Genomic DNA, 56,621 nt, shown 5'->3' on the forward strand with positions numbered 1-56,621 from the left:
GAAAAACAAGCGTCTAGATCCGTGCTGACTCACGGGTTAAACGCATTTTAAACACAAAAATGGAAGATCTTAAACATTTCTCCTGATCTAGATACCCAGCTCTTCTGTCTCAGCACTTGCAAGCAGCAACAATGCGCTACTGTCATAACCTGTTGCGATCTTCCGGCGAGACATTCCATACTTACCCGCCACGTACACTTCCCCCTTAACATTCAGTTAAAATCATCTGAAGAAAAAATATCTATTCAATGCAAATGACGAGCAATCCACCTTAGCGACAACGCACAATCAGTCCGAAAACTGGATATCGATAGCGTGTATTGCTGTTTTTAGTGCAGCTCTTTATCGCCAGCACAATCTTTTATTAAAAATCAACAGGCCGGGTACAAAAATCATGAATTCATATAGAAAATACTTGAAGTATTCAGGCGAGATTTGTCGAGCGCAGTTTTTTTATTAGGTCGCGCCTGCCCAATGCTCCAATGATCTCAACAACATGGCGCGGCATCAATCCGCAGCAACACAGGCTTAGCTCGGGCCGGCTGAGGCTTGGCATCCGGGCAACGAGCAAGCGCTTGCCGCCGACTCGTTGCTATCGTTTTTTCGACAGCGTAGTGATTGATGAAGATAATGGGCGTCGCTGGCGCATTCGTATTGCACGTCCATGTGTGCAGCCACCCAGACGCGGTTTTCCGTCCCTGTGGATGCTGGACGGTAACCGGGCGCTTACCCACTTCGATACCGTCTTGCTGTGCCGGTTGTCGCAGCTGCCGGCGCCGCCCGTGCTGGTGTTTATCGATGCCGACCACGACCTGCTGATCGATTTGCCTACCCGCGCTCGCGATTATACGTTCCAGCCTGCCGACCATCCGTTTCTTAAAGCTCCCGATGCACCAGACGGGCTGGTAGGTGGCGGTGCGCAAGCATTGCTCAATGCTCTGCTGCTGAAAGCAATGCCTGCGATCACACACCACGTGCGGTTGGATCGCAGTAGGCAGGCGCTGTGGGGACATTCATTGGCCGGACTGTTTGTGTTGCACGCGTTGTATGCTGGCGACGGCCTGTTCACCGATTTCGCCACTGCCAGCCCGTCACTATGGTGGGGGCAAGGCGCACTGTTAGGCACGCCCGAGGAGCACTTCATTGCATGCGGGTCGCACTATCCCGCGCGTATATGGATATTTCTCGGTGGAGCAGAGCGAGCCGGCCAGATCGATCCGCGTAGCCGTGAACGTCCTGATCACACAGACTTATTGAATGCAATTCAAGGCGCGCCAGCTGACGCGGCATTGCACCTGGCAAAGCGCCTGGCGACGCTGCCAGGTCTTGCAGTGCGCTACCGCGAGTTCCCCGCCCTGCATCATGCGGCAGTGTTCCATGCTTCATTGCGCGCGGTGTTGCAACACATCGTCGGACTCCCGAGCCGGGGGGCTCGTAACCGCAGGTTATGAGTCGGCCGGGCTGTCGATGGCTACTACTGGCAGGCAGTCAAAGCCGGCATGTCCACACAGCCGTACTAAACGGCAATCGTGCGCTTCGCGCATGCAGCGGGAACTTTGCCGAGTAGGCGCGCCATCCCAAACCCTTTCTGATAGTGCGTACCGCCCCGTCGACCAGGAGCTCTGGCTATGGTTGGATTAACTTTACGGGGAGTCGACATTCCCGATGGAAAAGCTGTTCGAGACATATGTCGCCAAGCACTTCAAAAAGCAGCTTACCGCGCATCTCGTGCTGGGCACTCAGGTAAGGCGGCACCATCTGGTGCGCCACGGCGACGCACAGTGGTTCCAGCTGCGCCGGGATATGGTGATAAGCCGGCAGGGCATTGGCGAGGCGGCTCGGTACGAGCAAGCAGATCTGATACGCACTTCCTGACAGAAACGGCTGACACAGCCTTATCTCAGCTTGTCTGCCCCTGTGTCCGTAGACTGTCTAGATAGTCGGCCCACCCCTGCATCATCTTCTTGCGCTCTGGCAGGTGCGCCGTGCGGTTGTAGGCTCGCCCCAATGGATCACGCACGGCATGCGCGAGCTGGTGCTCGATATAGTCTGGGCGAAACCCCAGAACTTCATCCAGCACGGTCCGCGCCATCGCACGAAAGCCGTGACCTACAATGGTTTCGCCATCGAAGCCCAAATTGCGGAGCGCGGCATTGACCGTGTTCTCGCTCATGGGGCGATCGGCGCTGCGCACGCCGGGAAACACGTAGTCGCTGCGCTTGGTGAGTGGCCATAGTTCTTCAAGCACTGCCACTGCTTGTGCGGACAAAGGAACGACGTGCGCGGTCTTTGTCTTGCTAGTGACGTAGCGCCACTCACCGGCTTTCAAGTCGATATCCGTCCACTTGGCCTGCCGCAGTTCGCCAGGGCGCACAAAAAGCATGGGGGCCAGCTTGAGGGCCGCGCAGGTCACAAGCGAGCCCTGGTAGGCCCACAGCGCGCGCAGAAGCTCGCCAATTCGCCCAGGCTCGGTCAGGCTTGCGAAATGCTTGGTTTGCGGCTGCTCCAATGCACCTACAAGGTCTTCAGCAGGATTTCGCTGAGCCCTGCCCGTCGCAATCGCATACCGGAAAACTCGTCCTGCATGAGACCGTGCCCGGTGGGCAGTCTCCACCACGCCCCTCTGTTCCAACTTCCTTAGAGCAGCCAGAAGAATGGGAGCACTGACATCAGTGATCGGCATGTCAGCAATAAAAGCCAAATCCTTTTCGATCAGACGGCGTTCTCGCTTTACCGAACCTGGACCTAGCCCTTCCTTCGCTCGCTTAGCCAACAGCTCAAGCGCAATGGTTCCGAATGTGGTGTTCACGCGCTCGGCTTGGACGGCTCGCTCAATCCGAGCGACATGCGCTGGGTTGGCTCCACCCTTTAGCAGCATGCGTAACTTGTCGCGCTCTGCACGAGCCTGCATCAGTGAAAGCGCCGGGTACTCGTCGATGGTCACCATGCTTGGCTTGCCTGCGTACCGGTAGCGATATCGCCAAACCTTTGCACCAGTGGTACGCACCTCAATGCACAAGCCATTTGAGTCAGCTACCCGAAAGGCAGCATCCCTAGGTTTAAGCGCGCGAAGCTTTGTATCTGTAAGCATGTGAGTCAGGTAGCTGTGAGTCGGGCAGGCAAAATGCACTGGGACGACTCACAGCCTGACTCACTTCACACACGGATGCAACTGGATACAGCTGGACCTTGCTAGACCAAATACCAACGGTTTTCAGGGAATTTCTTGAACTTTCCGGACTACATCGGATGTTCTTGAACTTGAATTTGGTGGGCCCACCAGGATTCGAACCTGGAACCAAAGGATTATGAGTCCTCTGCTCTAACCGTTGAGCTATAGGCCCGGCAGGGTCGGTGGCGAGATGCGGGGCATGTCGGACCTTCCAGCTGACGCGAAAGTTTACCTGTCCGCGCGCGTCGCTGTCTGCTGCATCAGGTGTCAATGGGGACGAGTGGCCGCACCTACCTGTGTTTGCGCATGCAGACACAGAAAAGCCCGGCGTGAGCCAGGCTTTAAAGGTGTACGCGATCAATCTGTCCTGCCGCACTATTCGAGGGTGAACCATCTAGCGCTACACATACCTCAGCAATTCCGAATCACTAATCCCCAATCCTCAGCCCGGCCACTACGCCATCTCAAACTGCGCATCGATCAACTTCCGCCCCGCTTGAAACCCTTGCGCAATAGCGTCCTGATACGTCTCCCAACCAGGCCCCTGATCGTCGATGCGTGGCTGGCGTTGGCCGCCAAGCGCATACACATCGACCTGCAACGTCCAGTTGGCCTCCGGCGCAGCGCGCTCGACGCGTACGCGGATCTCGTGGTCGCGGTACGTGGTGGTTTCAAAGCGGCTTTGCCTGCTCATAAGGCGGTCTCGTGTGCGTGCGTCCGTCAACTTAGAAGGCACGGCTAGAACACCACGTGAGCTTTGGAGAAGCGCCGATTTCATGTTGCGGCGCCGTGCGGCTTCGTCGCTGATGCGTGAATGCCGTAGCGCCGCAATACGCTGCCGTGGCACGCATCCCCCACGCTTATTGCAAGTATCGTCCTTCGGCTGACCCATAACGCAACAGCCCCGCGATTGCGGGGCTGTTGTGATCACTGCGTTGAAATCGCGCTGATATCAGTCGATATCGAGGAACGAGCGCAGCTGCTCCGAACGGCTCGGGTGACGCAGCTTGCGCAACGCCTTGGCCTCTATCTGACGAATCCGCTCGCGGGTGACGTCGAACTGCTTGCCGACTTCTTCCAGCGTGTGATCGGTGTTCATGTCGATACCGAAGCGCATCCGCAGCACCTTGGCTTCGCGCGGGGTGAGGCCGGCCAACACATCACGCACCGTCTCGGAGAGATTGATGTTGGTGGTGTTGTCGATCGGGGACTCCACATTGGTGTCCTCGATGAAGTCGCCCAGATGCGAATCCTCGTCGTCGCCGATCGGGGTTTCCATCGAGATCGGCTCCTTGGCGATTTTCATCACCTTGCGGATCTTGTCCTCGGGCATGTCCATTTCCTTGGCCAGTTCCTCCGGCGTGGCCTCGCGGCCGAACTGCTGGAGCATCTGACGGGAAATGCGGTTCAACTTGTTGATCGTTTCGATCATGTGCACCGGAATACGGATGGTGCGCGCCTGATCGGCGATCGAACGGGTAATGGCCTGACGGATCCACCACGTTGCATACGTGGAGAACTTGTACCCGCGACGGTATTCGAACTTGTCCACCGCCTTCATCAGGCCGATGTTGCCTTCCTGGATCAGGTCGAGGAACTGCAGGCCACGATTGGTGTACTTCTTGGCGATGGAAATGACCAGACGCAGGTTGGCCTCGACCATTTCCTTCTTGGCCTTGCGTGCCTTGGCTTCGCCATAGGCCATCGCGCGGCTGATCTCCTTGATCTCGCCCAGGGTCAGGTAGTTGGCCTTCTCCATCTCGATCGAGCCTTGCTGCTCGGAGACGATCTGATCCTTGACATCGCGCAGCGCCGACGACCACTTCTGCTTGCGCTTGAGGGCGTCTTCCACCCATTCCAGGTTGGTCTGGTTGCCTTCCCAGGAACGGATGAAGTCCTTGCGCGGCATGCGTGCCACGGTGGTGGCCAGGTGCAGCACCTTGCGCTCGTGGTCCTTGATGCCGTTGACCACGCCACGCAGCTGGGTGACCAACGCGTCGGTCAGCGGCAGCGGCAGCTTGAGCGTGGTGAAGATGGCGGCCATGTCCTCGCGCGCCTTGACCACCAGCTTGTGCTCGGCGCCGTTCTTGGCATAGATCTTCTTGAACTTGGCGTATTCGTTGGCCAGGTTCTCCATGCGCGTTGCCACTTCCACCGGGTCCGGACCGGTCGGGCCGGCCTCTTCTTCGGCAGCGTCGTCGTCGCCATCCTCGGCATCGTCGTCGTCGGCAGCATCGTCTTCGGAGACGGCAACCGGGCCGGCGGCGGCAAGCGCCGCAGCAGCAGCGTCGGCTTCTTCAATCAGGTCGTTGAAGCCGACCACGATCTCGGCCAGACGCTTCTTGCCTTCTTTGTGCGCTTCGTAATCGGCCAGCAGCATCTCGGTCGACAGCGGGAACACGCCCAATGCTGCCTGGACCTGGCTCAGGCCCTCTTCAATGCGCTTGGCGATGGCGATTTCGCCTTCGCGGGTCAGCAGCTCGACCGTGCCCATTTCGCGCATGTACATGCGCACCGGGTCGGTGGTACGGCCACCTTCGGTGTCGAGCGCGGTCAGCGCGGCGGCGGCTTCTTCGGCGGCGGTATCGTCAACCTCGCGGTTGCCGGTGTTGCCATCGTTGAGCAACAGGGTTTCAGCATCGGGCGCAACTTCATGGACATCGATGCCCATGCCGTTGATCATGCTGATGATGTCTTCGATCTGCTCCGGGTCGACCAGGTCGTCGGGCAGATGGTCATTGACTTCGGCGTAGGTCAGATAGCCCTGTTCCAGGCCCTTGCTGATCAGTAGCTTGATGTCGGATTGCTGGGCAGGACGTTCGTTGGCCATGGATGCTCGCGCCACCGGCTTTGAGATTGGAAAGAGGACCTAGCATTATACCAGCGTGAAGCCCCGTCTGCCGGATTCAAGACGAGACCGCTGGTGTAGCGCTGGCTAGGGCCTGAGAAGGAAGGTCACCGGGCCATCGTTGACCAGGTCGACAACCATATGGGCACCGAAACGCCCGGTTTCCACCCCGCCGCGATGTTTTTCGCGGCAGATCGCCACCAATTGATTGAACGCCCGTTCAGCCTCCAGCGGTGGTGCGGCTGTACTGAAGCCGGGCCGGGTGCCGGAGCTGGTGTCTGCAACCAGGGTGAACTGGCTGACCAGCAGCAGCCCGCCCGCGGTCTCGGTGAGTGAGCGGTTCATCTTGCCGGCGTCGTCGGCGAAGACGCGATAGCCGAGCAGGCGTTCGGCCAGGCGCCGGATCTGCGCATCGCTGTCGCCGGGTTCGACCCCGACCAGGGCCAACAGCCCGGGACCGATCTGACCGACGCGCTCTGCATCGACAGTGACGCAGGCCCGGGTGACGCGTTGGATCAGTGCAAGCATGGGCATTGTGGTTGAGCAAACTGTGTCGCGCAGCATGCCCAGCACTGCCCGTACTGTCACGCGCGGGCCTTCGGCGACCGCGCTGTTTAGAATTACGTCGATGAAACCTGATGCTCGCGCTCGCCTGCTCTACGCCACCGCCGCCACCGTGGGTCGCCTGCCGTGGCCGCTGCTCAAACGTGTGGCCGATACGCTGGCCTGGAGCTGGCGCAAACTCGATGCGCGCGAGAGCCGCGTGGCACGTCGCAACCTGGAGTTGGCGTACCCGGAACTGGATGCCGGCCAGCGCGCGCAGCTGCATGCGCAGGTGCTGCGTTCGACCGCGCGGCAGACACTGGAAGTGCTGCGCACCTGGACCCGCCCGCCGGCCGAGAACCTGGCACGCCTGCAACGCAATGGCCAGGAGCTCTACGACGCAGCGCTGGCCTCCGGACGCGGGGTGATCGTGGCAGCACCGCACTTCGGTAACTGGGAACTGCTCAACCAGTGGCTGTCCGAACGCGGGCCGATCGCGATCGTGTACCGCCCGCCGGAGTCGGACACGGTGGACGGCTTCCTGCAACTGGCCCGCGGCGGCGACAACGTGCGTCAGGTGCGTGCCGAAGGCCCGGCGGTGCGGCAGTTGTTCAAGGTGCTCAAGGACGGCGGCGCGGTCGGCATCCTGCCCGACCAGCAACCGAAGATGGGCGATGGCGTCTTTGCGCCGTTCTTCGGCATTCCGGCCTTGACCATGACCCTGGTCAACCGGCTTGCCGAACGTACCGGCGCGATCGTGCTGTACGGCTGGTGCGAACGCGCCGGTGGCGATCTGCAGTTCGCGCTGCATGTGCAGCCGTCCGACCCGGCGGTGGCCGATGCAGACCCGGTGCGCGCGGCCAGCGCGCTCAATGCAGGCATCGAACAGATCGCCCGGCGCGACCCGGTGCAATACCAGTGGACCTACAAGCGCTACACGCTGCGCCCGCCAGGCAGCGGCGAGGCCAATCCGTATGCGACCGAGCGGCATCCGCACTAGATTGGCCAGCACACCGACGGCACGGCTACGTTTTGCTAGCCGCTCCTGGCTGCAGATCCTGTGCAACAGATCCCGTGCAACGCTGCGTTGACACGCAGCGCATTCCGATCGCCTCCATCGCAGACAGGCACTGGGTGAGGCCGCGTCGCAGTAACTCGCTACATCGCCCGACCGCTCAGCCCGGCTCAAACAAGGGTGCGAACAGAGCGCGGCACGCCGTGTCGGCGCCAGGCAGCACTATTCAATCGTCGTGTGGATCGGCCGGTGTGGCCAGAATGCGCTGATAGAACGCCAGATCCAGCCAACGCCCGAACTTGAAACCGGCCTCGCGCACCGTGCCGGCGTGGGTGAAGCCGAATTGTTCGTGCAAGGCGATGCTGGCCTGATTGCTGGCATCGATGCCGCCGACCAGTACATGCACACCGCGCTCCTGCGCCGCGGCGATCAAGGCCTGCAGCAGCGTGCGCCCCAGCCCTTTGCCGCGATGGTCGCGATGCACGTAGATCGAATGCTCCACGCTGTACTTGAACGCCGGCCAGGCGCGGAACGTGCCGTAGCTGGCAAAGCCCATCAAGGTGCCGTCGGTGTCTTCCACACCAATCACCGGAAAGCCGCCCGCCAGCTTGGTCGCAAACCAGCCGACCATGCTCTCCGGTGGCCGTGGCTTGTAGTCGTACAGCGCGGTCGAGTTGGCGATGGCATCGTTGAAGATGTCCAGGATGGCGCTGGCGTGGCGGGCTTCGCTGCAGTCGATAAGAGACATGGGGTCCTAGGCGGGCAGAGGGTCTTGGGATTAAAAAGCATTGCCGGGCGATGAACAACGCGACCGGCATGCAACCAATCGGCGCCTGCTGCGCCACCCAATCTGCATCCGCTGGATGCAGCGTTCCACAGCGCCGTGGCGACCGGGCGTTGCGAACCACGCGACAATGGCGTCACGCGACCACCCAGTGGCTGCGGCGGCGTCCGCCTTGAAGCGGCCGTGGCAATCCCCATCTGGAGTCGTGCATGAGCAGCCCCGTCCTCTCCCCCAGCGCACACGCCTTCGGTGATCCGGCGGCGATCCGCTGTGAGCGCGCCGCCTCCGAACTGCGATCCGGCCGCCCGGTGCTGCTGACGGCTGCCAACGGGCAGGCGCGCGCGGTGCTGGCGTTGGACAGCAGCACCGCGCAGTCGTATGCGGCCTTCGCGCGTGCGGCGCAGGGGCGTCACTATCTGTTCGTCACCCCGACCCGCGCCCAGGTACTGGGCTTGAGCGCGCCGCAGGGCGCGCGCGTGGCGCTGATCGAACACAGCTACGACCAGCTTGCCGCGCTGGCTTATCTGCGCGACACGCCGGTACCGACGCAGTGGACACCCGGCGATGCGCTTGACGCAGGCGCAGTGGAGATCGCGCGTCTGGGGCTATTGCTGCCGGCGATGCTGGCGGTAGACCTGCGCGACGCGGACGACCTGGCTGCCTTCGCCGGCTGCCAGTCACTGGCGTTGGACGACCTGGGCGCCGGCTGCGCCAAATCCGCCGCCGCCGGCTACGAGCTGGTCACGCGTACGCCGGTGCCGTTGCGCGGCCTGGGCATGAGCGAATTCGTGGTGTTTCGAGGCGGGGTGGCGCAGCGCGACCAGGTGGCGATCGTGGTCGGCCAGCCCGACCTCTCGGCTGCGGTGCCAGTACGCGTGCATTCCTCGTGCCTGACCGGCGATCTGTTCGGCTCGCTCAAATGCGATTGCGGCGACCAGCTGCGGCACGGCCTGGCCAAGCTGAAAGACCTCGGCGGCGGCGTGCTGCTGTATCTGGACCAGGAAGGCCGCGGCACCGGCATCGCTGCCAAGATGCGCGCTTACGGCTATCAACATGCCGGCCTGGATACCATCGATGCCGACGCGCAACTGGGCTTCGGCCCGGACGAGCGTCGCTACGGCAGCGCGGTGGCAATGCTGCGCGGCCTGGGCATCGGCCGGATCCGGCTGTTGACCAACAACCCCGCCAAGGCCGAACGCCTGCGCGCGGCCGGCATCAGCGTCGAAGACCGCATCCCGGTCACCGGCGACATCACCCCCGAAAACGAGCAATACCTGCGCACCAAGGCCGCCCGTGCCGGCCACGCGCTGGATGTGGATGCGCTGATTCTGGCCGCTCAGTAAGCACGGCCTGCGCCGGATGCGCCCGCCCTCGGCGCCCGGCTATGCTTGCGCACCGCTTCTGCAGGCCAGCCTAGTGCACGACGTTCCACCGCCGCACCCCGATGTCATCGTCCAGCCTGCTCCAGCAGAGACTCAGGCCGTGGACCACGCACAGTGGCAGGCGCTACCGCAGCGTGGCGCCTATGTGGCCGGGGTGAATGGCGCACTGGGCGGCGGATTCGCCGGGCTGATTGCCGCTGGCGTGATGGCCACCGCGCTGCACGCCTGGGGTTACTGGCCGGTGGTGCTGGGCGTGACGTTGATAGCCGCTGCACTGAGTGCCTGGTTTGCAGTCAAACGGCATCGGCTCACCCATTGGAAGCTCGACCAGCACGGCCTGGCGCTGCAACGCGGCCACCTGTGGCAGAGCGACACACGGATTCCGATCTCGCGCGTGCAGCATGTGGATCTGCGCCGCGGCCCGATCGAGCGCGCCACGCGCCTGACCACACTGGTGGTGCACACCGCCGGCAGCCGGCTCAATGCAGTGGCGTTGTCCGGCCTGGATCAGGACGATGCCGAGCGGTTGCGCGACCGCCTCGCGCGCCAGCTCGATCACGACGACGACGCGCTGTGAGCGCGATCGAACATCCCGGCGACGCCGAACAGCGCCTGCATCCGCTGTCGTGGATGTTCGTGCTGCTGCAGCAGATCCGCCAGTTCCTGATTCCGCTGGCCGCGCTCGTGTTGTTCGGCAGCCGCGACGGCAGCCGCGATTTTGCCGACCACATCGCCACCGGCGTGGTGATCGCGGTGCTGGTGGCGATTTCGGTGCTGCGCTACTTCACCTACCGCTACCGCATCGGCACCGACGGCGTGGCCATTCGCAGCGGCCTGCTGGAACGCAGCCGGCGCGACATCCCGTTCGCGCGTATCCACAACGTGGTGGTGCATCAATCGCTGCTGCACCGGCTGGCCGGCGTGGCCGAAGTGCGGCTGGAATCGGCCGGTGGCCACAAACCCGAAGCGGAAATGCGCGTGCTGCGGCTGGATCAGGCACTGGCGCTGGAAGACCTGATCCGTCGCCGCGCGCACCACACCGATGCCGCCGCGCCGCAGCTCGACAACAACAGCAACACGCTACTGCGCCTGCCGATGGGCGAAGTGATCCGGCTGGGGCTGATTTCCAATCGCGGCATGGTGGTGGTGGCAGCCAGTTTCGGTGTGATCTACCAGATGATTCCGCGCCGCACGGTGTCCAACTTCGTCGAACACAATGGCGAGCTGGCGTATCGCTATGTCAGCCAGATCCATCCGGGCACGGCAGTCACCGCTGCGCTGGTGCTGATCGGCTTTTTAGCGGTCTTACTCGCAATGCGCGCGCTCTCTGTGGCCTTGGCGGTGGCGCAATACCATGGCTTTCATCTCAGTGAATCCGAGCGCCGTCTCACCGTGGAGCGCGGCCTGCTGACGCGCGTCCGCAGCAGCGTGGCGTTGCGGCGGATCCAGTCGTGGACGCTGTACGAAAGCCGCCTGCATCGCCTGTTCGGCCGGCGCCAGTTGCGCGTGGACACTGCCGTGGCAGGCACTGGCGATAACGAAGGCAGCGCGTTGAAGGAACTCGCGCCGATCGCCGACCCGCAGCGCTGCGATGCCTTATTGCAGCGCCTGCTGCCCGGTGCTGCCTGGCCGCCTGCGCAGTGGCAGTCGATCGCCACGCATTGCTGGTGGCGGCTGAGCCTGCCCACGTTGCTGTTGCTGCTGCCGCTGATGGCCGGCCTGGCCTGGCAATTCGGCAATCAGGCGGCGTGGGTGTTGCTGTGGTTGCCCTGGAGTGCGTTCAAGGCGTATCGCCAGGTGCAACGCATGGGCTATGCGCTGGATGCGCGGTATGTGGCCGTGCGCGGTGGCTGGTGGAAGCGTTGGTGGCGGCTGGCCGAACTAGACAAGCTGCAGGCGCTGCAACTGCAACGCTCGCCGCTGGATCGGTTGTCCGGCACCGCCACGCTCTGGCTGGACACCGCCGGCGCCAGCGCAACCGGCCCGGCGTTACGCCTGCGCTTTGTGCCGTTGGCGCAGGCGCAGCAGCTGCAGGCACAACTCGGTGCGGCGTTGACGCGGCGCAAGTTGCGCTGGTGATTGGGGATTGGGGATTGGCAGGTCGGATCAACACCGCTGATTGGCGGCAACATCGCGTCACCGGGCAACCACACCAGCAATCAACGTTGCGCCGGCCCCCAATACCCGAGTTCGCGCCGAATCTGCAGCCCGCGCCATAGCGCACCCAACGGCTTGCGTCGCAACGGGCCGAGCTTGCCGGCGATAAAGTCCTCGGTCGCGGCAATCACACGCGCCGACGACTGCCCATCGCGATATGGATGGATCGCGTCGGCATAACTGGCCAGCGCGCTACGCAGCGCCGCATCCGGCGCCAGTGCGCGCGCCAGTTGCTCCGGCAACTGCTCTGCTTGCTGAAAGTCGAGCATATGCGGCTGCGGTACGCGGTTGCGAAAGGTCACCACCGGTTTGTGTTGCACCACGAATTCGGAGACGATCGATGAGGTGTCCGACACCAGCACATCGGCCGCACGCTGCGCGGCCATGACCTCTTCGGGTTCGACGAAGCGGGCATTCGGCCCGGCCAGCGCGCGATAGCGATCGAACAGTTCTGGCGCGCACTTCGGGTGCAAGGTCAGCAGCCAATAATGCGCGCCGCGCGCGATATCGGCGGCGATCTCAGCATAGAGCGCAGGCGCAGCGCTCAAGCGCTCGGTAAACGTGGAGCCGAACAGGATCACCGGCCGCCCGTTGGCTGGCGCGCGCAACGCGGCGCTGCGTCCGCCATCGTCGCGGAACACCGGGTCGAGCTTCGGCCAGCCGGTTTCGACCACTGCAAAATGCCCTTCGCGCGTGGCCAATGCACGAAACGGTGCCGTGGTGGCCGGACCTTGCGTGCAGTACAGATCGAACAGACCGCGCACGCGGAAATGCCCGCGATTGTCTTCGCGTTTTTGCACGTTGAAGCCATGGAAGAGCTGCACCTTGGCACCGGAAATAAACGGCGGCACCCAGTTGGCCGCGCTGAACACCGCACGCGGACGCAACGCCAGCGCCTCGCGCAGGCCGACCTCGCGCACACCCGGCAAGGCCAGCCCGCACGCACCGCCCTCGAACCAGGCCGACACGGAGTGACCGCGGGTCTGTAATGCCTGCGCCAATGGCGCCAGAATAGGCAACGCGTAACGCTCCGTTGCGAACAGCAGGTACTCGGCCATCACATGTCCTCTTTGACCGCACCCGACGAACGGCCGCGCATCAGCGCCTGCATTATCGCGTTCAACGAGGCCGATCGCCTACGCGACTGTCTGAGCTCGCTGGCGTTCTGCGACGAGATCGTGGTGGTGGACTCCGGCTCCACCGACGCCACCGTGGCGCTGGCCACCGCGCTTGGCGCACACGTGTTGCAACGCGACTTCGACGGCTATCGCAGCCAGAAAGCGTATTGCGTCGAACAGGCCAGCCACGACTGGGTGCTGTGCCTGGATGCCGACGAACGCATCAGCGATGCCTTGCGCAGCTCGATCATCGCCGCGCGCGATGCGGGCTTCACCGCGGCGGCCGGCTATCGCTTCGCACGGCTGTCAGATTACTTCGGCCGCTTTCTGCGCCATGGCAATGCCTATCCGGATCGCGTGCTGCGCCTGTTCGATCGCCGGCGTGGCGGCTGGCGCGGCAAGCGCGAGATCCACGAAGCGGCGAGTGTGGATGGAACCGTCGTCACCCTGCCCGGCGATCTGATTCATTACCCGTATCGCTCACTGGCGCAGCAGCTGGCCAAGACCCAGCGCTATGCGCAGATGATGGCCGAGCACGAGTACGCACGCGGCAAACGCGCGACCTGGAGCAAGCTGGTGCTGGCGCCGGCCTGGCGTTTCTGGCGCGGCTATCTGCTGCGCGGCGGTTTTCGCGATGGCTGGCACGGGCTGATCTACGCCTATGTGCGCGCCAACTACGTGCGCCAGAAGACCATCATGTTGTGGCTGCTACAGCACAACCAACCGGTGCAGGACCCGCCACGCGCGGACGATCAACGCAGCGACTGAGCTGCAGCCTGCTGTGCCTGGCGCGCTGCCAGGCCAACCAGCACACCGACCATCGCCGTGTAGAAACTTGCCGAGACCTGATGCGCGAACATCGATTGCGTCAGCCCGCACAGCGCGTAGCTGATCACGATCATCACGCCGGCCGCTGCCGGCCCACGGAACTGGCGCTGCCCGCTGCGCCGATGCAACCGCACGAAGATCCACAACGGCACGCCATATACCGCGATCAACAGCAGCAGGCCCGGAACGCCCTGCGTAGCGCCCCATTCGGCCAGATCGTTGTGCGCGTGACCCAGGTGACAACGCAGCAACCAGGTATCGCCGGCACACACCGGTAGCTCGCGCATCGCATCGTCGAAACGCCCGACACCTACGCCGGTGAGCGGATGCGCGCGCAAGGTGTCCCAGGCCACATGCAGGCGCTCGATACGGGCGCCTGCAGACGAATCGCTGTCGCCGACTTCGTAGCGTTGCAGATCTCGCTGCAATTCGCCCAGACGCATCTGATCGGTCAAGGCCGGCACGCTGACGATCACGCCCACCGCCAGCACTCCGCTGCCGATGAAAGCCAGCAAACGCATGCGCGGGCTATGCCAGGCCGCGCCCCAGATCAGCACACCCAGGGTCACCAGCAACGACAGGTACACACCACGGCTGCCACTGAGCACGATCACCACCACCGCCGCGACGGCCGCGCCGACCAGCCAGCGCACGTTGCCGACCGGGCGACAGAACACCGCCACCACCAGCAGCATCAGCGTGATATCGGCAAACACAATCGCGTTGGTAAAGCCTTCTGCGCGGTCGGCACCGTTCATCACCTGCAACAAGGCGATCAACATGGCTGCGAACACGCCGGCCAGTGCACCGCGCCACAACCAGACCTGGCGCGGTTGCAGCGCGTACGCCCACAACGCAGCCCACGGCAACACCAGAAAGCGCGAGCGGTTATCGACGTCGCGCAGCCCATGTTCGAACAGGGCGATCGACAGCAGCGACATCGCGATGACCGCCGCCGTCAGCCAGCCCAGCGCACGTAGCGACCCATCGCGCGTGACGATGCCCGCACGCAGGTTGCGCCAACCCACCAGCGAACCGAGCAGCAGGCACACGCCGAACGGCAGCAGGCCGCTCGGCATGCTGACCACCAGCGCGGTCATCAGGAACACGCCCAGTTCGGCGATGCGCACGCCTGCCCGCGATGCGATGGGGGCAGTCTGCGACAGCGAAGCGGGTTGAGTGGGCAAGGAATTCATCGAGCATCGGTGGCAAAAGGGAGGCTAAAGCGGGCAACACGCAGCGGCAACGCCGGCCAAGCTAACGATGCCCCGCATGAATCGTCGCTAGACAGCGGCCAGCGGCGGCATTGACGCGGCGCAAATCGCGCCAGGAAGGTGTGCTCGGCGCCCTCATTCGGTCTCCAGGTTGCCCTGCTCCTGCGCTTCCACCGCCCGCTCGTTGGAGCTCGCCACGCAGCTGCCGCGCACCGCATCGGCCGGCACCAGCCACCAGCGACGACGGTTGGCAACCCCCACCAATTGGCTGCGACTGCGATCCACGCAGGCCAGCAACGCCGTCTCCTGTACCAACAGCCAGCGTTGCGCAGGCTGCTCTGCCTGCCAGGTCACCCCGCGTTGCAGCTGTTGTTCCCACGGCACCTTGAAGCCGAAGGTCTGCGCGGGGCGGTCGGCCATCAGCAGGTTCTGCTCTTTCCAGGCCACCAGCCCGAGCTGCGCATCTACCCCGATCCGGCGCCCGGCTTCCCGCATCACCGCGCCCGACGAGCTGGAGTCGTTGAAGATCGGGTAGCAGACCAGCCCGAATGCCACCCACCACGCACCCAGCAGCGAGGCGACCGCAAGCGCGGAGCGGCGCATCCGCAGCAACAGCAGGCTGGCCACACCCCATACCCCAACCGCCAGCAACAGCCAGCCGAGCGGGTCGGTCGCCTCGCTGCCGACTCCGCGGCTGTCCATGATCTTCTGCTCGAAGCCCGGATGCCCGATCAGCATCGCCACCCCGCCAACGCTGAAGACCAACGTCAGCAGCAGCGCGAATCCGAACAACATGCGTTGCACCCCGGCGCGGCGCAACAGCCCCGCCGCCAACGGCGCCAGCGCCAGGCAGAACATCGGCAGCGCCGGCAGGATGTAGACATCGCGCTTGCCGCTGGGAATGGTGAAGAACACCAGCACCAACAGCCACCACGCCAGCGGCAGCAGATAGCGCGGATCGCGGCGCTTGAGCCGGCGCCGCCAGGCCGGGATCGCCCATGGCAGCAGCAGGATGGTCGGCAGCCACATCGTGGCCATGCCCTTCAAGTGGTACCAGACCGGTTGCGCGTGGTCCCAGGAGCTGGCGTAGCGCTTGGCGGTCTGGCGCAGCAGGATGTCGTTGAGATACACGCGGTATTCGGGCTGACCTGCGGTCAGCGCGGTCACCATCATCGGCACGAACCACAGCAGGATCGCGACAAAGAAAAACAGCGGCCCCAGCCAGAAGCGCCGATCGCGCACATGCACGCGTACGCCCGGCCAACCGCGCGCCGACGCAATGCCGGCCGGGATCAGCATCAGCAACGCGATCACCCCGACGCCTTTGGTGATCACGCCCAGCCCGGCGGCGAACCAGCCCAGCGTCCACCAGCGCCAGGCCGGGCCCATCAACAGATGGCGCAACAGCCCGTAATTGGCCAGGGTGATCCAGAACACCACCAGCGGGTCGATCTGCGCCTTCTTGGCCTGGAAGGTGAAGTGCAACGTGAACAGCAGCATCCAGGCCGCATACAGGCCGACGCGCCGGGTCCACAGCCGCCGCCCCAGGTCGTACACGCAGGCCAGCGTGCCCAGGGCTGCCAGCAGCGACGGCAGCAGGAACGCCACCCGCCAATTGCCCAACAACGTGTAGAACAGCGCCTGCAGCCACATCAGCATCGGCGGCTTGTCCGAGTACAGCTCGTTGCCGCGATGCGGGAACAGCCAGTCGCCGCTCAGCACCATCTGCTTGGCGACCAGCGCAAAACGCGGCTCGTCCGCCGGCCAAGGGTCACGCAATCCCAGCCCGGCACCGATGACCAATACAGCGGTGATGGCCAGCAGCCAGAAATCGGTGGAAGCACGGGTCTTGAGCATGGCCGGCGGCAGTGGGAAACAGGAGGGAACGCCGACTCGGCGCGCGATCAGGAGGTTTTTAGCAAAAGCGTGTAGAAAAATCCGTCGCAGTGCTGCTCGCCTGGAAACCGCTGGCGCCCCGGCCCTGCCGCATGACCAAACTGCGCACCCAACGGCTGTGCCTGGGCATCAGGGGTGCGTTGCAAAAACGCCTCCACCTGGGCCTGGTTCTCACGCGCGAGCAAGGAGCAGGTGGTGTAAAGCAACTGCCCGCCCGGACGCAGCGTGCGCCAGGTCGCATCGAGCAAGCGTGCCTGCAAGGCGCACACCGCATCGATATCGTCGGCGCGGCGATGCAGCAGCACATCCGGTTGACGGCGCACCACGCCGGTGGCCGAACACGGCGCATCCAGCAGCACCGCATCGAACGGCTGCCCGTCCCACCACGCGGCGGGATCGGCGGCGTCGGCCGCATGCAGCACCACCTGCGCGCCTGGCACGGTGCGCTGCAGGGTCTGCTGCACGCGTTCCAGCCGGCGCGCATCCACATCCAGCGCGGTGAGCTGCAGGCCGGGATGACGTTCCAGCAGGTGCGCCGCCTTGCCACCGGGCGCGGCGCAGGCATCGAGCACGCGCGCGGACGCGGCCAACTGCAATGCATCGGCCACCTGCTGCGCAGAGCCGTCCTGCACCGAGACCTCGCCTTCGGCAAAACCCGGCAATTGACTCACCGGCAGCGCACTGTGCAAGCGCACCGCATCCGGCAACACCGGATCAATTTCGGCAGCGATGCCCAGTTCGGCCAGGCGCGCGACATATGCGGCCGGATCGGTGCGCCCGCGATGCACACGCAGCCACATCGGCGCCATCAGCGCGCTTGCCACAAAGATGGTTTCGGCGTGGTCGCCCCAATCGGCGCGCAGCTGCTTGCGCAACCAGGACGGCCAACCGGCATCGGCAGACACTGCCGGGAAACCCTCGCGCTGCGCACGCCGCAGGATCGCGTTGACCATGCCGGCCTGACGCGGCCGGCCCAGCGCACGGCACGCATCCACGGTGGCCGACAACGCCGCATGCGCGGGCAGTTGCAACACGTCGAGCTGCGCGAAGCCGGCCATCAGCAGCGCTTTCAGTTCGGCATCGCGCGGCGGCAACGGGCGCTCCAGCCACTGCCGCAGCGCTACGTCGTAGGCCGGGCGGCGGCGCAGCACCGCAAAACAGATCGCCTCCACCAGCGCGCGGTCGCGTGGATCGCTTAGGCCGGGCAAGCTTGCGGCCAGCTCGGCCTTGAGCGAGCGGCCCTGGTCGAACACCGCCGTCAGCACCCGCGCTGCGGCCAGACGCGAGGCAACGCCGGCAGTGGCAGCTTCCGTCGACATCAGGTCAGCGCCGGCAGATCGCGGCGCGCGTTGAGGTAGTCGGCGGCGGTGATCGCCTTGCCGCCCTCGCGCTGCAGGACGCGTACCCGCAACGCACCCGCACCGCAGGCGATATCGATGCCCTGCTTGCTGGCAGCGAGCAGGGTGCCCGGCGCCTGCCGATGTGCCAGCTCCAGCGCCACTGCGCCATGCAGGCGCACACGCTCACCGGCCAGCATCGCCTCGGCCACCGGCCACGGATTGAACGCGCGCACGCGCCGCGCCAGTTCCTGCGCCGGCTGCGCCCAGTCCAGCCGCGCCTGCGCCTTGTCCAGCTTGTGCGCGTAGGTCACACCCTCGGCCGGCTGCGGTTGCGCCACCGGGCGAACGCCGGCACGCAGCAACCCCAGTCCATCGGACAGCACCTGCGCACCCAGCGCAGCCAGGCGGTCGTGCAGCTGCCCGCCGGTTTCCTGCTCGCCGATCTCCAGACGTTGCGACAGCAACACCGGGCCAGTATCCAGACCGGCTTCCATCTGCATCAGGCACACGCCGGTTTCGGTATCGCCGGCCTCGATCGCACGCTGGATCGGCGCGGCGCCACGCCAGCGCGGCAGCAACGAGGCATGCACATTCCAGCAGCCGTAGGTCGGCGCGGCCAGCACTGCCTTGGGCAGGACCAAGCCGTAAGCCACCACCACCATTAGGTCGGCATCGAGCGCGCGCAGCGTCGCCAGGGCCTCGGGCGAGCGCAGCGTCTGCGGCTGAAACACCGGGATGCCGCGCGCAATCGCTTCCAGCTTGACCGGCGAGGCGGTCAGCCCACGGCCGCGGCCGGCAGGCCGATCCGGCTGGGTATAGACCGCCACCACTTCATGTCGCTGCGCGGCAGCGCGCAACGAGGCGACGGCAAAATCCGGCGTACCGGCGAAGATGATTTTCATTGGGCGGGGGATTCGGGAGTGGAAATTGGGGAGTCGCAGGGGCGGATTCGGCAATCGGTGAGAGAACCGGCTTTCCGAATCCCGACTCCCAAATCCCGGCCGTCAGGCAACGTGTTTGCGCTGCTTGGCCAGTTTCTTGCGTACCATTTCGCGCTTGAGCGGCGACAGATAATCGACAAACAACTTGCCGTCCAGGTGATCCATCTCATGCTGGATGCACACCGCCAGCAGGCCTTCGGTGCTCAGTTCCTGCGCCTGCCCGTGGCGGTCGACATAGCGCACCGTGATCGCATCGGCACGGCTGACATCGGCATAGATGCCCGGCACCGACAGGCAGCCTTCCTGATACAGCTGCTCGCCCTGTTTGCTGACGATTTGCGGGTTGATGAATACCTGCGGCAGGTTCTTCTCGTCGCTGACGTCGATCACCATGAAACGCTTGTGCACATCCACCTGACTGGCGGCCAGGCCGATGCCGGGCGCCTCGTACATGGTCTGGAACATGTCGTCGAGCAAGCGTTGAAATGCCGGGCTGGTGACCTCGGCAGCATCGACCGGCACGGCCTTGGTGCGCAGCCGCGGGTCGGGAAATTCGAGAATGGGGAGCAAAGCCATGGGGTTACCCGTGCTGGGAACACCGGCGCGGCGCCGGCAAGACGCTCCTATTCTAGCGCACTGCTTGCGTAGCGCCGGGGTTTCTGGACTATAGTGCGCGGACCTGTTGGGGAATCAGGCAAGAAGGCACTCATGTTGAACCGACTTCGTACGGTCGTCGCTGCGGCGATGCTGACCGTCGCGACCTACGCTGCCGCGCAAGCGGTGGGCGAACATCCAGAGACTTACGTGGTGCGCAAGGGGGATACCCTTTGGGACATCGCTGGGCGTTTTCTGCAAAAGCCGTGGCTGTGGCCGGAAATCTGGCAGGCCAATCCGCAAATTCAGAATCCGCACCTGATCTACCCGGGCGATGTGATCAGCCTGGCCTACCTGGATCGCGTCGCCAAGGGCACTGTGCAGCCCGGCCCGCGTCAGGAAGCGCCGATCAATGCGATTCCGCTATCGGACGTCGAGCCGTTTCTCAAAAACCTGCGCGTCACCGACGACTTCGACGGCCTGCCGTATGTCGTGGGTCTGGAGGGTGGTCGTTCGCGTGCCACCACTGGCCAGTTGGCGTATGTGGTCGGCCTGGACGACGCACAGCCGGGTCAGCGCTTTGCGGTGGTTCGCCCAACGGTGAAATTCAGTTTGCCCAAGCCCAACGATGATCTGGATATGGCCGGCAATAGCGTCGCCGGCTCCGGCAACATCTGGAAGAACTACATCGCGCCGAGCAGTCGCCGCGAGTTTCTGGGGTATGAACTGGCGCAGGTCAACGTCGGCACCATTACCCGCAGCGCGGCAAGCGGCAATTCCAAGGCGGCAACCTTGCTGTTGCAGGACAGCGGCCGTGAAGTGCGGGCGGGCGATCGCATCATCGCGGTCGAGGCGCAGCCGTACGATCTGCAGTTCATTCCGCATCCACCGTCGGAACAGGCCACGCAGACCGAGTTGCGCGTACTCGCCATCTCCGATGCCTTTATCGTCGGCGGTACCCGCGACGTGATCGCCATCTCCGGTGGCGCGCGCGAGGGCATCAACAACGGCACCGTGTTCTCGATCTGGCGCAAGGGCCGCACGGTCAGCGACCGCGTCAAGCACTCGCGTTTTTCGCGGACCGATGACGATTTCAGCGGCCCGGCCGGTTCCACCGTCGGCCTGCCCGACGAATACGTCTCGCACGCGATGGTGTTCCGCACCTTCGACAAGGTCAGCTATGCGCTGGTGATGGAAAGCGTCAAGCCGACCGGCCTGGGCTACATCGTCAAGCATCCAGACGCGCAGTAAGCGCGACAAAATCCGATGCTGTAACGCGACGGCGCCTGAGGGCGCCGTCGTCGTTTGCGGCCTACGCTGACTGCATGACCCTGATTGCTCCAGACCTGCGTGCGTTGTTGATCCTGCTGCTGGCCGGCGGCCGCAGCCCGCCGCGCCGTACGCTGCTGACGACGTTCGCCTCGCCGGCCGAGATCCTTGCCGCCGGCTCCGATGCATGGCGCGCTGCCGGCTGCGACGCGCTGCAATCGGCCCTGCTGCGTGTCCCCGACGCGCAGGCGCTGGACGCAGCGCTGCACTGGTGCGCGCAGCCCCGGCATCACCTCATCGGCTGGCAGGATCCGGACTATCCCGCGCTGCTGCGGCATCTGGTCAATCCGCCGCTGGCCTTGTTCGTGGACGGCGACCCCAATGCGTTGTGGCATCCAGCGGTGGCGGTGGTCGGCAGCCGCGCGGCCACCGCCGGAGGGCGGGAGCACACCCGCGCGTTCGCTTCCAGCCTGGCGGGCGCCGGGCTGGGCATCGTCAGCGGCATGGCGGCAGGCGTGGATGCGATCGCCCACGAGGCCGCGCTGGCCCGCGCCGACGGCATCACCGTGGCGGTGGTCGGCACCGGCACCGATGTGGCCTATCCCGCCCATCATCAGTTGCTGCGCGATCGCATCGCCGCGCGTGGTGCGATCGTCAGCGAGTATCTGCCTGGCACAGCGGCGGCCGCGGGGCACTTCCCGGCCCGCAACCGGATCATCGCCGGGCTGGCATTGGGCACGCTGGTGGTCGAAGCGGCCATGCGCTCGGGCGCGCTGATCACCGCGCGGCTGGCAGCCGAGGCCGGGCGTGAGGTATTCGCCCTGCCCGGCTCGCTGCACAATCCGCTCGCGCGCGGCTGCCATCACCTGATCCGTCAGGGTGCCACCCTGGCCCAGGAGCCGGCCCAGATCATCGACGGGCTGCGCCTGCTCTCGGGCGAGTTAGCCGATGCCTTGCGCCAGCGCCTGGCCGCCCCCACTGATCAGGCCAGGACGGCGCCCAAGGCCTCTACCGCGCGCCCGGATCCGGACTACCAGCGCTTGTGGCAGGCACTTGGCCACGACCCAACCCCTATGGATGCATTGGTCGAACGCACCGGATTGACGGCCGCCACGCTGTCCTCCATGCTGCTCATCATGGAACTGGAGGGAGACGTGGTCACCGAGCACGGTCGCTATACCCGCAATCCCTAGTTTCTTCACCTCCACAGCGTCGCGCGACGCAGGCCGAGGGGCAATGAAAGAGAGCATTCTTGATGTACTGCTGTACCTGTTCGAACATTATTTCAGCGAAGACGCGGACCTGGTCCGTGACCGTGACTCGCTTCAGAATGGCCTGATCCAGGCTGGCTTCAGCCCTGCAGAAATCAGTAAAGCCTTCGATTGGCTGGACGCGCTCTCCGAGCAGCGACCTAGCGTTGCGCGCCCGCACGTCGACGGACCGGTGCGTATCTACCACGGCCCGGAGCTGGACAAGCTCGATGTGGATTGCCGTGGGTTTCTGATGTTCCTGGAGCAACACCGCATTCTCGATGCCGATCAGCGCGAGTTGGTGCTGGACCGCGCCATGGCGCTGGACCAGGACGAGCTTGATCTGGACGACCTCAAGTGGGTGGTGCTGATGGTGCTGTTCAACCAGCCGGGCGCCGAAGCGGCCTATGCATGGATGGAAACGCAGATGTTCCTCGACGAGCCTGAACCCGTACACTGAGGGTCGAAGCCGCGATGGAAGCGCGTGCGTGGGGACGGGAATGAGCAGTTGGTATTACGCCGAGGGCAACCGCCATCGGCGTGGCCCGGTGGCCGGCGAGGCCTTGCTGGGCCTGTATAGTGATCGCGCGATTGCCTTGGATACCCTGGTCTGGCGCGAAGGCCTGGCCCAATGGGTGCCGCTGTCCGCCTGCGCCGATGAACTCGGACCGCCGATCTCCACCGAGTTGAGCGCTGCAGCGCAGCCTCCGCCACTGCCATCGGCGGCGGCACACATGTCGCCTGCCCACGTGTCTGTACTGCCAGCGCATCGCCTGCCGAACCACGGGCCGGGATGGGCGTTGGTGCTGGGCGCGGTGGTGGGGATGTTTGTCCTGGTGGCAGTGATCGGCATTCTGGCTGCAATCACGCTGCCGGCTTATCAGGACTATGTGGGACGCACCAAGGTCGCCAAGGCGGTGGCCGCATTGGCGCCATTAAAGCCGCAGATCGCCGAATTTCTCGCGCAGGAAGGCCGTTGCCCAGTCAATGGCGACAGCGGGTTCCAGGCGCCCGAGCATTATGCAAACGACGTGCTGACCAGCGTACGGGTCGGCCGTTTCGACACCACCCAGTGCGGCATCGAAGCGGTGATGCATGCACCGAAATCGGCCAAGCTCGATGGCAAGGCGTTGTGGCTGGATTTCGACGCTGATGCCAGCAGTTGGCAGTGCAGCTCCGAGATCGACGACAACCAACTTCCGCCGGACTGCCGCGGTTAGAGCGCGTTAGCTCAAATGCATCTCACGCTCTAGCCAATCGTTTCACCCAAGGGGACATCAATGACGCAGTGGTATTACGCCGACGCCCAGCGCGAACGCCAGGGCCCGATCGACACCGACACGCTGGTTGCGCGCCTGTCGCAAGGCATCATCGACCGCTCCAGCCTGGTCTGGCGCGAAGGTCTGCCGCAGTGGGTGGCGCTGCGCGAGGTCGCGGCCGAACTGGGCGTCGATACAGCAGTGTCGGCGCCCCCCGAGCCGACCGGATATATGTCAGTGGACGTTCCGGGCAGTGAACCGCAGGCGACGGTTTACCCGACCAGCGCCCCAGTGGATAACGCGCCCACCGCAGTGGCGCCGTTTGCCGGCTCCGCTCAAGACGCCTCGCTCGCGCGGACCGAATCTGGCCTTGCCGATCACCCTGCAGCAGTCGATCAGCAGCAGATTCCGCCAAGCGAGCACACTGCATCGGCAGATCCAGTAGCGTGGTCCACCACGCCGGCAGAGGCAGCGACACCCCCGGCGGCCTCAAGCCCGCTCCTGACCGAGGCCTCGGACGCGCCTGCCACGCCCGCCGATGCCTCGTCGCAGACACCCGCTGGCGTGCCAATTCCCAGCGCCTGGGACTCCGTAGCCGCCGCCGCACCCACCGCAAGCGTTGCTTTGCAGGATGCCCCGGTTGTCTACGCCGGCCTGTGGCGGCGCGTGGCGGCCAGCATTCTGGACAGCTTCGTGACCACCTTCGCGGTGTATCTGATCGTGATCCCGTTGGTGTTCGTCGTGGCGCTGGCAACCACCCGCGGCGATTCCGGTTCGGCGCTGGACGACGGCAGCGCGCTCGGCATCGCGATCATGGTGGTGTCGTATGGCATTGGTCTGGCGATCCCGACGCTGTATTTCGCCTGGATGCAGTCCAGCCGGCACCAGGCAAGCCTGGGCAAGCTCGCCTGCGGCATCAAGCTGGTGCGCGCCGACACCAACGGCGGCCGGGTCGGCTTTTGGCGCAATGTGTTGCGCTATCTGGCCTACATGCTGATCAGCGTGCTCACACTGGGCATCGGCGCGATCGTGGCGGCGTTCATGGCCGGCATGACCCAGCGCAAGCAGGCCCCGCACGACAAAGTGTGCGAGACCCTGGTGGTGGATCGCTGGGCCTTCACCGATCACCCGGAGCGGCAATCCACGGGGCTGGACACAGTCACGATTGTGGTGCTGGCCATTTATGCGGTGATAGTAGTGATTGGCGTGATCTTCGCCGCAATCATGATTGCAGCCATCGGAATGAGCCAGAACTGAGGGTTCGTGGCCGAAGCCGCTTGACACGGCGGCGTCTGCCGTGATCTTTCTAATAAGAGAACTGAACGCCCGGGCTACCATCCCGGGCGTTGACGTGTGGGAAACAGGCGATCTGCTTCCCTCCACCGGCCAATTAGGCCACGCTACCTGCCCCCCGGGCTCTGCCCAAAGAATTAACCACCATGCCCAAGCACCTGCTCATCGTCGAATCGCCCGCCAAGGCCAAGACGATCAATAAATACCTCGGCAAGGACTTCACCGTCCTGGCCTCGTATGGGCACGTGCGCGACCTGGTCCCCAAGGAAGGCGCGGTCGATCCGGACAACGGGTTCGCGATGCGTTACGACCTGATCGAAAAGAACGAAAAGCATGTCGAAGCCATTGCGCGTGCGGCCAAGACCGCCGACGACATCTTTCTGGCGACCGACCCGGACCGCGAGGGCGAGGCGATCAGCTGGCACATCGCCGAGATCCTGAAAGAGCGCGGTCTGCTCAAGGACAAGCCGATGCAGCGGGTGGTGTTCACCGAGATCACCCCGCGTGCGATCAAGGAAGCGATGCTCAAGCCGCGCGCGATCGCCGCCGACCTGGTCGATGCGCAGCAGGCACGTCGCGCGCTCGACTATCTGGTCGGCTTCAACCTGTCGCCGGTGTTGTGGCGCAAGGTGCAGCGCGGCCTGTCGGCCGGCCGCGTGCAGTCGCCGGCGCTGCGCATGATCGTCGAGCGCGAAGAAGAGATCGAAGCCTTCATCGCGCGCGAATACTGGTCCATCGATGCGCAATGCCGGCATCCGTCGCAGCCGTTCAATGCGCGCCTGATCAAGCTGGACGGGCAGAAATTCGAGCAGTTCACCGTCACCGACGGCGATACCGCCGAAGCCGCGCGTCTGCGCATCCAGAAGGCCGCGCAAGGCGTGCTGCATGTCACCGACGTGGCCAGCAAGGAGCGCAAGCGCCGCCCCGCCCCGCCGTTCACCACCTCCACGCTGCAGCAGGAAGCCTCGCGCAAGCTCGGTTTCACCACCCGCAAGACCATGCAGGTGGCGCAGAAGTTGTACGAAGGTGTGGCACTGGGCGACGAGGGCTCGGTCGGCCTGATCAGCTATATGCGTACCGACTCGGTGAACCTGTCGCAGGACGCGTTGGCGGAAATCCGCGACGTGATCGCGCGCGACTTCGGCACCGCCTCGTTGCCGGATCAGCCCAACACCTACACCACCAAATCCAAGAATGCGCAGGAAGCGCATGAGGCGATCCGCCCGACCTCGGCATTGCACACACCCGCACAGGTGGCGCGCTTTCTGTCCGACGACGAGCGCCGTCTGTACGAATTGATCTGGAAGCGCGCCGTCGCCTGCCAGATGATTCCGGCCACGCTCAACACCGTCAGCGTCGATCTGTCGGCCGGCAGCGAACATGTGTTTCGTGCCAGCGGCACCACCGTCGTGGTTGCGGGCTTTTTGGCCGTGTACGAAGAAGGCAAGGACACCAAGAGCAGCGAAGACGAGGACGAGGGCCGCAAGCTTCCTCCGATGAAGGCCGGCGACAACATCCCGCTGGACCGCATCGTCACCGATCAGCATTTCACCCAGCCGCCGCCGCGCTTCACCGAAGCGGCGCTGGTCAAGACGCTGGAGGAATACGGTATCGGCCGTCCGTCCACCTACGCCTCGATCATCCAGACCCTGCAGTTCCGCAAGTACGTGGAAATGGAAGGCCGCAGCTTCCGTCCCACCGACGTGGGCCGTGCGGTGTCCAAGTTCCTGTCCGGGCATTTCACCCGTTACGTGGATTACGACTTCACCGCCAAGCTCGAAGACGATCTGGATGCGGTCTCGCGTGGCGAAGCGGAATGGATTCCGCTGATGGAGAAGTTCTGGGGCCCGTTCAAGGAACTGGTCGAGGACAAGAAGGATTCGCTGGACAAGACCGACGCCGGCAGCGTGCGCGTGCTTGGCGCCGACCCGGTCAGCGGCAAGGAAGTGAGCGCGCGCATCGGCCGCTTCGGCCCGATGGTGCAGATCGGCACGGTCGAAGACGAAGAAAAGCCCACATTCGCCTCGTTGCGCCCGGGCCAGAGCATCTTTTCGATCTCCATCGAAGACGCCCTGGAACTATTCAAGATGCCGCGCGCGCTGGGCCAGGACAAGGAACAGGACGTCAGCGTCGGTATCGGCCGGTTCGGGCCGTTTGCGCGCCGTGGCAGCGTGTATGCCTCGCTGAAGAAAGAAGACGACCCGTACACCATCGATCTGGAACGCGCGGTGTTCCTGATCGAAGAGAAGGAAGAGATCGCACGCAATCGGGTGATCAAGGAATTCGACGGCAGCGACATCCAGGTGCTCAACGGCCGCTTCGGCCCGTATATCAGCGACGGCAAGCTCAACGGCAAGATTCCCAAGGATCGCGAACCGGCGTCGCTGAGCTTCGAAGAAGTGCAGCAGTTGCTGACCGACACCGGCAAGCCGGTGCGCAAGGGCTTCGGTGCGAAGAAGGCCACGCTGAAGAAGAATACGGTCAAGGATTCATCGCCGAAGAAAACCGCAGTCAAGAAGACCGCCACCAAAACTGCCGCGACCAAGACTGCTGCCAAAAAGGCCCCGGCCAAGAAAACCGCCGCCAAGAAGGCCGCCAAGCGTGTGGTCAAGAAAGTGGCGAGCAAGGCGGCAGGCTGAGTCGCACGATGCAATCGGCACCCAGCCCCGCGCTCAGTGTGGATAACGCCGTCGCTGCCCTGACCCGGGGCGGCGTGATCGCCTATCCCACCGAAGCGGTGTGGGGACTGGGTTGCGACCCGCGCCAGGAAGCGGCCGTGCTGCGGCTGCTGGCGATCAAGCGGCGCCCGGTCGACAAGGGCGTGATCGTGGTCGCTGCCAGCGTGGATGTCCTGCACGAATGGGTGGATCTCGACGCGCTGGAGCCTGCGCGCAAGCAGGAGGTGCTGGCCAGCTGGCCGGGCCCGCACACCTGGATCCTGCCAGTCACCGCACAGGCGCCGCGCTGGGTCACTGGCGCGCATGACGGGCTGGCAGTGCGCATCAGCGCGCATCCGGTCGTCGCCGCGCTCTGCGCAGCCTGGGGGGCCCCGTTGGTGTCTACCAGCGCCAACCTGGCCGGCGAGCCACCCGCACGCAGCCGGCAGGCGCTGGATCCGGCGCTGCTGGCCAGCATCGATGGCGTGGTGGATGGCGAGGTGGGCGCACTGGCGCAGCCGACCCAGATCCGCGATGCGCGCAGCGGGCAGATCCTGCGCGACTGAGTGAACTAGTGGGCGCGTTGTAGACCCAGGCCAGATGGCGCGTGCGGCGGGGCGCGAAGCCCTATGCGGTTGCCGCGTCGCTGATCCGCCCGCCTGCATGACCCAAACCAGTTCAGCCGCTCCCCCTTTGACACAGCCGGACAGACGCGCACACTGCGGTCATGCGTACCGTCCTGACCCTTCTGTTGCTGGCCACCGCGCTGCCTGCGTCGGCGGCCAGTACCGCGACCAAACCCGATCCGAATGTACGGATCTACCGCTGCGTCAGCAGCACCGGCACCGTGGCGCTGCAGGATGCGCCGTGCAGCAGCGGGCGCCAGCAGGTGCTGGACCTGCAACGCCCGCAGGATCCGCCGCCGCGACCGGAACGCGCTGTCGTCGCCCCTGCCGCCGTCGCGACGCAGCCACCGCGCGAGGTGCGCATCATCACCGTGCAGCCGCCGCAGCCGATGTACGAGTGCACCACCGAAGACGGCAACCGCTACACAAGCGACAGCCCGGAAGGCAATCCGCGCTGGGTGCCGACCTGGGGGCCCGCCTATGTGGGCAATGGCATTGCCCCGCCGGTCAACGGCGGCGGCATCCAGCGTCCGCCGATCTCGGTGAGCCCGCGCCCCGCGGCATCAGTGCGGGGCGGCTCCGGACGGGGTGGAAGCCTGCGCGGAAGCGCAAGCTTCGGAGGCGGCGGCTATCAGGGCGGCTACAACGGCGGCGGCTACGGCGGCGGCACGGTGATCGTGCCCTACGGCAATGTGCAGATCCGCGACGAATGCCATGCCCTGCCGGAGCAGGAAGTCTGCGGGCGGCTGGCCGATCGCCGCTGGGAGCTGATCCGGCGCTACAACAGCGCCTTGCAGAGCGAGCGCGAGGACCTCAGCCGCGAACAACGCGGCATCGACGCACGCCTGCAGCGCGATTGCGGCGGCGCATGAGGCGCTGGCTACTGTTGTTGTTGATGGGATGGATGTCGGTTGCCAGCGCCCAGGACGTGACCATCTACCGCTGCACCGATCCGACCGGCGCGCTCACGGTGCAGAACATGCCGTGCCCGAAAGGCGTACAGCAGCAAAAGAAAGTGATGACTGCGCCGGCCGCCGTGCCGTTTGCGCCCGGCGGATCGAGCGCAGCATCGCCTGCGCGCACAGCGCCCTCTGCACAACCGCGCGCCACTCCGAAAACCGAGGCGCCCGCTGCCGCGCCCGTTGCGGCGCCAGCACCGGTTGCGCCGACGTCACCTGCCTCGACCTCTACACTGCCACCGCCGCCGTTGTTCGAATGCACCGCGCACGACAACGGACGCTATTTCACCGAAGACCGCGAACCGGCTACGCGCTGCCTGCCGATGCAGACCACCAACCTGGCGGGCGGGCCGGCCACCGGCGGCGGCAGCGCCTGCGAGGTGGTCACCGATCGCTGCGCGCCGGTACCGGATCAGACCCTGTGCGAGGCCTGGCGCAAACGCGCCGAGCAGGCCGAGGCGACCTGGCGCTTCTCCGACGAGGCGCAATCGGCCGAACGCAAGCAGCGCTACGATCAAATGCGCCGGGTGCTGGACGAAAGCCGCTGCGCGAATCCGTCCACCACGCCTTGATGCTGCAACCAGCGGTCCAGCGCAGGTCAGTCAGTTCGACGGCGCTGCGTTTGCTGGACCGATGTTTTAAAGCCACTGGCAACCTACGGCGATCACCAGATGGCATGTGCGGTGCACCGACCAGCAGCGCAAGCGAGCAACCTCGCGGCCCCCTGACTCGCGCGCAGGCGGGTTAAAACCCGTAACGCAGGAATCCGCCATCCACCGCGATGCATTCGCCAGTGATGTAACTGGCTGCCGGCAGACATAGAAACCCGACCGCCGCGGCAACTTCTTCCGGTTCGCCGATGCGGCGCATCGGGGTGCGTTCGATCACCTGCTCGTAGTAATCCGGATCCGACAGCGGCCCGGATGTGCGACGGGTGCGGATGTACCACGGCGCCACCGCATTGACGCGGATGCCGTCCTCGGCCCATTCCACCGCCAGATTGCGCGTCATCTGCTGCAGCGCAGCCTTGGTCATGCCATACGGCGCGCCGCTGCGCACATGGGTGATGCCGGAGACGCTGCCGACGTTGACGATCGCCGAGGCCGCGTGGCGGGCAAGCAACGGGTGCGCATAACGCGACAATTCGAAGGCCGCGAACACGTTGGTTTCGAAGATGCCGCGCCACTGGTCTTCGGTGTAGTCGATCGCCGCGCGAGTGATGTTGCCGCCGGCATTGTTGATCAGCAGGTGCAGGCCATCGGCGTGGTCTTCCACCCAATCGAGAATCGCGCGACGTTCTTCATCGTCGGCCACATCGGCGGCCAGGCCATGCAATTCGCGCTCGGGGAATTCTTCGGCGAGCTCGTCGCGTGCCTGCGCCAGTGCATCGGCATCGCGCGCCACCATCAGCAGATCCGCGCCGAAGCCGAGCAGTTCGCGCGCGATGGCAAAGCCAATGCCGGCACTGGCGCCGGTGATGAGCGCGGTCTGTCCATCCAGCCGCCAACGGTGGGTTGTCACGTGGGTGATCCTCTTTCAAGACGCAGGAAACGGCCGCTGCAGCGTGATTGACGCCTGCGTGCGGCCTGAGCGTTAGGATACCGCCACCCCAAGCGAGGTCACGACGATGAAACTGCATTGGATTCCTGCAGCCAGCCTGGCGTTGCTGCTTGGTGCCTGTCAGCGACCGCAACCTGCGCCCACCGATCAGAAGCCCGAGCCGCAGGCCACCGCCTTGCGCGACCACATCCAGGAACCGTTGAACAAGGCGCATGCGGTGCAGGCGGCCACCGATCAGGCCGCAGACGACCAACGCAAGGTGATCGACGCGGCTACGCAGTAACCGAAATCTGCTGTCTGAAGCACGCGCGTTTTGTGTCGAAGCCGCGACTGCGCCCGCCCGCATCACTGCATCGCCTGAGCGCAGAAACGACAACGCCGGCGCAAAGCCGGCGTTGTAGATACATCACGTTGCAAACGTGCTGGGTTAGAACCCGCAGAAGCAATACGCCAGCGACTTGACCGGCGTGCCCCCGGCCTTGCTGTCATGCACGGCGTCTTCGACGAAGCGCAGCTGGGTGTCCACTTCCGGCAATGAACGCGCTAGCACAGCGCGTGCCATGGCCGAATCGCCCAGCATCCAGGCGCCCATGCGGCTGCCGGCAAAGCCGCTCATGAACTGCGAGAACGGCGTGGCCGGCTTCTCGACATAGCGCACGCGAAACTTGCCCTTGCTCAACTTGGCCCGATCGGCCGCATCGGCCACCGCTTCCTGCATGCCGCCGAACGCATCCACCAGGCCATGCTGCTTGGCCTGCGCCCCGCTCCACACGCGGCCGCGTGCGACCTTGTCGATGGCGTCCACCGACTGGTGACGCGCCTGCGCCACCTTGCCGGTGAAATCGGCATAGCCCTTGTTGATCACCGCCTGGATGACCTGGCCGGCGGCCGGGTCCAGCGGACGGGTGATGTCGAACGCGCCGGCAAAGCGCGTGGTGCCCACACCATCGGTATGCACGCCGATCTTGTCCAGCGCACGGGTCAGATTCGGCACCATGCCGAAGATGCCGATCGAGCCGCTGATGGTCGACGGGTCGGCATAGATGCGATCGGCATTCATGCTGATCCAGTAACCGCCGGAGGCGGCGAGATCGCCCATCGACACCACCACCGGCTTGCCGGCCTGCTTGAGCGCGACCACTTCGCGACGGATCTGCTCGGAGGCGAACACTTCGCCGCCGGGCGAATCCACGCGCAGCACCACCGCCTTGACCTCTTCATCGTCACGCGCCTGACGCAACAACGCGGCGGTCGATTCGCCACCGATGCGGCCGGCCGGCTGCTCGCCACCGCTGATCTCGCCAGCGGCCACCACCACGGCCACCTGCGGGCGGCTGTCCATCGAACGCCGGGCCTGCAACTGGGTGAGATAGCTGGCGAAATCGATGTTGCGGAAGCCGGCATCGGCATCGCTGTCGGCCACGCCGCGCTTGGTCAGCAAGGCATCGACTTCTTCGCGGGTTTTGAGCCCGTCGACCAGCTTCTGCTGCAGCGCAAACTTGGCCAGGTCGCCACCGGCGGCGGTCACGCCTTCGGGCAGCGTATCGATGCCGGCGGTCAGCTGCGCCGGGCTCAGCTTGCGCGCGGTACCGACGTCAGCCAGGTAGCGCTGCCACACGTCGTTCATCCAGAACAGATCGGCTTCCTTGGCGTCGGCCGAGGCCGCGTCGAGGATGTACGGCTCGGCAGCGGACTTGTACTCGCCCACGCGGAACAGATGCACGTCCACGCCCAGCTTGTCCTGCAGGCCTTCGCGGAAATACTGGCGATAGCGGCCAAGACCTTCCAGCAGCACGCTGCCCATCGGGTCGAGATAGACCTCGTTGGCCTGCGCGGCCAGCAGGTACTGGCCCTGGCTCATGCTCTCGCTGAAGGCCACGATCTGCTTGCCGGAGGCACGCAGCTTCTGCAGGGCGGCGGCGACTTCGCGCTGCGAAGCGAAACCGGAGGGCTGAAACTTGTCCAGGTTCAACAGCACCCGTTCGATCTTGCGATCCTTGCCGGCGGCCTCGATCACCCGCACCAGGTCGCGCAGCTGCACCTCTTCGGCGCTCTTGTCGCCGACTGCCTTGGCCAGCGAACGGCTCACCGGGTCGGCGCTGAACTGCTCGACCAGGGTGCCTTCCGGGTTGATCACCAGCGTGGTGCGCTCGGCCAGCGGCTTGGTGCCGTCGCCACGCGCGATCGCCACCACAAACAGCAGCAGCATCAGGAACAGAAAGCCGAAAAACGCCAGGTTGAAGATCAGGCGCCGGGTGAAATTCATCACATCCCACAGGCCAACGAAGAAACTGGCGATGGGATTGCGACGCACGGGGTGGTTCATGGAAAACTCCGTCGAAATGACGCTGCATGCAAGTAATGCTGCCCAGCATACCGGCTGCGCAGCACGCACGGCATGCGCTGGAAGTCAGGGGGTCGCGTCGGCAGTCAGGCGCCGGCTGGTCCGGCGGAAACGCAGGCCCATCAGGATCGACGCCACGGTCAGGCCCAGAATCAGGCCGATCCACATGCCTTGCGGGCCCCAGCCAAGTCCCAGGCCGAGCCCGGCACCGATCGGCATGCCCACGCCCCAATACGAGAACATTGCCAGGAACATCGGCACACGGGTGTCCTTGAGCCCGCGCAGCGCGCCGCTGGAGAGCACCTGGAGGCCGTCGGGAAACTGGAAAGTGGCTGCGTACAGCAGCAGCACCGAGGCCAGCGCCGCCACCGCCACATCGTCGGTATAGACACTCACGATGGCGTCGTGGCCCAGCAACAGCACGCTGGCCGACAACGCCTGGGTGCCCAGCACGATGGCGTAGCCGGCCCAGGCCGCACGCCGCATGCCGAGCGGATCGCCGCGCCCCACCGCATGCCCGACCCGCACCGTGGTGGCCTCGGCCACGCCCATCGGGATCATGAAACACAACTGCGCGACGTTGATCGCAATCTGGTGCGCCGCCGCTTCGGTGGAGCCGAGCCGGCCGATCAGCAAGGCGGTGACGATGAACAGCCCGCCTTCCATCAACACGGTAATGCCGATCGGCAGACCGGTGCGTAGCAAGTCGCTAATGGCATGCCAGCGCGGCCCCTCGAAATGGGTGAACAACTGCAGATGCGCAAAGCGGCGCGAGCGCCACAGATACAGCGCAAACGCGAGTGCCTGCACCCACATGGTGATCGCCGAGGCCATGCCCAGGCCTTGCGCACCGTGCTCGGCAAAACCGAACTTGCCGTAGGTCAGCGCATAGCCCAGCGGCGCCAGCACCAGCAGGCCGCCAAAACCCAGCAACATGGTCGGCAGCGTCCAGTGCATGCCTTCGCTGAGATAGCGCATGCAGAAGTAGAACGTCAGCGCCGGCCCGCCCCAGCGCACCGCATGCAGGAAGTCGGTCGCCCCCGGCACGATGTCCGGCGCAATCCCGAAGGTGGGCAGCAGCGGCGGCACCGCGCTCAGGAAGGCGAACATCACCGCGCCCAACCCTAGCGATAACCACAACGCCTGGCGGAACAACGGGCCGATCTCGCGCTCGCGGCCGGCACCGACCAGTTGCGAGACCGAAGCGGTCAACGAGATCAGCGTGCCGATCGGCACCAGCATTGGCAGCCACAACAGCGAGGTGCCGATGGTGACTGCGGCCAACGTGGCGGTGCCGTGGTGGCCGGCGATGACGTTGTCGACAAAGCCAATGAGGCCGGTAGAGACGTGGCCGAGCACCAGCGGCAGCGCGAGCAGGCCGGTGGTACGCACTTCCGCAGCGAAGCCTGGCGTCGCGGACGTGGGTGCAGAAGAAACAGACATGACAAACCGATCGCTGCGCGGACTACGGCCGTGCCGGGAGGCGCTGGCACCGGGTCGCGCGGGGCCGACATCTTACCCGCACTGTGCGACGTGGGTCAGTCAGCCTCCCATGCGCCAACGGCGCGTGGACGCGCGACGATGCGTTGAGGGTTTCGACAGCGAGGGTTTCGACATCACCGCGCCAGCTGCCGCTTCAACCATGCATTGCGCGTTGCAGGCGCCTCGGCCAGCAAGGCATCGCGCAAGGCATCGCGCTCCTGCGGCGGGGTGCGTTGTGCCAGCAGCGCCAACTGCTCCAGCTGCCCGGCATCCAGGCTGCGCAGCACGCTCAAGAGCGCGTCGCGCTGTGCCGGCGGTACGTAGCCGATCAACGGCTGCAACGGGGAATAGAACGCGCCCAGCTGCGAGCCCAGGCGCCAGCCATCGCGATGCAGGCGATCCATCACGGTGAACTGCGTGCGCAGTGCGCGCTGCTGGTCTTCGGGCAAGGCACGCAGACGCTCGCGTGCCTGCCGCAGCACCACCCGGTCGGTGGCGGTGAGCCCTTTCCACGCGCCATAGCGGGCGCGCAACTCAGCCTGCTGTGCCGGCGTCAAGGCGTCCCAGCGCGCGCGTTGCTGTGCGGCGCTCGGGGTCGCGGAAGCTGGAGTCGCGGCCGTCGCGGCGACGGGCGTTGGGGTGCCGGACGGCGCGGCAGCGCTGCCTTCTTCCAGGGGCGCCGGCAGGGCTTGCGCACTGGCCAGACGGGCGGCGGCGCACAACAGCAGGCCGCACCACTTAATTCTCGTCATCGACGGTCTCCATCGGGGCGGCAGGCGGCTCGGCGGCGGTGGCATGGGCGCCGGATTCGTCGGCCGGCACCGGATGGCCGGCCGCATACCAGGCGTAGAAATCCGCCGAGCGCGCCAGTTCCAGATCCGGGTCGGCCAGCATCGCCTGGTCGCGCGGGTCCATGCCGGGGGTTGCCGCTGCGTCCGGCAGGTCGGCGGCGGGAAGTTCTTCCACCAGCACCGGTGCGGCGTCGGTGACATGCAACACGCCGGCCGGCGCCTGCGAGACCGGCTCGGGCGGCAGTGCGGGCCGGCGATGGGCCCACCACCAGCCCAGCACCGCGAGCAACAGTGCCAACGCCAGCACCGCCAGCACGATGCCGGCGTGGCGGCGCGAGATCCGCGGCCAATGCCACTGACGGGCGGGGCGCGCACGTGGCGCCGCCGGACGACGCGGCTCGGCAGCGGCGACCACAGGCGCTGCCGCCGCCGGTTGCAGCGGCATGCCGGCCAGGGCCGAATCGCGGAGTTGCCCCAGTCGACTCACCTGGGCCGGGGTGAGTTCGCGCAACTCCTGCTGCGCCGCCTCGGCCAGCACCCGCCAGGCCTGCGCGTCCGGATTGCCGGCCGCATCGCGCGGGCAGGCGCGGGCCAGCGATTGCCGATACGCCGCCACGTCGATGCCCTGTACCTCGCTGGCGGGCTCTTCTTCCAGCCCGGCCACGATGCGCAGCAGCAGCGCCAGCCGGTCGGTGGTCTGCATCCGCCCCAGCGCGGTGAACGGGGGCAGCCAGGTGCCCGGCATGGGCTCGCGCCGCAACGGCGGGGCAGCTGCCAACAGGCTCCAGAAGCGCATCGGCCAACCGGCCATCGGGCGTCCTGCCGCCTGGCTGCTGAAGGCACGTAGCGCCGCAGCCAGGGCCCGCTCGGCCGCCGCCACATCGCCGCATTGCAGTTGCGCGAGCACCAGACCCCGGCGTTCGACACCGCGCAGGAAGGCTGACAACGCGGCAGGGGTGACAGGGGCGTCGGGGACTACGGTCATGAGAACTCCAGCATCGGCCGGCATGATACCGACGCAACTGGCCCCCGCCGATGGCTTGACAGATCGAGACGGCCTTGCTCCGCCCTCACCTTGGCCGCGACCGCCACCCGTGCGGGTTGTGCACAGCGGCAGACATACCGATACGCAGACGTCTGTCAACTGTTGTTTTTTCTTTGTTGCAATCGTGTTTCACGCCTAACTTGCTGATATTTATAAACTTATCCGTATTGGCTAAAAAATGTCCAAGAGGTTGCAGAGGCTAGTGAATCCGCCTTCAACGCGTGGAGCACGAGACTAATTCACAGGTTTATCCACAGGCAGTGTGGATAAACCGGTTTCCTTAACCCTCACATAGGTTTACGTCGTATTTATCACTTCCGTCACAGAAACGCGCCGTAAGCCAAGGTGCCGATTTGGGGCGATCTGATACCCGACTGCCGGCCTCTGGACAGGGTCGGTAGACTGACCGGATGTCTTCGACCGTCGCCACCCTGCGCGTCGCCTTGCCGGTGCCGCTGCCCCACACATTCGACTATCTGCCCCCGGCCGATGCCCCGCTGACCGATCCGGCGCGGGTCGGCTGCCGGGTACGGGTGCCGTTCGGGCCGCGCGAGCTGGTCGGGGTGGTGGTGGAGATCGGGCAGCTGACGTCGGCCGATGGGCTGCGCCCGGCATTGGCCTGGTGTGACGACGCCCCGCTTCTGGTCGAGGAGCTGGCCCGCTCGCTGCACTGGCTGGCGCGCTACACCCACGCACCGCTTGGCGAAACCCAGGCCAGCGCGCTGCCCGGCCCGTTGCGCCGTGGCGAACCGCTGGCCGATACCCATGCCTGGGCCTGGCAGCTGACCGAGACCGGGCGCACCGGCGCTGCCGGTCTGCGCGCAGGCAGCCGCCCAGCCTTGCTCGCAGCCCTGCTGCTCACCGGTGCGGTGGGCGAAGAACAGTTGGACCCGTTGCTGCCGCAATGGCGCGAGGCCGCGCGCAGTCTGGCCAAGCGCGGCTACGCCGAGCGCGTGGCGGTGCCCGCCGACGCCATCCCGCCGCGCCCCGGCACTGGCCCGCAGCTCAACGACGAGCAACAGGCCGCCGCCGCCGCCATCCGCGCACACACTGGCTTTGCCACCTATCTGCTCGATGGCGTCACCGGCAGCGGCAAGACCGAGGTCTATCTGCAGGCGATCGCCGATTGCCTTGCGGCCGGACGCCAGGCGCTGGTGCTGGTGCCGGAAATCGGCCTGACCCCGCAGACCCTGGGCCGCTTCCGCGCCCGCCTCGGCGTACCCGTACATGCGCTGCACTCGGGCCTGTCCGATGGCGAACGCGCCCGCGTGTGGGCGGCCGCCTGGCGTGGCGAGGCCAAACTGATCGTCGGCACCCGCTCGGCGATCTTCATTCCGCTACCCAAGGCCGGCCTGATCGTGGTCGATGAGGAACACGACGGCAGTTACAAGCAGCAGGACGGCATCCGCTATCACGCCCGCGACTTCGCGCTGGTGCGCGGCAAGGCGCTGGATGTGCCGGTGATTCTGGGCAGCGCCACGCCCTCGCTGGAAAGCCTGCATAACGCCTATTCCGGCCGCTACCAGCATCTGCGCCTGTCGCGTCGGGCCGGCGAAGCGCGTCCGCCGCGCGTGCGCGTGCTCGATGTGCGCAAGCGCCCGCTCAAGGACGGGCTGTCGCCGGAGGTGCTGGCCGGCATAGGCGCCACCCTGGCGCGTGGCGAGCAGGTGCTGGTGTTCAAGAACCGCCGTGGCTATGCACCGGTGCTGCTGTGCCACGACTGCGGCTGGACCGCCGCCTGCCAACGCTGCAGCACGCCGCTGCACCAGACCCCGATGACCGTGCACGCCGGTGGCCGGCGCCTGCAATGCCATCACTGCGGCGCGCGCCAATCCGCACCGCTGGCCTGCCCGGCCTGCGCCAGTCTGGCACTGCAGCCGCAAGGCATCGGCACCGAGCGGCTGGAAGAACGCCTGACCGAGGCGTTCCCGGAGTTTCCGGTGGTACGTATCGACCGCAGCACCACCCAGCGCCGCGATGCGCTGGAAACCCAACTCGCCCGGCTCGGTACCGCAGCCGGCATTCTGGTCGGCACCCAGATCCTGGCCAAGGGCCACGACCTGCCACGGCTGACCATGGTGGTGGTGGTCGGTATCGACGAAGGCCTGTTTTCTGCCGACTTCCGCGCCGCCGAAAAACTCTCCCAGCAACTGATCCAGGTGGCAGGACGCGCCGGGCGTGCCGACCGCCCTGGCGAGGTCTGGTTACAGACCCACCATCCGGAACATCCCTTGCTGCAGACCCTGGTCAACGGCGGTTATCACGCCTTTGCCGACGCCGAACTGCAACAGCGCGAGGCGGCGGGATTTCCACCTTTCGCGCATCTGGCGCTGTTCCGCGCCGAAGCCAAGGATGTGGCGGCCGCCAATCAGTTTTTGATGGCAGTGCGTGGCCTGACCACGTCAGACACCACGACGCAATCGCCCGCGTTTGCCGCAGTGGAATGCTACGGCCCGATGCCCGCACCCATGCCGCGCCGCGCCGGTTTCCAGCGCACGCAGCTGTTGTTGTCTGCGCAACAGCGCTCGGCCTTGCACCGTTTGCTCGATGCGCAACTGCCGGCCATCTACGCATTGCCACAGGCGCGGCGCGTGCGCTGGTCGCTGGATGTGGACCCGATCGATCTGTATTAGTGCAGGGCATGTCGCACACGCGGCTGCAGCCAGACTCACGTTTTGCGCGGTCTGTTCACGTTTTGTAGGAGCGCGCTTGCGCGCGATGGGGCGTTACCGGTAATGCCCTCGCGCACGAGTGCGCTCCTACAAAAAAAGCGAGCCGGCAGGCCGCACGGTGTATGTGGCCCACCCCTTTGCAACGCTGAGACTCGCAGCTCACGTCAGCGCCGTCATCACCCCACGCTGGTACGCGGGCCGCGCGCGCAAACGCTGATACCACGCCTGCAGGTGCGGCAACTCGGGCCGTTCGATCGGCATTTCGAACCAGGCGTAGATAAAGCTGCCGAGCGGAATATCGCCCATCGCGAACTGTTCGCCGGACAGATACGGCTGTTGCGCCAATGCCGCATCGGCGCGTGCAAGCAGTTCGCCCGAGCGCATCAAAGCAGCGGCGATGCGTGCGTGCTCGCGCTCGGCCTCGGGGGTGCGCAGCACGCCCCAGAACAGATCGCGAAACACGCTGGCAAATGTCGAGGTGGTCCAGTCCATCCAGCGATCGCCCAGCGCGCGTTCTGCCGGCGATTGCGGATACAGGGCCGGCGCATAACGCGCGGCCAGATAACGCACGATCGCGTTGGACTCCCACAGCACCAACTCGCCATCCTGCAGCGTCGGCACCACCCCGTTCGGATTCAACGCGCGATAGGCGGGCGTGTCGTTACCACCGAAGGCGCCGCCCACTTCGATCGATGTGTAGGGCACTGCGGCTTCTTCGGCGCACCACAACACCTTGCGCACATTGCTGGAATTGCGGCGCCCCCATAACGTGATCGTTGGTGTCTGCGCGGTGGGCTGCGTTGCAGCGGGTGCCAGGGTCATTTCCCTGCCGCCGGCTTGGACGTCGCGCGCGCCGCAGGCTTCGCAACCGAGGCTTGCGCTGATCCTGCAGCAGCGGACTGCGCAGCCTTCGCTCGCCCGCCCTTGGGTGCATCGCGTAGCCACAGCGCCTGCTCGTCCTGCTTGATCTCGAACAAGCCGATCGCGCGCACCAGGTCGCTGAGCTTGCGGTAGCCGTAGTTGCGCGGATCGAACGAGGCCTGGTTGGCCACCTGCTTGCCCACCGCACTCAGCAACGCCCAGCCATCGTCTTCGCGGGCACTGTCGATCGCATTACGCAGCATCTGCACCAGACGCGTATCGCTGCGCAACGCCGTGGCGTCCTTGCGCCCGGCAGCGGTGTCGCCGGCTGCTGCCGCCTGCTCGCCCAGCGCTTCGACATAGGTGAACTTGGAGCAGGCATTGACGAACGGCGCCGGGGTTTTCTTCTCTCCGAAGCCGTACACCTTCATGCCATCGGTGAGCAGACGCATCACCAGCGGGGTGAAATCCGCATCGCTGGAGACGATGGCAAACCCGTCCAGATTGCGCGCGTACAACAGGTCCATCGCATCGATCACCATCGCCATGTCCGAGGCGTTTTTGCCCGAGCTATAGGCAAATTGCTGGATCGGCCGGATCGCATAATCGTGCAGCGCCGCTTCCCAGTTTTTCAGGTGCGGGCTCTTCCAGTTGCCGTAGGCGCGGCGCACATTGGCCACACCGTAGCGCGCCACTTCGGCCAGCACCACGTCGATCTTGCCGGCCGGCGCGTTGTCGGCATCGATCAGCAAGGCGATGCGTTTGTCGGGGTTGTCGATCATGCTCATTGCTCCCAGGAATCGGCAGAGTCGGTTTCGGTATTTTCAGCAGTTGCGCCCGGCAACGCGTATTCGCTGCCATCGCGCATGGTGAGCGTCCCGTTGGTCAGCGTCTCGCTTTCTGCCCCGGCACTGACCCAGGTGGCATGCACCCGCCCCGCGCCACGATCGCCTTCCACATTGAAGACAAAATCATCGCCGCCCGGCGCAAGACCGGTGCGATACAGATCCACCCGCATCGTGTGGATCTGGCCGATCCGCTCCTGCACCACCGCATCGTCCTGCAGCGCGGTGCGCGCCTGATCGGCGAACAGCGACCAGCCGGTGACGGTCAGCCAGCCAAGCGCCCCGAGCACCAGCATGCCGAACAGCATCGCGCAGGCTGCCAGGCCGATCAGGCCGATCGCGACCCCGCTGAGCCGCTTTCGGACGGGACGCACTGCCGGCGCGGACGGCGCTGCGGCAGACGTGGAGGAGGGAAACGGCGATTGCGGCGGAGGTGACAACGGCGGCAAGGGCGGTGGCAGCAACAACATGCGGTGACCGGATCGACGGGATGCGACATGATGCCGCAGGCAGGCCGAATTCAGGCGTCATGTTCAGTGCAAATACGGCATGCTGATGAGCCCGCGTCGCATTCCATCGGACTCTACGATGACTTCTCCTCCCTCCCAAGCTCCACTGCATCTGGTCGTGGTTGGTGGCGGTTTTGCCGGCTTATGGGCGACCCGCGCGCTCGACGATCCCGGCATCCGCATCACCCTGATCGACCGCCAGAACCATCACCTGTTCCAGCCGTTGCTGTACCAGGTGGCCACCGCCGGCCTGTCGGCACCGGATATCGCAGCGCCGCTGCGGCACATCCTGCGCGAGCAGCGCAATGTCGAAGTGCTGCTTGGCGATGTGGCCGAAATTGCTCCAACCCGTCGCGAAGTGGTGCTCGCCGATGGCAACACGCTCGGCTACGACATGCTGCTGCTGGCCACCGGCGCCACCCATGCCTACTTCGGCAACGATCACTGGGCCGAGCATGCGCCAGGCCTGAAAACGCTGTACGACGCGCTGGTGCTGCGGCGCAAATTGCTGCTGGCCTTCGAGCGTGCCGAAGCCGAATCCGACCCGGCCGCACGCGCCGCCTGGCTCAGCTTTGCGGTGGTCGGCGGCGGTCCGACCGGCGTGGAACTGGCCGGCACGCTGGCCGAAATCGCCCGCCACACGCTCAAGGACGAGTTCCGCCACATCGATCCGCAGCAGGCGCGCGTGCGTCTGGTCGAAGCCGGCCCGCGCGTGCTGCCTTCGTTCCCGGAAGATCTCACCGACAAGGCGCGCAAGCAGTTGGAACGCTTAGGCGTGGAAGTGCACACCGGTACGCCGGTGACGCATATCGACGCGCTCGGCTATCAACTCGGCGACACCTTCGTGCCCGCGCGTACCGTCGTCTGGGCTGCCGGTGTGGCCGCCTCGCCGCTAGCGCGCACGCTGGGCGTGCCGCTGGATCGCGCCGGTCGCGTACTGGTGCAGCCGGACCTGAGCGTGCCCGGCCACCCGGAGATCTTCGTCGGTGGCGACCTGGCCTCGGTGCAGCAGGGTGGCCGCCCGGTGCCGGGCGTGGCGCCGGCGGCAAAGCAGATGGGCAAGCACATCGCCAAGGCGATCCGCGCGCGCCATCGCGGCCAGGCCACGCCGGCGTTCCGTTATCAGGACTACGGCAATCTGGCCACCATCGGCCGCATGGCCGCCATCGTGCATGTGGGCAAGCTCAAGCTGTCCGGTATCGTCGCCTGGTGGTTCTGGCTGGCCGCGCACGTGTACTTCCTGATCGGCTTCCGCAACCGCTTCGTGGTGCTGGTGAACTGGGCAATGGCGTACTGGAGCTACCAGCGCGCCGCACGCATCATCTTCGGCGGCGCAACCGACGACCCGCCGCCCAACAGCAAGGACGGATGACAGTGCGACGGGCGGTGCGCGATGCTGTGCCGCCCGTTCCCACTGCGGCGCCGTGACCACTCTCCTGTTCCTGCTGGATCTGCTCGGCACCTTCGTGTTCGCTCTCAGCGGCGCCACCGTGGCGGTGCGCAACCGTCTGGATCTGTTCGGCGTGCTGGTGCTGTCGTGCGCGGCCGCAGTCTCCGGCGGGATCGTGCGCGATGTGTTGATCGGCGCCACCCCGCCGGCTGCGTTGGTGCATCCGCAGTATCTGCTCATCGCCTGCCTGGCCGGGGTGGCCGGTTTCCGCTGGCATGCCGCGGTGGAACGGCTGCGCAACCCGGTGCAACTGTTCGACGCAGCCGGGCTGGCCTTGTTTGCGGTCTACGGCACCAGCAAGGCGCTGGACTACAACCTCAGCCCGCTGAGCGCCACCTTGCTGGGCATGCTCAGCGGCATCGGCGGCGGCATCGCGCGCGATCTGCTGGTAGCGCGTACGCCGGTGGTATTGCAAGCAGAGCTATATGCAGTGGCCGCACTCGCAGGCGGCGGCCTGGTCGCGATCGGGCATGTGCTCGACGTGCCGCAAGCCTGGTCGCTGGCGACAGGTGCGGGCGTGTGTTTCGGCCTGCGCTTCATGGCCATCCGCTATGGCTGGCATCTACCGGTGGCCCGTCTGCCGGAATAGCTGTCGTCGGCAAAAGCGATAATGCCGGGCGCATCATCCTGACGGTTCGTCAGCTTCTTGAAGGACATGAAAACTGCACACCTGCAACGCAAACGGCCCGGAAAACCGGGCCGTTTTTGCAACCTGACGCGCGTGATCGAACCGATCAAGCGACGAACAGTGCCTTCATCTTCTTCAGCGCGTTCGCCTCGATCTGGCGAATCCGCTCGGCCGACACGCCGTACTCGTCGGCTAGCTCCTGCAAGGTCACCTTGGAGTCGGAATCCAGCCAACGGCGCTTGACGATGTCGCGCGAACGCGTATCCAGACCGGACAGCCCTTCGCGCAACAGCTGCAGCTGGTTGTCTTCGCTGTCGTGACGCTCGTAGGCCTGCGACGGGTCTTCCTCGTTGGCGACCAGGTAGCTCACCGGCGACGGCGGGCCATGATCGTCGTCCTCATCGGACGAGGCATCGAAGCCGATGTCGCGACCGGACAGACGCGACTCCATCTCCATCACTTCGCGCTCGGAGACGTTCAGGTCCTTGGCGACCGCAGTCACTTCGGAGGCATTGAGCCAACCCAAGCGGGTCTTGGACTTGCGCAGGTTGAAGAACAGCTTGCGCTGCGCCTTGGTCGTGGCGACCTTGACGATGCGCCAGTTCTTCAAAATGAACTCGTGCATTTCGGCACGGATCCAGTGCACTGCGAAGCTGACCAGGCGTACGCCCATTTCCGGGTCGAAACGCTTGACCGCCTTCATCAGGCCGATGTTGCCTTCCTGGATCAGATCGCCCAGCGGCAGGCCGTAGCCGTTATAGCCGCGGGCCACATGCACCACGAAGCGCAGGTGGGAATGGACCAGTTCGCGCGCGGCGTCCAGATCCAGCTCGTCGCGGAAACGACGGGCGAGATTCTGTTCCTCATCGACCGACAGCACCGGGATCTGGTGCACGGCACCGATGTAGGCGTCCAGCGAACCGAGCGCACTGGGAATCGGGAGATTGTTTGCCACAAGGGCAGTCGAGGTAGTCTGGTTCATAGGCACCATCTTAGCAGTCGAACTATTGGACTGCCGGGTACAGTAAGAGTTCCCAGCGTTCCATTTATAGGACGTTCGGGCTTTTGACCATACCGGCGTTCCAGCGGCCAACTCCACGAATCGATGGATAAGTTATCACCGCCACGCTGCGAAGACCGTGACAAAAGCAATGCGAAATGCGGTGCCGCCCGACCTGTTCAGCCGCGGGCGGGCGTGGTGTCAAGCGCGTTACGCGGTGGGAGCGACCAGTCGATCGGGCCGAGCCCGCGCCGCTGCAGATGGTCGTTGGTCTTGGAAAAGTGCTGGCAGCCCAGAAAGCCGCGGTGCGCCGACAACGGCGAGGGATGCGGGGCCTTGAACACGCGATGGCGCGCCTGGTCGATGACCTTGCCCTTGGACTGCGCATAACTGCCCCACAGCAGGAACACCAGGCCTTCGCGCTCGCGGTTGAGCGTTTCCACAACGTGATCGGTAAAGCCTTCCCAGCCCTTGTTCTGGTGCGCGCCGGCACGCCCCTGCTCCACCGTCAGCACCGCATTGAGCAGCAGCACGCCCTGGCGCGCCCACGGCATCAGATAGCCGTGGTCCGGTCGTGCGATGCCCAGGTCGTCCTGAATCTCTTTGTAGATGTTGAGCAGCGACGGCGGCACCGGCACGCCGGGCAACACCGAAAAGCACAGCCCATGCGCCTGGCCTTCGCCGTGATACGGGTCCTGGCCCAGGATCACCACCTTGACCTGCTCGAACGGGGTGGCATCGAAAGCGGCAAAGATCTGCGGGCCGGGTGGAAACACCCGCGCGCCAGCCGCCTTGCGCTGACGTAGGAAGGCGGACAGTTCCTGCATTTCCGGGCGCAGCAACCAATCGCCCACGCGCGCCTTCCACGACGGTTCCAGCTGGATACGTGCTTCTACTTCGGCCACATCTAACATTTCAGTCATAGCGTGACAGCCTGATCCTCAAGCCGTGCCAGGCGCAGCTGGAACAACACCTTGGTCACCAGCAGCCGCTCTTCAATGGGTTTTTGCACCAGATCGTTGGCGCCGGCGCGTAGCAGTTCGGACTGGTTGCGCGGGTTGGTGTCGCCGGTCATCACCAGCACCGGCAGGCGGCGCTTGCCGTAGGCGAAATCGATGCGGATGCGCTCGACCACGTCGCGGCCGTTGAGCTCGCCTTTCAGGGTCACATCGGTCAGCACCACGTCGATGCGGCGCTCGGTGCGGCCCAGCGATTCGGCGGTGAGCAGTGCGAAGGCGTCTTCGGCGGTGAGCACATGGATGACCTTCAGGCTCTGGCGCTCGAGCATGCGCTTGGTCGCCTCCGCCACCACGCGGCTGTCTTCGATGTACAGCACGGTCGCGCCGACGATCGGCTCGGGCTGCACGTAGCCGCGGATGAAGGTCGCCAGGGCTTCGTGGCCCAGTGCCTTGTCGAAATAATCGGTGACGTACTCGGTGAAGCGACGCTCCACCAGATGCTGCTGCGCATCGCCGGAGACCACGATCACCGGCACGTAGGCCTGGCCGGCCGCTTCGCGCACGCTGCGCGCCAGGGTCAGGCCATCGCCGTCGGGCAGCGACAGCGAGGTGGTGACCAGATCCACCGTGCCGGCTTCCAGCGCCTGACGCGCCTCGGCAATGCTGGAGCAGCCGATCACCTGCACATTCGGCAGGTCGCGGGTCAGCACATCGGCAATCAGCTTGCGCACCAGCTTCGAGCCATCGACCACCATCACGCGCGGCGCGTCGCTGATCAGGTGTTTGAGATCTGGTGGATGCATGGCAGGCCTCAGGTCTCGGTGGGACGGGTCTGGCGAAGGAAATGGCCGGTCACCAGCCAGGCGCCCAGCCAACCCAGGACCAGGGTGCCGACCAGCACCATCGCAGAATGCAGCAGATCCAGCCCGTGCAGGGTAAAAGAACTGCCATAGCTATCGGCCAATGTCGCCAACGGTGCCTGCAAGGCCAGCCCGGAGGCGGTGATCAGCGCGAGCGCAACCGCGCCGGCACCCAGCCCGTACCACGCACCCAGATACAGAAACGGGCGCCGGATGAAGCCATCGCTGGCGCCCAGCAGCTGCAGCACGCCGATTTCCTCGCGCCGCGATTGGATATCCAGCCGCACGGTGTTGCCGACCACCAGTACCGCGCCGACGCCGAGCAGTGCCGAGAGCACCTGCACCAGACGCTCGCCAAAGCGCAGCCAGCCATCCAGGCGTTTGCGCCACAACGCGTCGTGCTGCACCTGGTCGGTCTGCGGCAAGGCCTGCAACGCGCCGGCCAGTTGCGCATCGTCGGCCGCATCGGTCGGGGTGACGATCAACAGCGTGGGGAGCGGGTTGTCGCCGAGCGCATCGATCGCCTCATTGAGCTTGGCGCTTTCGCGCAGCTCGGTCAGTCCTTGTGCGGGCGTGCGCAAGGTGACCTGGGCGACGTCCGGGCGCGCACGCAATTCGCCGGCCAGGGCCTGTGCGGCATCGGCGCCGATATCGACCTTCAGGAACAGATTGATCTCGCGCGATTGCTGCACGCTGCCGGCCAGCAGCTTGACGTTGTCCAAGGCGATCGACAGCCCCAGCGGCAAGGCCAGTGCCAGCGCCATCACCACGATGGTCAGCAAGGTGGCCCAAGGCTTGCGCATCGCGCGGCCCAGGCTGAAGGCGATGCTGTGCAGATGGTGGTCGATCCACACGCCGAACCGCGAGGGTGCGGCGGCTTCGGTATTGGCGGGCTTGCTCATTCGGCCAGATCCTGCGGCGAGATGTCGTCGACCAGCCGGCCGTGATCCAGGATCAGCACGCGCTTGCGCATCTGCTTGAGCAGGGCCAGATCGTGGCTGACCACCAGCACGCTGGTGCCGCGCGCCGGCAACTCGGCGAACAACTGCATGATTTCAGCGGCCAGCGCCGGGTCGAGATTGCCGGTGGGCTCATCGGCCACCAGCAAACGCGGCTCGCCAACAATGGCACGGGCGATGCCCACGCGCTGCTGCTCTCCGGCCGACAACTGCGACGGCAAGGCCTTTTCGCGATGAGCCAACCCAATCCGCTCCAGCGCCGAACGCACACGCTTGCCGATCTCGGCGCGGCGGGTGCCACGCAGGATCAATGGCAATGCCACGTTCTCGGCGATGCTGCGGTCGGTGAGCAGGCGATGGTCCTGATAGACCGCGCCCACCTGGCGACGATGCAACGGGATGTGCCGGCCGCGCACCTTGAGCAGGTTGCGTTCGCCCAGCAGCACCGCGCCCTGGCTCGGGCGCTCGCTGAGATGAATTAATTTGAGCAAGGTACTTTTGCCGGCGCCGGAGTGGCCGGTCACGAACAGCATCTCGCCATCGGCCACTTCGAAGCTGACATCGGTCAGCGCCTGGTGGCCACCGGCGTAGTGCTTGCTGACGTTGTCGAAACGCAGAACGGTCATCCAGCGATTATGCCGGAGCGCCAGCGCTTGCGTCGCATCGCCGAAGCCCGGCGATGCGATTGCAGCGGCAACAGATCAGTTGCCGGAGACCAGCGAACGCAATCTGCGGCCGATACGACTCAGCAGCGACGGGCTGCCCGACGGCTTGGTCGCACTGCGCACCGGCTTTGCGACCACCTGGGTCGGCTTGCGCGGTGCGGCCGGCGCAGCAACCGGTGTGGACGCCACGGCTGGCTCGGCACCTTCGACCGGACGACCGTTGCGGCGACGACGACGCTTGCGCGGTGCGCGCTCGGCATCGGCCACGATGGTCGACGGCGCTTCAGTCGTCGCTGCTGCGACCACGGGCGCTTCCGAGGCTGCTGCAACGGTTGCAGTCTCGGCGGCAACGTCGCCTTCGACACGCGGCTTGCGGCGCGGACGCGGCTTGCTATCGGCACTGCCGCCATCACGGCGACCGCCACCACTGCTGCTGCCACTGCGCGAAGCGCCACCCGGACCGCTGCGGCCACCGCCGCGACGCTGTTCTTCGGCAGCACGCTGTTCGCGCGCCTCGCGGAAGATCGTGCCCACGCTGTCGCCGGCGTCGTCGTCGACCTCTTCGCCTTCCACCGGCACGCGTGCGGTACGCGGCAACGGGATCAGCAGTTCGGAGGTCACCGGCTCGACCGGGATCTTCTGCGCGATATAGGCCTCGATGTCCGGCAGGCTCATCGCATAGCGCTCGCAAGCGAAGCTGATCGCATCGCCTTCTTCGCCCAGACGCGCGGTGCGGCCGATGCGGTGCACATAGTCTTCCGCATCGAACGGCAGGTCGTAGTTGTAGACGTACTTGACGCCATCGATATGCAGGCCGCGCGCGGCAACGTCGGTGGCGACCAGGATTTCGAGCTGGCCCTTCTGAAAGCGGTTGAGCAGCGACTCGCGCTTCTTCTGCGGCACATCGCCGGACAACACGCCGACCCGGTAGCCATGACGCTCCAGCGTGCGCGCGACGCGCTCGACGAACGCCTTGGTGTTGACGAACACCATGGTGCGCGCGCCTTCGCTACGCGACAGCAAGCCGAGCAGCAGCGTCTGCTTCTCTTCGTCTGAGGGGAAATAGATGCGCTGACGTACGCGTGCGGCAGTGATGGTCTCGGTTTCGACCACCAGCTTCTCCGGCTCGTTCATGTGCTCGTAGGCGAGCTCGAGCACGCGGTGGCTGAGCGTGGCCGAGAACAGCAGGGTCTGGCGGGTGCCGCGCTCGGGCATGCGCCGCAGCAGGAAGCGAATGTCCTTGATGAAGCCCAGATCAAACATGCGGTCGGCTTCGTCCAGCACGCAGATTTCGCAGGCGTGCAGCGAGACCACCTTGTGCTGCTTGACGTAGTCGATCAGCCGGCCCGGGGTCGCGATGATCACGTCCACGCCCTGCTGCAGCAGCTCGCGCTGCTTGTCGTAGTCCACCCCGCCGTAGACCAGCGCAAAGCGCAGGCCCAGGTCGGCGCCGAACTTGACCGCATCCTTGTGGATCTGGATCGCCAGCTCGCGGGTCGGGGCCAGGATCAGCGCGCGCGGGTCTTCCGGCTTGCGGTCGGCCAGCGCCGGGCGGTTCAGCAGGCGGTTCACCACCGTCACCAGGAACGCCAGCGTCTTGCCGGTGCCGGTCTGGGCCTGGCCGGCGACATCGCCGCCTGGCAGCGCGACCGGCAGCGTCAGCGCCTGGATCGGGGTACAGCGGGTAAACCCGGCGCTCTCCAGCCCGGCGATCAACGCCGGATGCAGGTCGAACGTGGAAAAAGTCAAATCGGTCAGCGGTTTGTCGCTCATTATTCCGTCTTCGTGAGGCGCCCTGGGCAGCCCGGGCGCGGCTTGCATCGATGCCGACAGCGTCGCAAACTGCGGCTGTTGTGGCGGACAGCGCGGCTTCAGGACTGACACTTGATTCAGTCGCGCAATGCCCCAGTTTAACGCAATGTAGCGGCCTGCCCGTTCGGGCGGGCCGTTTTGGTTTCCAGGAGACCCAACGTGAGCGACAAGGTTCAACATGTCGGCGATGCCGACTTCGATACAGCTGTACTGCAATCCGGCGAACCGGTCCTGGTGGATTTCTGGGCCGAATGGTGTGGCCCGTGCAAGATGATCGCCCCGGTACTGGACGATCTGGCCGATACATACCAGGGCAGGCTCAAGGTTGCCAAGGTCAATGTGGACCAGAACCGCGCCCTGGCCATCAAGTACCACGTGCGGTCGATCCCGATGCTGCTGCTGTTCAAGGACGGGCAGGTGCAGGCGACCCAGATCGGGGCGGTTGGCAAGGGCCAACTCACCCAGATGATCGACAAGACCCTGGGCGGCGCGGCCGCCTGAGCGAGCGGGCGTCCCAGCGATGGGCGCCCCCGATGTTTCGCCAGCAGTTAAACCCTGCCCCGGCAGACGCTTGCGCGGTTAAGCGCAGCGGTGATAGTGTCAGTCGATCCGGAGCACGTTCGTGCGCCGCCGTACCCCTCTAGAAACGTCTCTCTAGACTCCCATCACCATAGTTCGCCCCCCAGCCGGGCGCTCGCACTCTTAGCGAGGAATCAAGCACTTGTCCGATCATCCTTCTTCCGATACCGGGAGCGTCGACGCTCCTGTCGAGAAACGCGTGCGCAAGCCGCGCGTGAGCAAGACCGCCGTTGCCAATGACGACGGTGGCGCGCAACAGCCCAACCTGCCCTTGCCCGCCAGCCCCGCGCCCGATGTCCCGCGCGCGCCGCAGGCACCGTCGCACGCTGCCGATTCGGCACCGGCGCAGACGTCCAGCGATGGCGCATATGCCGGTAACGCCCCCAGCGCCAGTCAGGGCAACCAGGGCGGCGACAACCATGGCGAATCCCGCGAGGGTGGCCAGTCGCAGCAGCAGCGCTTCAACCAGGCGCAGAACCAGCAGAACCAGAATCAGGCGCAAAGCCGGGGCCAAGGCCAGAACCAGGGTCAAACCCAGGTCCAGGGCCAGCCGCAAGGTCAGGGTCAGGACCAAGGTCAGAACGCCGGCCAGAATCAGCAAGGTCAGGGCCAGGGGCAGAACCAGCAGGGCAATCGCCGTGACCGGTTCCGCAACCGCCGCGACCGTGGGCCGCGCGATCGGTTCGGTAATGAAACCGGTGGCGGCATGCCGTCGTCCGATGGCAGCAACGAGCCGTTTATCGCGCGTCCGCACCCGGCCGTGCCGGATGGCTTCCCGGTGTATTCGCTGAGCGATCTCAAGCGGATGCCGGCGCAGAAGCTGCTGGATATCGCTGATCAGCTCAACATCCAGGAAGGCGTGGCGCGTGCGCGCAAGCAGGACGTGATCTTCGCCCTGCTCAAGGTGCTGACCCGCCACGGCGAAGGCGTTGCCGCCGACGGCGTGCTGGAAATCCTGCCCGACGGCTTCGGTTTCCTGCGTGCCGCCGAAGCCAGCTACCTGGCCGGCCCGGACGATACGTATATTTCGCCCAGCCAGATCCGCCGTTTCAACCTGCGCACCGGCGACCATCTGTCCGGCCGAATCCGCTTCCCGAAGGACGGCGAACGCTATTTCGCGCTGTCGATCGTCGACACCATCAACGGCGAGCCGCTGGAAGCCAGCAAGAACAAGGTGCTGTTCGAGAACCTGACCCCGCTGTTTCCGCGCCGGCGTTTCCGTCTGGAGCGTGGCGATGGGTCCACCGAGGACATCACCGGCCGCATCCTGGATCTGATGGCGCCGCAGGGTAAGGGTCAGCGTGCGCTGATCGTCTCCCCGCCCAAGGCCGGTAAGACAATGATGATGCAGCAGGTGGCCACGGCCATCACCAGCAATCATCCCGAAGTGCACATGATCGTGTTGCTGATCGACGAGCGCCCGGAAGAAGTCACCGAAATGCAGCGCACCGTGCGCGGCGAGGTTATCTCCTCGACGTTCGATGAGCCGGCTGCGCGTCACGTGCAGGTTGCCGAAATGGTGATCGAGCGGGCCAAGCGCCTGGTCGAGCACAAGAAGGACGTGGTGATCCTGCTCGACTCGATCACTCGTCTGGCACGCGCCTACAACAACGTGGTGCCCAGCTCCGGCAAGGTGCTCACCGGTGGTGTGGACGCCAACGCGTTGCATCGCCCGAAGCGCTTCTTCGGTGCGGCCCGTAATGTGGAAGAAGGCGGTTCGCTGACCATCATCGCCACGGCGCTGGTCGAGACCGGCAGCAAGATGGACGAGGTGATCTACGAAGAATTCAAGGGCACCGGCAATAGCGAAGTGCATTTGAATCGTCGCATCACCGAAAAGCGCGTCTACCCGGCGATCGACATCAACCGTTCGGGTACGCGTCGCGAAGATCTGTTGATCGAGCCGGAGCTGCTGCAGAAGATCTGGATTCTGCGCAAGCTGCTGCACCCGATGGACGAAATCGCAGCGATGGAATTCCTGCTGGACAAGATGAAGACCACCAAGTCCAACGACGAGTTCTTCAGTTCGATGAAGCGCTGATTTCGATCGGCATTCTCGATAAGAAAAAGCCCCGCATTGCGGGGCTTTTTTTTGGGTGCGCGATTGCTTGCAGTCACAAGCCTGGTTGGCCGAGTGCGCGGCGCCCTCACCGCTCGCGGGACACGCCGTGAATCCGTCCGTGGAGGCTCGGTGGCGGCATCCATGCCGCCACACGGTCCCGCAATCGGTAAGGACACCGCACCAGAAAGTTAGTTGGCGGCTTTGTTGAAAGCTGTCTGTTGATTGCATTGCGAAGCTGATCGAATGCGCCGCCGTTATCCGAACAACGCACGTAATGCAGTGCTTGCAACTATGCACACCGACCATCTTCGATGGTCCTTGCCCGCCTACCGTCGCGGGACCTTACGCGGCATGGATGCCGCGTAAGAGCCTACACGGACGTACTTGCGGCGTGTCCTGCGATGGTGGGCGGGCAAGGGCCCTGCAGCCAAATCGCAGATCAGCCGCCCTGCCGCCAAGCATCAGATAATCCGCCCCGCAGCGAAGGCCCAGATCGTCTTCTCCGCAATAGACCGGCATGAAGTAGTTTGCCAGCCGCTCTGATGTTGGCGTTGCGCCTAACTTCCTTGCAGCGGTGTCACCAAGCGCACACCTACTCCGCGTGCCGAGAACAATCCACTTCCAGGTAGCGCATCCGGACTGTCGGTCGATGCTGACGCACCGCGCTGTTCGTGCCAGGGCGCCGGCTGACGCGGGCCCGGCAAATAGGATTGCCACTTTTTGGCTTGCTTTGCAGCGGTCAGATTGCCTGGCCAGGTTTCGATGTCGAAGGTGACCGGAACCCGCATGACCCAGTACGGCGCGTCGGCCTCGGCGCCTTGCGTAGGCAGCACAAATGTCCAGCGCTGCGCCTTGGCGATTGCGGCATCGGCAAACGCCTTGCGCCAGCGCGGGCGCTTGGATTCCGGCGCCAACGTGGTCAGGTTGACCTGCTCTGCGACCAGATCCTCGACCTTGCCATCGCGGCCGATCTTGAGCAGCAGATACACCACCCCTGTCGCACCCTCTCGAAACGCATGCTCAGGGTAGGCCGGTGGCGGCATGTCCTTGGCAGCGACGCTGGCGGCACCTTGCTCCTGGCTGCCGAAATGCGCGCTGCGAATCGATACCGCATACGTGTTGTTGTCGCCCGGCTTGGCGACCAGCAGCAGATTCATCGGTAGTTGCGCGGGCAATGCGCTTCCATCGTCTTTGACAGGGTCGAAGCGCCAGGAGGCGATCGATTGCTTGACGCGGTCGCGGACCACTGGCGGCAAGCTTGCTTCATCGGTGAGCTTGACCGCCGTGACAGTGCCGTCCGGAGTCAGCGTCAATTCGCCCGCGACATTCATGCTGGCCTCCATCTGCGCCTGCACCTGCGCGGCACTGGGACGTGCCTGCACGCCGTTGATACTCGCCATTGCCAACAAAATCCCCAGGCCCAAGCGTTGCTTCCACTGCATGACCGCGCTCCATCGTGATTGAATCTTCGTTGTACCAGCCTTGGTGCATACGCGTAAATCCTGGACCAGGTTTATCCGTTTCTCCGTCGGTAACGGCGGCGTGTCGGGGTGCTTGAATGCCTGCGACGCGACTGCGCAGTTGCGATACACCGACAGCAGATGGAGGTACGCGCACACGCCTCAGCGCTGCAGCAAATGGACGTGCGCGATCTGCGCGGCATCGGACGATTCGGCAGTCAGCACTGCTGCGCCTTGCGTGAGTCGGATCGTCTGCAATTGCGGTTGCAGGCGACGCAGCGGATCGAGTTGCGCCAGTAGATCGCAGCCCGCCGATGCCCATGCGGCAGCCGGCCCGACCCAGCGACCATCGGCAGCGACCGGATTGTAGGGATAGGCCACGATCCAGCGCCCGGCGCCGGAGGGCGCAGTGACGACCGTGGGATCTGGTGCGTACATCGCGGGTGCCAGCTGCAACATGGACGTTGGCTGTGCGGAGATGTCGTGATCGGCCGCGACAGGGCGCAGCCACAGCCTGGTGGATTCATCGGAGTGCCAGGGACGCAGCGTCAAACCTGTGCGCGGCGCCAGTGCAACCACGTAGCGATACAGCTGCGCACTGAGTGGATCGTCGGGATCGTAGGTGATCGCAAGGCTGCGATGGCCACGCGCCTGCGCCACGTCGAGCAGGCGTGCCAGCTGTGCCTGTACGCCGGGAAATGCGTAATCCCAGCGCGCGCCCTGCGGTGCGTCCAGCATGGAGAACGGCAGCGCAGTGACGATGTTGCGACCATGCATCAGATCGGCGTACGTCTGTTCCCAGCCGGCGATAAACGGTGCCAGCAACAAGGTGTCGCGCGATGGATGCAGCTGCGACTGCAATAGCTCGGCGGCCTCTTCGGGCGTATCGAAAGACACCACGTCGAAGGCGGCAAGGCGCCCGGTTTCTGCAGGACGACAGCTGCGCAGCGCATCGTGCAATGCATCGGCAATCGGCTGACGGCCCGGGCGCGGCAACAGCAGCGCGATGCGCAACGAAGCATCGCGCTGCGCAACCGGATGCGACAGCTGCTGCAGATAGGCCAGCAAGGCCTGCACTTCGTCGTCGGCCAGTGCCACGCGCGGCATGATCGGGTCCAGACGGCGACCGTCCGGCGCGCTGCCGGCGCGCACCGCATGCGTCAGTGCTTGCAGGTCGTAGCGAGTCAATGGCGCATCGGCGCGGCGCGCGGGGAACCGCGCCGATAGTTGCGACCATCGAATATCCGGCGCACGCACGAAGCCCTCGGATTTACCGCGGCCGTCGTCGCCATGACAGCCGGCGCAGCCGTGCACGCCGAGACCGGCGACGTTGCGTCCGTCGCGCCCGACGCCGGTTGCATACAGCGACCGGCCAAGCTCGGCTGGCGGCGCGCCCTGGGCAAATGCAGAGGCCGCCGCACACGCGCACGCGGCAAGCAACCAGGCGCACAGGCGGCGATGCATCGGCGTGCGCTCAGGCTTCGTCGGCAAGCCGCAGCAGATCCAGCGCGATCCGCTCCGCCGGCGCATCCGGACGCAGCTTGAGCCAATGCTGACGCCCGGCACGCCCGGCGATCAGCAGCGTGCTGTGGCTCTCGGGCTCGCCACTCCATTGGCCCAGCTTGCCGAGCACCTGCTGCATCGTCTCGGGGGCGGCGACTACGAAGCGCCAGCCGTCCACGTCAGCACCGTACTTGGCAGCGAAGGCCTTCATCGATTGCGGGGTATCGCGCTCGGGATCGATCGACAGCGACAGAAAGCGCACGTCCTTGCCGAAACGCTCGCCCAGCTGCCGGCGCACCTGCTGCAGCATCTGCGTCTGCATCGGGCAGGCGTTGGGGCAGTTGGTAAACACCAGGTTGACCAGCACCACGCCTTCGCTCAACAGATCGGTATAGAAGCGGTGGCCGACGCCATTCTGGTCGACCAGGGTGGCGTCGCCGAAGTAGTCGCGTGCGCGCGTCTCGGGCGAGCCGGTGGAGGTGCCGCGTGCAGCCGCCAATGCCGGCCACGCCAGTACCAGCGCCAGACACAAGCGCCGCCGTTTCATGGCGCACCTCGCGCGCCGGCATCGGCCGCCAGCGCGTCGACGGCGGCCAGCAATCGCGCCGGCTCGGGCATGCCGACCCATCGCCACCAGCGTTCCTGGCGCGCATCGCCGACCAGCATCACCGGGCCGTGGTCTTCCGGGCGGCCACCGACCGGCAGCCCGAAGCCGCGCAATACCCGGTCGATATCGGAAGGCGTGCCGGTGAGCCAGTACCAGCGCTCGCCAGCGCGTACGCGCCGACTGAAATCGAGCAGTTGCGCGGGGGTGTCGTGGCGCGGGTCCAGGGTGATCGAAATCAGCGTGACCTTGCCGCGCGGCCGCAGCGCCAGCTCGCGCTGCACGCTGCCCATCACGGCGGTGAGCGCCGGACAGATGGTGGTGCAGCTGGTGTACATGAAATCGACCACCACGATGCCTTCCTGCAGCAGCGGTTGCAGATCGTGAGGCTGACCGTGGGCGTCCAGCAACGCCACTTCCGGCACCTGCACCTCGGTGGGACTAGCGGCCAGGGTCTGCGCCTGTGTCATGCGGTGATGCTCGGCGTGCGGGCCGTGCTGGGCCGCAACCGCCACGGCAGTGGAAGACAGCAGCATCAGGCCGCAGGCCGAGAGCAGGAACATGCGCATTTAGTTGGCTCCTTGCAAAACGGTAGGCTCACGAACGAACAAGGTGGCAAAAACCAGCTGCACCGGTGTAGCTGCGTCCAGATAGGCGTAGTAACCGCCGCTGGCCTGCAACGCACCGTGCGCAACCCAGACTCCTGGCTGCGCAGTGTCCGGATGCATTGGCCAGGTGGCGGTGACGTTGCCGTTGGCCATGACGATGCGTAGCCGCAATGGCTGGCCGGCGATGCGGGCGGCGGCCTGCGCATCGCGCGCGGCAA

At 65.3% G+C, this 56,621-nt stretch carries 52 protein-coding genes and 1 tRNA gene (1 of these 53 cut by a window edge); 22 read left to right on the forward strand and 31 right to left on the reverse strand.

Annotated elements, in window-relative coordinates; all coding sequences use genetic code 11:
• The first annotated feature begins 482 nt into the window (after positions 1–482).
• Complete coding sequence (locus AC1PLU_RS20145; protein WP_184352000.1) at positions 483–1,451, forward strand: alpha/beta hydrolase; 969 nt, start codon at positions 483–485, stop codon at positions 1,449–1,451.
• 214 nt (positions 1,452–1,665) lie between these two features.
• Positions 1,666–1,875 carry a 5-methylcytosine restriction system specificity protein McrC gene (locus AC1PLU_RS20150; protein WP_065048368.1) on the forward strand — a complete coding sequence of 70 codons (210 nt, stop codon included), beginning with the start codon at positions 1,666–1,668 and terminating at the stop codon, positions 1,873–1,875.
• Between the two features lie 25 nt (positions 1,876–1,900).
• Here AC1PLU_RS20150 and AC1PLU_RS20155 read toward each other — a convergent pair whose 3' ends face one another.
• From AC1PLU_RS20155 to dtd, 5 genes are all read right to left on the reverse strand, one after another.
• Positions 1,901–3,091, reverse strand: coding sequence for a tyrosine-type recombinase/integrase (locus AC1PLU_RS20155; RefSeq protein WP_065048369.1), 1,191 nt, complete (start codon positions 3,089–3,091; stop codon positions 1,901–1,903).
• Positions 3,092–3,268: 177 nt separating this feature from the next.
• Positions 3,269–3,344 (reverse strand) — tRNA-Ile (locus AC1PLU_RS20160).
• A gap of 282 nt (positions 3,345–3,626) precedes the next feature.
• Positions 3,627–3,950 carry a DUF6566 family protein gene (locus AC1PLU_RS20165; RefSeq protein ID WP_481107073.1) on the reverse strand — a complete coding sequence of 108 codons (324 nt, stop codon included), beginning with the start codon at positions 3,948–3,950 and terminating at the stop codon, positions 3,627–3,629.
• Positions 3,951–4,124: 174 nt separating this feature from the next.
• Positions 4,125–6,002: an RNA polymerase sigma factor RpoD gene (gene rpoD, locus AC1PLU_RS20170; protein WP_055847682.1), complete on the reverse strand. Its 1,878-nt coding sequence runs from the start codon at positions 6,000–6,002 to the stop codon at positions 4,125–4,127.
• A gap of 105 nt (positions 6,003–6,107) precedes the next feature.
• On the reverse strand, positions 6,108–6,548 hold the full coding sequence (dtd, locus tag AC1PLU_RS20175; RefSeq protein WP_268212929.1) for a D-aminoacyl-tRNA deacylase: 441 nt from the start codon (positions 6,546–6,548) through the stop codon (positions 6,108–6,110).
• Here dtd and AC1PLU_RS20180 point away from each other — a divergent pair.
• Entirely contained in the window at positions 6,547–7,563 is a 1,017-nt protein-coding gene (locus AC1PLU_RS20180) for a lauroyl acyltransferase (RefSeq protein WP_481107074.1), read from the forward strand. The genes dtd and AC1PLU_RS20180 overlap by 2 nt on opposite strands.
• Positions 7,564–7,804: 241 nt before the next feature.
• Here the strand turns inward: AC1PLU_RS20180 and AC1PLU_RS20185 are convergent, their stop codons facing one another.
• Positions 7,805–8,326 carry an N-acetyltransferase family protein gene (locus AC1PLU_RS20185; protein WP_481095132.1) on the reverse strand — a complete coding sequence of 174 codons (522 nt, stop codon included), beginning with the start codon at positions 8,324–8,326 and terminating at the stop codon, positions 7,805–7,807.
• Between the two features lie 245 nt (positions 8,327–8,571).
• Between AC1PLU_RS20185 and ribA the strand changes: the two genes are divergently transcribed.
• Genes ribA through AC1PLU_RS20200 form a run of 3 tightly spaced genes read left to right on the forward strand, consistent with a single transcriptional unit; the run spans position 8,572 to position 11,823 of the window.
• Positions 8,572–9,705 carry a GTP cyclohydrolase II RibA gene (gene ribA, locus AC1PLU_RS20190; RefSeq protein ID WP_481095131.1) on the forward strand — a complete coding sequence of 378 codons (1,134 nt, stop codon included), beginning with the start codon at positions 8,572–8,574 and terminating at the stop codon, positions 9,703–9,705.
• Between the two features lie 16 nt (positions 9,706–9,721).
• A complete protein-coding gene (locus AC1PLU_RS20195) occupies positions 9,722–10,321 on the forward strand; it encodes a PH domain-containing protein (RefSeq protein ID WP_481095130.1) in 600 nt (199 codons plus the stop codon).
• On the forward strand, positions 10,318–11,823 hold the full coding sequence (locus AC1PLU_RS20200) for a PH domain-containing protein (protein ID WP_481095129.1): 1,506 nt from the start codon (positions 10,318–10,320) through the stop codon (positions 11,821–11,823). Before AC1PLU_RS20195 ends, AC1PLU_RS20200 begins: the two co-directional genes overlap by 4 nt.
• Before the next feature lie 80 nt (positions 11,824–11,903).
• Here the strand turns inward: AC1PLU_RS20200 and AC1PLU_RS20205 are convergent, their stop codons facing one another.
• Positions 11,904–12,962 carry a CDP-glycerol glycerophosphotransferase family protein gene (locus tag AC1PLU_RS20205; protein WP_481107075.1) on the reverse strand — a complete coding sequence of 353 codons (1,059 nt, stop codon included), beginning with the start codon at positions 12,960–12,962 and terminating at the stop codon, positions 11,904–11,906.
• Between AC1PLU_RS20205 and AC1PLU_RS20210 the strand changes: the two genes are divergently transcribed.
• Positions 12,963–13,787: a glycosyltransferase family 2 protein gene (locus AC1PLU_RS20210; RefSeq protein ID WP_481107076.1), complete on the forward strand. Its 825-nt coding sequence runs from the start codon at positions 12,963–12,965 to the stop codon at positions 13,785–13,787. It begins immediately after the preceding gene.
• On the opposite strand, the gene AC1PLU_RS20215 is transcribed toward AC1PLU_RS20210, so the two are convergent.
• From AC1PLU_RS20215 to def, 5 genes are all read right to left on the reverse strand, one after another.
• Positions 13,772–15,043, reverse strand: coding sequence for an O-antigen ligase family protein (locus tag AC1PLU_RS20215; protein WP_481107077.1), 1,272 nt, complete (start codon positions 15,041–15,043; stop codon positions 13,772–13,774). The two genes, AC1PLU_RS20210 and AC1PLU_RS20215, sit on opposite strands and share 16 nt — an antisense overlap.
• Before the next feature lie 153 nt (positions 15,044–15,196).
• A complete protein-coding gene (locus AC1PLU_RS20220) occupies positions 15,197–16,918 on the reverse strand; it encodes an ArnT family glycosyltransferase (RefSeq protein ID WP_481095126.1) in 1,722 nt (573 codons plus the stop codon).
• Between the two features lie 47 nt (positions 16,919–16,965).
• Positions 16,966–18,276, reverse strand: a complete 1,311-nt coding sequence (gene rsmB / locus AC1PLU_RS20225; protein WP_481107078.1) for a 16S rRNA (cytosine(967)-C(5))-methyltransferase RsmB — start codon at positions 18,274–18,276, stop codon at positions 16,966–16,968.
• The gene (gene fmt / locus AC1PLU_RS20230) at positions 18,276–19,199 is read right to left on the reverse strand and encodes a methionyl-tRNA formyltransferase (protein ID WP_481107079.1); all 924 of its coding nucleotides are present in this window, start codon (positions 19,197–19,199) and stop codon (positions 18,276–18,278) included. Before fmt ends, rsmB begins: the two co-directional genes overlap by 1 nt.
• Before the next feature lie 102 nt (positions 19,200–19,301).
• On the reverse strand, positions 19,302–19,814 hold the full coding sequence (def, locus tag AC1PLU_RS20235) for a peptide deformylase (protein ID WP_006453163.1): 513 nt from the start codon (positions 19,812–19,814) through the stop codon (positions 19,302–19,304).
• A 132-nt stretch (positions 19,815–19,946) separates the two neighbouring features.
• On the opposite strand from def, the gene AC1PLU_RS20240 reads away from it, so the two are divergent.
• The 9 genes from AC1PLU_RS20240 to AC1PLU_RS20280 all read left to right on the forward strand — a co-directional run bounded on the left by AC1PLU_RS20240 (position 19,947) and on the right by AC1PLU_RS20280 (position 29,717).
• The gene (locus tag AC1PLU_RS20240; protein WP_481107080.1) at positions 19,947–21,083 is read left to right on the forward strand and encodes a LysM peptidoglycan-binding domain-containing protein; all 1,137 of its coding nucleotides are present in this window, start codon (positions 19,947–19,949) and stop codon (positions 21,081–21,083) included.
• A 74-nt stretch (positions 21,084–21,157) separates the two neighbouring features.
• Positions 21,158–22,294, forward strand: coding sequence for a DNA-processing protein DprA (dprA, locus tag AC1PLU_RS20245; protein ID WP_481107081.1), 1,137 nt, complete (start codon positions 21,158–21,160; stop codon positions 22,292–22,294).
• Positions 22,295–22,337: 43 nt separating this feature from the next.
• Positions 22,338–22,811 (forward strand): DUF494 family protein, encoded by a 474-nt coding sequence (locus AC1PLU_RS20250; protein WP_006453160.1) that lies wholly within the window; start codon positions 22,338–22,340, stop codon positions 22,809–22,811.
• 40 nt (positions 22,812–22,851) lie between these two features.
• A complete protein-coding gene (locus AC1PLU_RS20255) occupies positions 22,852–23,571 on the forward strand; it encodes a pilin (protein WP_481107082.1) in 720 nt (239 codons plus the stop codon).
• Between the two features lie 60 nt (positions 23,572–23,631).
• Positions 23,632–24,867, forward strand: coding sequence for an RDD family protein (locus AC1PLU_RS20260; protein WP_481107083.1), 1,236 nt, complete (start codon positions 23,632–23,634; stop codon positions 24,865–24,867).
• Between the two features lie 182 nt (positions 24,868–25,049).
• The gene (locus AC1PLU_RS20265; RefSeq protein ID WP_481107084.1) at positions 25,050–27,542 is read left to right on the forward strand and encodes a DNA topoisomerase I; all 2,493 of its coding nucleotides are present in this window, start codon (positions 25,050–25,052) and stop codon (positions 27,540–27,542) included.
• An 8-nt stretch (positions 27,543–27,550) separates the two neighbouring features.
• Entirely contained in the window at positions 27,551–28,126 is a 576-nt protein-coding gene (tsaC, locus tag AC1PLU_RS20270) for an L-threonylcarbamoyladenylate synthase type 1 TsaC (RefSeq protein ID WP_481107085.1), read from the forward strand.
• A 161-nt stretch (positions 28,127–28,287) separates the two neighbouring features.
• Positions 28,288–29,058 (forward strand): DUF4124 domain-containing protein, encoded by a 771-nt coding sequence (locus AC1PLU_RS20275; RefSeq protein ID WP_481107086.1) that lies wholly within the window; start codon positions 28,288–28,290, stop codon positions 29,056–29,058.
• Positions 29,055–29,717, forward strand: a complete 663-nt coding sequence (locus AC1PLU_RS20280; protein WP_481107087.1) for a DUF4124 domain-containing protein — start codon at positions 29,055–29,057, stop codon at positions 29,715–29,717. The genes AC1PLU_RS20275 and AC1PLU_RS20280 overlap by 4 nt, the downstream gene beginning before the upstream one ends.
• 172 nt (positions 29,718–29,889) lie before the next feature.
• On the opposite strand, the gene AC1PLU_RS20285 is transcribed toward AC1PLU_RS20280, so the two are convergent.
• Positions 29,890–30,666, reverse strand: coding sequence for an SDR family oxidoreductase (locus AC1PLU_RS20285; protein WP_006453153.1), 777 nt, complete (start codon positions 30,664–30,666; stop codon positions 29,890–29,892).
• Between the two features lie 106 nt (positions 30,667–30,772).
• Between AC1PLU_RS20285 and AC1PLU_RS20290 the strand changes: the two genes are divergently transcribed.
• A complete protein-coding gene (locus tag AC1PLU_RS20290) occupies positions 30,773–30,988 on the forward strand; it encodes a hypothetical protein (protein ID WP_023905392.1) in 216 nt (71 codons plus the stop codon).
• A gap of 144 nt (positions 30,989–31,132) precedes the next feature.
• On the opposite strand, the gene sppA is transcribed toward AC1PLU_RS20290, so the two are convergent.
• The 4 genes from sppA to AC1PLU_RS20310 all read right to left on the reverse strand — a co-directional run bounded on the left by sppA (position 31,133) and on the right by AC1PLU_RS20310 (position 36,307).
• Positions 31,133–33,031 (reverse strand): signal peptide peptidase SppA, encoded by a 1,899-nt coding sequence (gene sppA / locus AC1PLU_RS20295; protein ID WP_176339346.1) that lies wholly within the window; start codon positions 33,029–33,031, stop codon positions 31,133–31,135.
• An 84-nt stretch (positions 33,032–33,115) separates the two neighbouring features.
• Positions 33,116–34,492 carry an MATE family efflux transporter gene (locus tag AC1PLU_RS20300; protein ID WP_481107088.1) on the reverse strand — a complete coding sequence of 459 codons (1,377 nt, stop codon included), beginning with the start codon at positions 34,490–34,492 and terminating at the stop codon, positions 33,116–33,118.
• Between the two features lie 173 nt (positions 34,493–34,665).
• Entirely contained in the window at positions 34,666–35,283 is a 618-nt protein-coding gene (locus tag AC1PLU_RS20305) for a DUF3106 domain-containing protein (RefSeq protein ID WP_481107089.1), read from the reverse strand.
• Positions 35,270–36,307, reverse strand: a complete 1,038-nt coding sequence (locus AC1PLU_RS20310) for a hypothetical protein (protein WP_481107090.1) — start codon at positions 36,305–36,307, stop codon at positions 35,270–35,272. The genes AC1PLU_RS20305 and AC1PLU_RS20310 overlap by 14 nt, the downstream gene beginning before the upstream one ends.
• Before the next feature lie 470 nt (positions 36,308–36,777).
• Here AC1PLU_RS20310 and AC1PLU_RS20315 point away from each other — a divergent pair, with 470 nt between their 5' ends.
• Entirely contained in the window at positions 36,778–39,000 is a 2,223-nt protein-coding gene (locus AC1PLU_RS20315) for a primosomal protein N' (protein WP_481107091.1), read from the forward strand.
• A gap of 198 nt (positions 39,001–39,198) precedes the next feature.
• Here the strand turns inward: AC1PLU_RS20315 and AC1PLU_RS20320 are convergent, their stop codons facing one another.
• From AC1PLU_RS20320 to AC1PLU_RS20330, 3 genes are read right to left on the reverse strand one after another with little or no spacing between them, the layout of a single operon-like run.
• Positions 39,199–39,861 carry a glutathione S-transferase family protein gene (locus AC1PLU_RS20320; RefSeq protein ID WP_481107092.1) on the reverse strand — a complete coding sequence of 221 codons (663 nt, stop codon included), beginning with the start codon at positions 39,859–39,861 and terminating at the stop codon, positions 39,199–39,201.
• Positions 39,858–40,688 (reverse strand): NYN domain-containing protein, encoded by an 831-nt coding sequence (locus AC1PLU_RS20325; RefSeq protein ID WP_006453145.1) that lies wholly within the window; start codon positions 40,686–40,688, stop codon positions 39,858–39,860. Before AC1PLU_RS20325 ends, AC1PLU_RS20320 begins: the two co-directional genes overlap by 4 nt.
• On the reverse strand, positions 40,685–41,215 hold the full coding sequence (locus tag AC1PLU_RS20330; RefSeq protein WP_481107093.1) for a hypothetical protein: 531 nt from the start codon (positions 41,213–41,215) through the stop codon (positions 40,685–40,687). The genes AC1PLU_RS20325 and AC1PLU_RS20330 overlap by 4 nt, the downstream gene beginning before the upstream one ends.
• Before the next feature lie 118 nt (positions 41,216–41,333).
• On the opposite strand from AC1PLU_RS20330, the gene AC1PLU_RS20335 reads away from it, so the two are divergent.
• Together AC1PLU_RS20335 and AC1PLU_RS20340 are read left to right on the forward strand one after the other, a co-directional pair.
• Positions 41,334–42,626 carry an NAD(P)/FAD-dependent oxidoreductase gene (locus AC1PLU_RS20335; RefSeq protein WP_481095110.1) on the forward strand — a complete coding sequence of 431 codons (1,293 nt, stop codon included), beginning with the start codon at positions 41,334–41,336 and terminating at the stop codon, positions 42,624–42,626.
• Between the two features lie 52 nt (positions 42,627–42,678).
• Complete coding sequence (locus AC1PLU_RS20340) at positions 42,679–43,293, forward strand: trimeric intracellular cation channel family protein (RefSeq protein ID WP_115039571.1); 615 nt, start codon at positions 42,679–42,681, stop codon at positions 43,291–43,293.
• A gap of 145 nt (positions 43,294–43,438) precedes the next feature.
• Here the strand turns inward: AC1PLU_RS20340 and rpoH are convergent, their stop codons facing one another.
• From rpoH to rhlB, 6 genes are all read right to left on the reverse strand, one after another.
• Complete coding sequence (gene rpoH, locus AC1PLU_RS20345) at positions 43,439–44,314, reverse strand: RNA polymerase sigma factor RpoH (RefSeq protein ID WP_006453141.1); 876 nt, start codon at positions 44,312–44,314, stop codon at positions 43,439–43,441.
• 197 nt (positions 44,315–44,511) lie between these two features.
• The gene (gene ung / locus AC1PLU_RS20350) at positions 44,512–45,237 is read right to left on the reverse strand and encodes a uracil-DNA glycosylase (RefSeq protein ID WP_043889906.1); all 726 of its coding nucleotides are present in this window, start codon (positions 45,235–45,237) and stop codon (positions 44,512–44,514) included.
• A 14-nt stretch (positions 45,238–45,251) separates the two neighbouring features.
• Positions 45,252–46,094 carry a response regulator gene (locus AC1PLU_RS20355; RefSeq protein WP_006453139.1) on the reverse strand — a complete coding sequence of 281 codons (843 nt, stop codon included), beginning with the start codon at positions 46,092–46,094 and terminating at the stop codon, positions 45,252–45,254.
• Positions 46,095–46,102: 8 nt separating this feature from the next.
• Positions 46,103–47,053, reverse strand: a complete 951-nt coding sequence (ftsX, locus tag AC1PLU_RS20360; protein WP_255086682.1) for a permease-like cell division protein FtsX — start codon at positions 47,051–47,053, stop codon at positions 46,103–46,105.
• Positions 47,050–47,736, reverse strand: coding sequence for a cell division ATP-binding protein FtsE (gene ftsE / locus AC1PLU_RS20365; RefSeq protein WP_023905405.1), 687 nt, complete (start codon positions 47,734–47,736; stop codon positions 47,050–47,052). Before ftsE ends, ftsX begins: the two co-directional genes overlap by 4 nt.
• A 75-nt stretch (positions 47,737–47,811) precedes the next feature.
• Complete coding sequence (gene rhlB / locus AC1PLU_RS20370; protein WP_481107094.1) at positions 47,812–49,548, reverse strand: ATP-dependent RNA helicase RhlB; 1,737 nt, start codon at positions 49,546–49,548, stop codon at positions 47,812–47,814.
• 198 nt (positions 49,549–49,746) lie between these two features.
• On the opposite strand from rhlB, the gene trxA reads away from it, so the two are divergent.
• Positions 49,747–50,088: a thioredoxin TrxA gene (trxA, locus tag AC1PLU_RS20375; RefSeq protein WP_005923050.1), complete on the forward strand. Its 342-nt coding sequence runs from the start codon at positions 49,747–49,749 to the stop codon at positions 50,086–50,088.
• A 220-nt stretch (positions 50,089–50,308) separates the two neighbouring features.
• A complete protein-coding gene (rho, locus tag AC1PLU_RS20380) occupies positions 50,309–52,207 on the forward strand; it encodes a transcription termination factor Rho (protein ID WP_481107095.1) in 1,899 nt (632 codons plus the stop codon).
• A 578-nt stretch (positions 52,208–52,785) separates the two neighbouring features.
• Here the strand turns inward: rho and AC1PLU_RS20385 are convergent.
• From AC1PLU_RS20385 to AC1PLU_RS20405, 5 genes are all read right to left on the reverse strand, one after another.
• On the reverse strand, positions 52,786–53,670 hold the full coding sequence (locus AC1PLU_RS20385; RefSeq protein WP_481107096.1) for an energy transducer TonB: 885 nt from the start codon (positions 53,668–53,670) through the stop codon (positions 52,786–52,788).
• A gap of 180 nt (positions 53,671–53,850) precedes the next feature.
• On the reverse strand, positions 53,851–55,179 hold the full coding sequence (locus AC1PLU_RS20390) for a c-type cytochrome (protein WP_481107097.1): 1,329 nt from the start codon (positions 55,177–55,179) through the stop codon (positions 53,851–53,853).
• On the reverse strand, positions 55,163–55,738 hold the full coding sequence (locus tag AC1PLU_RS20395; protein WP_481107098.1) for an SCO family protein: 576 nt from the start codon (positions 55,736–55,738) through the stop codon (positions 55,163–55,165). The genes AC1PLU_RS20390 and AC1PLU_RS20395 overlap by 17 nt, the downstream gene beginning before the upstream one ends.
• On the reverse strand, positions 55,735–56,364 hold the full coding sequence (locus tag AC1PLU_RS20400; protein ID WP_481107099.1) for an SCO family protein: 630 nt from the start codon (positions 56,362–56,364) through the stop codon (positions 55,735–55,737). The genes AC1PLU_RS20395 and AC1PLU_RS20400 overlap by 4 nt, the downstream gene beginning before the upstream one ends.
• A protein-coding gene (locus AC1PLU_RS20405; RefSeq protein WP_481107100.1) for a cytochrome D1 domain-containing protein crosses the window boundary here: on the reverse strand, positions 56,365–56,621 show its final stretch. 1,678 nt of this gene lie beyond the right edge of the window; only the last 257 of its 1,935 coding nucleotides appear in the window; the start codon falls outside the window, past its right edge — the gene reads right to left on this strand; its stop codon occupies positions 56,365–56,367.

It is taken from the genome of Xanthomonas sp. NCPPB 2933 (genome assembly GCF_056725225.1).

Excerpts from the sequence above, each read along its gene's own strand:
- dprA (WP_481107081.1), top strand. The coding sequence starts at position 21,158 with ATGACCCTGATTGCTCCAGACCTGCGTGCGTTGTTGATCCTGCTGCTG.
- AC1PLU_RS20145 (WP_184352000.1), top strand. The coding sequence starts at position 483 with ATGATCTCAACAACATGGCGCGGCATCAATCCGCAGCAACACAGGCTT.
- AC1PLU_RS20305 (WP_481107089.1), bottom strand. The coding sequence starts at position 35,283 with ATGACGAGAATTAAGTGGTGCGGCCTGCTGTTGTGCGCCGCCGCCCGT.
- AC1PLU_RS20255 (WP_481107082.1), top strand. The coding sequence starts at position 22,852 with ATGAGCAGTTGGTATTACGCCGAGGGCAACCGCCATCGGCGTGGCCCG.
- AC1PLU_RS20315 (WP_481107091.1), top strand. The coding sequence starts at position 36,778 with ATGTCTTCGACCGTCGCCACCCTGCGCGTCGCCTTGCCGGTGCCGCTG.
- AC1PLU_RS20290 (WP_023905392.1), top strand. The coding sequence starts at position 30,773 with ATGAAACTGCATTGGATTCCTGCAGCCAGCCTGGCGTTGCTGCTTGGT.
- AC1PLU_RS20355 (WP_006453139.1), bottom strand. The coding sequence starts at position 46,094 with ATGCATCCACCAGATCTCAAACACCTGATCAGCGACGCGCCGCGCGTG.
- AC1PLU_RS20240 (WP_481107080.1), top strand. The coding sequence starts at position 19,947 with ATGTTGAACCGACTTCGTACGGTCGTCGCTGCGGCGATGCTGACCGTC.
- AC1PLU_RS20220 (WP_481095126.1), bottom strand. The coding sequence starts at position 16,918 with ATGCTCAAGACCCGTGCTTCCACCGATTTCTGGCTGCTGGCCATCACC.
- AC1PLU_RS20330 (WP_481107093.1), bottom strand. The coding sequence starts at position 41,215 with ATGTTGTTGCTGCCACCGCCCTTGCCGCCGTTGTCACCTCCGCCGCAA.
- rpoH (WP_006453141.1), bottom strand. The coding sequence starts at position 44,314 with ATGAACCAGACTACCTCGACTGCCCTTGTGGCAAACAATCTCCCGATT.
- AC1PLU_RS20400 (WP_481107099.1), bottom strand. The coding sequence starts at position 56,364 with ATGCGCATGTTCCTGCTCTCGGCCTGCGGCCTGATGCTGCTGTCTTCC.
- AC1PLU_RS20155 (WP_065048369.1), bottom strand. The coding sequence starts at position 3,091 with ATGCTTACAGATACAAAGCTTCGCGCGCTTAAACCTAGGGATGCTGCC.
- AC1PLU_RS20265 (WP_481107084.1), top strand. The coding sequence starts at position 25,050 with ATGCCCAAGCACCTGCTCATCGTCGAATCGCCCGCCAAGGCCAAGACG.
- AC1PLU_RS20310 (WP_481107090.1), bottom strand. The coding sequence starts at position 36,307 with ATGACCGTAGTCCCCGACGCCCCTGTCACCCCTGCCGCGTTGTCAGCC.
- ribA (WP_481095131.1), top strand. The coding sequence starts at position 8,572 with ATGAGCAGCCCCGTCCTCTCCCCCAGCGCACACGCCTTCGGTGATCCG.
- AC1PLU_RS20275 (WP_481107086.1), top strand. The coding sequence starts at position 28,288 with ATGCGTACCGTCCTGACCCTTCTGTTGCTGGCCACCGCGCTGCCTGCG.
- def (WP_006453163.1), bottom strand. The coding sequence starts at position 19,814 with ATGGCTTTGCTCCCCATTCTCGAATTTCCCGACCCGCGGCTGCGCACC.
- ftsX (WP_255086682.1), bottom strand. The coding sequence starts at position 47,053 with ATGAGCAAGCCCGCCAATACCGAAGCCGCCGCACCCTCGCGGTTCGGC.
- rsmB (WP_481107078.1), bottom strand. The coding sequence starts at position 18,276 with ATGTCGACGGAAGCTGCCACTGCCGGCGTTGCCTCGCGTCTGGCCGCA.
- AC1PLU_RS20325 (WP_006453145.1), bottom strand. The coding sequence starts at position 40,688 with ATGAGCATGATCGACAACCCCGACAAACGCATCGCCTTGCTGATCGAT.
- fmt (WP_481107079.1), bottom strand. The coding sequence starts at position 19,199 with ATGAAAATCATCTTCGCCGGTACGCCGGATTTTGCCGTCGCCTCGTTG.
- AC1PLU_RS20165 (WP_481107073.1), bottom strand. The coding sequence starts at position 3,950 with ATGAAATCGGCGCTTCTCCAAAGCTCACGTGGTGTTCTAGCCGTGCCT.
- AC1PLU_RS20300 (WP_481107088.1), bottom strand. The coding sequence starts at position 34,492 with ATGTCTGTTTCTTCTGCACCCACGTCCGCGACGCCAGGCTTCGCTGCG.
- AC1PLU_RS20210 (WP_481107076.1), top strand. The coding sequence starts at position 12,963 with ATGTCCTCTTTGACCGCACCCGACGAACGGCCGCGCATCAGCGCCTGC.
- AC1PLU_RS20320 (WP_481107092.1), bottom strand. The coding sequence starts at position 39,861 with ATGACCCTGGCACCCGCTGCAACGCAGCCCACCGCGCAGACACCAACG.
- AC1PLU_RS20335 (WP_481095110.1), top strand. The coding sequence starts at position 41,334 with ATGACTTCTCCTCCCTCCCAAGCTCCACTGCATCTGGTCGTGGTTGGT.
- AC1PLU_RS20150 (WP_065048368.1), top strand. The coding sequence starts at position 1,666 with ATGGAAAAGCTGTTCGAGACATATGTCGCCAAGCACTTCAAAAAGCAG.
- AC1PLU_RS20180 (WP_481107074.1), top strand. The coding sequence starts at position 6,547 with ATGGGCATTGTGGTTGAGCAAACTGTGTCGCGCAGCATGCCCAGCACT.
- AC1PLU_RS20385 (WP_481107096.1), bottom strand. The coding sequence starts at position 53,670 with ATGCAGTGGAAGCAACGCTTGGGCCTGGGGATTTTGTTGGCAATGGCG.
- AC1PLU_RS20215 (WP_481107077.1), bottom strand. The coding sequence starts at position 15,043 with ATGAATTCCTTGCCCACTCAACCCGCTTCGCTGTCGCAGACTGCCCCC.
- tsaC (WP_481107085.1), top strand. The coding sequence starts at position 27,551 with ATGCAATCGGCACCCAGCCCCGCGCTCAGTGTGGATAACGCCGTCGCT.
- ftsE (WP_023905405.1), bottom strand. The coding sequence starts at position 47,736 with ATGACCGTTCTGCGTTTCGACAACGTCAGCAAGCACTACGCCGGTGGC.
- rhlB (WP_481107094.1), bottom strand. The coding sequence starts at position 49,548 with ATGAGCGACAAACCGCTGACCGATTTGACTTTTTCCACGTTCGACCTG.
- AC1PLU_RS20250 (WP_006453160.1), top strand. The coding sequence starts at position 22,338 with ATGAAAGAGAGCATTCTTGATGTACTGCTGTACCTGTTCGAACATTAT.
- AC1PLU_RS20195 (WP_481095130.1), top strand. The coding sequence starts at position 9,722 with ATGCGCCCGCCCTCGGCGCCCGGCTATGCTTGCGCACCGCTTCTGCAG.
- AC1PLU_RS20260 (WP_481107083.1), top strand. The coding sequence starts at position 23,632 with ATGACGCAGTGGTATTACGCCGACGCCCAGCGCGAACGCCAGGGCCCG.
- AC1PLU_RS20280 (WP_481107087.1), top strand. The coding sequence starts at position 29,055 with ATGAGGCGCTGGCTACTGTTGTTGTTGATGGGATGGATGTCGGTTGCC.
- AC1PLU_RS20395 (WP_481107098.1), bottom strand. The coding sequence starts at position 55,738 with ATGAAACGGCGGCGCTTGTGTCTGGCGCTGGTACTGGCGTGGCCGGCA.
- dtd (WP_268212929.1), bottom strand. The coding sequence starts at position 6,548 with ATGCTTGCACTGATCCAACGCGTCACCCGGGCCTGCGTCACTGTCGAT.
- rpoD (WP_055847682.1), bottom strand. The coding sequence starts at position 6,002 with ATGGCCAACGAACGTCCTGCCCAGCAATCCGACATCAAGCTACTGATC.
- AC1PLU_RS20185 (WP_481095132.1), bottom strand. The coding sequence starts at position 8,326 with ATGTCTCTTATCGACTGCAGCGAAGCCCGCCACGCCAGCGCCATCCTG.
- sppA (WP_176339346.1), bottom strand. The coding sequence starts at position 33,031 with ATGAACCACCCCGTGCGTCGCAATCCCATCGCCAGTTTCTTCGTTGGC.